67 protein-coding genes and 1 pseudogene (2 of these 68 running past the window's edge) are annotated in these 51,776 nt (G+C 63.5%); 40 read left to right on the top strand and 28 right to left on the bottom strand.

The window, feature by feature from the left end:
• Positions 1 to 113, top strand: the 3' end of a protein-coding gene (locus FJW06_RS12495; RefSeq protein ID WP_140752020.1) for an SPW repeat protein. 241 nt of this gene lie to the left of the window's left edge; the window shows 113 of its 354 coding nt (coding positions 242-354); its start codon lies off the left edge, out of view; it ends in the stop codon at positions 111 to 113.
• A 426-nt stretch (positions 114 to 539) separates the two neighbouring features.
• Here FJW06_RS12495 and FJW06_RS12490 read toward each other — a convergent pair whose 3' ends face one another.
• Positions 540 to 1,010, bottom strand: coding sequence for an Lrp/AsnC family transcriptional regulator (locus FJW06_RS12490; protein WP_246674592.1), 471 nt, complete (start codon positions 1,008 to 1,010; stop codon positions 540 to 542).
• 138 nt (positions 1,011 to 1,148) lie between these two features.
• Between FJW06_RS12490 and FJW06_RS12485 the strand changes: the two genes are divergently transcribed.
• Both FJW06_RS12485 and FJW06_RS12480 read left to right on the top strand, forming a co-directional pair.
• A complete protein-coding gene (locus tag FJW06_RS12485) occupies positions 1,149 to 1,904 on the top strand; it encodes a tryptophan 2,3-dioxygenase family protein (RefSeq protein WP_140752018.1) in 756 nt (251 codons plus the stop codon).
• Positions 1,905 to 2,187: 283 nt separating this feature from the next.
• Positions 2,188 to 2,610 carry a DoxX family protein gene (locus FJW06_RS12480; protein ID WP_140752016.1) on the top strand — a complete coding sequence of 141 codons (423 nt, stop codon included), beginning with the start codon at positions 2,188 to 2,190 and terminating at the stop codon, positions 2,608 to 2,610.
• A gap of 93 nt (positions 2,611 to 2,703) precedes the next feature.
• Here the strand turns inward: FJW06_RS12480 and FJW06_RS12475 are convergent, their stop codons facing one another.
• The 4 genes from FJW06_RS12475 to FJW06_RS12460 all read right to left on the bottom strand — a co-directional run bounded on the left by FJW06_RS12475 (position 2,704) and on the right by FJW06_RS12460 (position 4,491).
• Positions 2,704 to 3,009 (bottom strand): hypothetical protein, encoded by a 306-nt coding sequence (locus FJW06_RS12475; protein ID WP_041001284.1) that lies wholly within the window; start codon positions 3,007 to 3,009, stop codon positions 2,704 to 2,706.
• Between the two features lie 75 nt (positions 3,010 to 3,084).
• A complete protein-coding gene (locus FJW06_RS12470) occupies positions 3,085 to 3,354 on the bottom strand; it encodes a hypothetical protein (protein ID WP_140752014.1) in 270 nt (89 codons plus the stop codon).
• A 227-nt stretch (positions 3,355 to 3,581) separates the two neighbouring features.
• Positions 3,582 to 4,037: a hypothetical protein gene (locus FJW06_RS12465; RefSeq protein WP_246674591.1), complete on the bottom strand. Its 456-nt coding sequence runs from the start codon at positions 4,035 to 4,037 to the stop codon at positions 3,582 to 3,584.
• A 136-nt stretch (positions 4,038 to 4,173) separates the two neighbouring features.
• Positions 4,174 to 4,491: a hypothetical protein gene (locus tag FJW06_RS12460; protein ID WP_348644032.1), complete on the bottom strand. Its 318-nt coding sequence runs from the start codon at positions 4,489 to 4,491 to the stop codon at positions 4,174 to 4,176.
• Between the two features lie 365 nt (positions 4,492 to 4,856).
• Here FJW06_RS12460 and FJW06_RS12455 point away from each other — a divergent pair, with 365 nt between their 5' ends.
• The 14 genes from FJW06_RS12455 (at position 4,857) to msrA (ending at position 14,341) form a co-directional block, all read left to right on the top strand.
• A complete protein-coding gene (locus tag FJW06_RS12455) occupies positions 4,857 to 5,219 on the top strand; it encodes a hypothetical protein (protein WP_140752010.1) in 363 nt (120 codons plus the stop codon).
• Entirely contained in the window at positions 5,212 to 5,643 is a 432-nt protein-coding gene (locus tag FJW06_RS12450) for a hypothetical protein (RefSeq protein WP_140752008.1), read from the top strand. Before FJW06_RS12455 ends, FJW06_RS12450 begins: the two co-directional genes overlap by 8 nt.
• Positions 5,591 to 6,283, top strand: coding sequence for a terminase family protein (locus FJW06_RS12445; protein WP_246674590.1), 693 nt, complete (start codon positions 5,591 to 5,593; stop codon positions 6,281 to 6,283). The genes FJW06_RS12450 and FJW06_RS12445 overlap by 53 nt, the downstream gene beginning before the upstream one ends.
• A 252-nt stretch (positions 6,284 to 6,535) precedes the next feature.
• Positions 6,536 to 6,889, top strand: coding sequence for a hypothetical protein (locus FJW06_RS12440; RefSeq protein ID WP_140752004.1), 354 nt, complete (start codon positions 6,536 to 6,538; stop codon positions 6,887 to 6,889).
• Positions 6,890 to 7,165: 276 nt separating this feature from the next.
• Positions 7,166 to 8,143, top strand: coding sequence for a bestrophin family ion channel (locus FJW06_RS12435; protein WP_246674589.1), 978 nt, complete (start codon positions 7,166 to 7,168; stop codon positions 8,141 to 8,143).
• A gap of 183 nt (positions 8,144 to 8,326) precedes the next feature.
• Complete coding sequence (locus FJW06_RS12430; protein ID WP_140752000.1) at positions 8,327 to 8,695, top strand: terminase family protein; 369 nt, start codon at positions 8,327 to 8,329, stop codon at positions 8,693 to 8,695.
• Positions 8,632 to 10,527 (top strand): hypothetical protein, encoded by a 1,896-nt coding sequence (locus FJW06_RS12425; protein WP_140751998.1) that lies wholly within the window; start codon positions 8,632 to 8,634, stop codon positions 10,525 to 10,527. The genes FJW06_RS12430 and FJW06_RS12425 overlap by 64 nt, the downstream gene beginning before the upstream one ends.
• Positions 10,527 to 11,240: a hypothetical protein gene (locus FJW06_RS12420; RefSeq protein WP_140751996.1), complete on the top strand. Its 714-nt coding sequence runs from the start codon at positions 10,527 to 10,529 to the stop codon at positions 11,238 to 11,240. Before FJW06_RS12425 ends, FJW06_RS12420 begins: the two co-directional genes overlap by 1 nt.
• A gap of 642 nt (positions 11,241 to 11,882) precedes the next feature.
• Positions 11,883 to 12,635: a glycosyl hydrolase 108 family protein gene (locus FJW06_RS12415; protein ID WP_140751994.1), complete on the top strand. Its 753-nt coding sequence runs from the start codon at positions 11,883 to 11,885 to the stop codon at positions 12,633 to 12,635.
• Positions 12,632 to 12,835 carry a hypothetical protein gene (locus FJW06_RS12410; protein WP_140751992.1) on the top strand — a complete coding sequence of 68 codons (204 nt, stop codon included), beginning with the start codon at positions 12,632 to 12,634 and terminating at the stop codon, positions 12,833 to 12,835. The genes FJW06_RS12415 and FJW06_RS12410 overlap by 4 nt, the downstream gene beginning before the upstream one ends.
• 109 nt (positions 12,836 to 12,944) lie before the next feature.
• Complete coding sequence (locus tag FJW06_RS12405) at positions 12,945 to 13,184, top strand: ABC transporter permease (protein ID WP_140751990.1); 240 nt, start codon at positions 12,945 to 12,947, stop codon at positions 13,182 to 13,184.
• Entirely contained in the window at positions 13,169 to 13,363 is a 195-nt protein-coding gene (locus tag FJW06_RS12400; protein ID WP_140751988.1) for a hypothetical protein, read from the top strand. The genes FJW06_RS12405 and FJW06_RS12400 overlap by 16 nt, the downstream gene beginning before the upstream one ends.
• Complete coding sequence (locus FJW06_RS12395; RefSeq protein WP_140751986.1) at positions 13,363 to 13,683, top strand: hypothetical protein; 321 nt, start codon at positions 13,363 to 13,365, stop codon at positions 13,681 to 13,683. Before FJW06_RS12400 ends, FJW06_RS12395 begins: the two co-directional genes overlap by 1 nt.
• A 136-nt stretch (positions 13,684 to 13,819) precedes the next feature.
• On the top strand, positions 13,820 to 14,341 hold the full coding sequence (msrA, locus tag FJW06_RS12390; protein ID WP_140751984.1) for a peptide-methionine (S)-S-oxide reductase MsrA: 522 nt from the start codon (positions 13,820 to 13,822) through the stop codon (positions 14,339 to 14,341).
• A 158-nt stretch (positions 14,342 to 14,499) separates the two neighbouring features.
• On the opposite strand, the gene FJW06_RS30095 is transcribed toward msrA, so the two are convergent.
• On the bottom strand, positions 14,500 to 14,676 hold the full coding sequence (locus tag FJW06_RS30095) for a hypothetical protein (RefSeq protein WP_167498612.1): 177 nt from the start codon (positions 14,674 to 14,676) through the stop codon (positions 14,500 to 14,502).
• Positions 14,677 to 14,863: 187 nt separating this feature from the next.
• Between FJW06_RS30095 and FJW06_RS12385 the strand changes: the two genes are divergently transcribed.
• Complete coding sequence (locus FJW06_RS12385) at positions 14,864 to 15,130, top strand: hypothetical protein (protein ID WP_140751982.1); 267 nt, start codon at positions 14,864 to 14,866, stop codon at positions 15,128 to 15,130.
• Positions 15,131 to 15,150: 20 nt separating this feature from the next.
• On the opposite strand, the gene FJW06_RS12380 is transcribed toward FJW06_RS12385, so the two are convergent.
• The 4 genes from FJW06_RS12380 to FJW06_RS12365 all read right to left on the bottom strand — a co-directional run bounded on the left by FJW06_RS12380 (position 15,151) and on the right by FJW06_RS12365 (position 17,313).
• Positions 15,151 to 15,696 carry a PAS domain-containing protein gene (locus FJW06_RS12380; RefSeq protein ID WP_140751980.1) on the bottom strand — a complete coding sequence of 182 codons (546 nt, stop codon included), beginning with the start codon at positions 15,694 to 15,696 and terminating at the stop codon, positions 15,151 to 15,153.
• Between the two features lie 530 nt (positions 15,697 to 16,226).
• Entirely contained in the window at positions 16,227 to 16,667 is a 441-nt protein-coding gene (locus tag FJW06_RS12375; RefSeq protein WP_140751978.1) for a GFA family protein, read from the bottom strand.
• A 125-nt stretch (positions 16,668 to 16,792) separates the two neighbouring features.
• On the bottom strand, positions 16,793 to 17,032 hold the full coding sequence (locus FJW06_RS12370) for a hypothetical protein (RefSeq protein WP_348644030.1): 240 nt from the start codon (positions 17,030 to 17,032) through the stop codon (positions 16,793 to 16,795).
• A gap of 113 nt (positions 17,033 to 17,145) precedes the next feature.
• Positions 17,146 to 17,313: a Thivi_2564 family membrane protein gene (locus tag FJW06_RS12365; RefSeq protein ID WP_095819989.1), complete on the bottom strand. Its 168-nt coding sequence runs from the start codon at positions 17,311 to 17,313 to the stop codon at positions 17,146 to 17,148.
• 141 nt (positions 17,314 to 17,454) lie between these two features.
• Here FJW06_RS12365 and FJW06_RS30090 point away from each other — a divergent pair, with 141 nt between their 5' ends.
• The 3 genes from FJW06_RS30090 to FJW06_RS12355 all read left to right on the top strand — a co-directional run bounded on the left by FJW06_RS30090 (position 17,455) and on the right by FJW06_RS12355 (position 19,677).
• Complete coding sequence (locus tag FJW06_RS30090) at positions 17,455 to 17,592, top strand: hypothetical protein (RefSeq protein WP_181178261.1); 138 nt, start codon at positions 17,455 to 17,457, stop codon at positions 17,590 to 17,592.
• A gap of 94 nt (positions 17,593 to 17,686) precedes the next feature.
• Positions 17,687 to 17,851 carry a DUF3309 family protein gene (locus FJW06_RS12360; protein WP_082045228.1) on the top strand — a complete coding sequence of 55 codons (165 nt, stop codon included), beginning with the start codon at positions 17,687 to 17,689 and terminating at the stop codon, positions 17,849 to 17,851.
• Positions 17,852 to 18,453: 602 nt separating this feature from the next.
• Positions 18,454 to 19,677 (top strand): anion transporter, encoded by a 1,224-nt coding sequence (locus FJW06_RS12355; RefSeq protein ID WP_140751974.1) that lies wholly within the window; start codon positions 18,454 to 18,456, stop codon positions 19,675 to 19,677.
• A gap of 41 nt (positions 19,678 to 19,718) precedes the next feature.
• Here FJW06_RS12355 and FJW06_RS12350 read toward each other — a convergent pair whose 3' ends face one another.
• Positions 19,719 to 20,309, bottom strand: coding sequence for a TetR/AcrR family transcriptional regulator (locus tag FJW06_RS12350; RefSeq protein ID WP_181178259.1), 591 nt, complete (start codon positions 20,307 to 20,309; stop codon positions 19,719 to 19,721).
• A gap of 82 nt (positions 20,310 to 20,391) precedes the next feature.
• Here FJW06_RS12350 and FJW06_RS12345 point away from each other — a divergent pair.
• Positions 20,392 to 21,247, top strand: a pseudogene (locus FJW06_RS12345) (crotonase/enoyl-CoA hydratase family protein).
• Positions 21,248 to 21,266: 19 nt separating this feature from the next.
• Here the strand turns inward: FJW06_RS12345 and FJW06_RS12340 are convergent.
• The 5 genes from FJW06_RS12340 to FJW06_RS12320 form a co-directional block, all read right to left on the bottom strand.
• On the bottom strand, positions 21,267 to 22,346 hold the full coding sequence (locus FJW06_RS12340; RefSeq protein WP_140751970.1) for an HPP family protein: 1,080 nt from the start codon (positions 22,344 to 22,346) through the stop codon (positions 21,267 to 21,269).
• Between the two features lie 364 nt (positions 22,347 to 22,710).
• The gene (locus FJW06_RS12335; RefSeq protein WP_140751968.1) at positions 22,711 to 23,019 is read right to left on the bottom strand and encodes a cupredoxin family copper-binding protein; all 309 of its coding nucleotides are present in this window, start codon (positions 23,017 to 23,019) and stop codon (positions 22,711 to 22,713) included.
• Positions 23,016 to 23,540 carry a DUF4142 domain-containing protein gene (locus FJW06_RS12330; protein WP_140751966.1) on the bottom strand — a complete coding sequence of 175 codons (525 nt, stop codon included), beginning with the start codon at positions 23,538 to 23,540 and terminating at the stop codon, positions 23,016 to 23,018. The genes FJW06_RS12335 and FJW06_RS12330 overlap by 4 nt, the downstream gene beginning before the upstream one ends.
• A 107-nt stretch (positions 23,541 to 23,647) precedes the next feature.
• Positions 23,648 to 24,346, bottom strand: a complete 699-nt coding sequence (locus tag FJW06_RS12325; protein ID WP_140751964.1) for an RNA polymerase sigma factor — start codon at positions 24,344 to 24,346, stop codon at positions 23,648 to 23,650.
• 154 nt (positions 24,347 to 24,500) lie between these two features.
• Entirely contained in the window at positions 24,501 to 25,673 is a 1,173-nt protein-coding gene (locus tag FJW06_RS12320) for a cystathionine beta-lyase (RefSeq protein ID WP_140751962.1), read from the bottom strand.
• Positions 25,674 to 26,154: 481 nt separating this feature from the next.
• Here FJW06_RS12320 and FJW06_RS12315 point away from each other — a divergent pair, with 481 nt between their 5' ends.
• The 5 genes from FJW06_RS12315 to FJW06_RS12295 all read left to right on the top strand — a co-directional run bounded on the left by FJW06_RS12315 (position 26,155) and on the right by FJW06_RS12295 (position 31,243).
• Positions 26,155 to 27,183 carry an amino acid ABC transporter substrate-binding protein gene (locus FJW06_RS12315; protein ID WP_140751960.1) on the top strand — a complete coding sequence of 343 codons (1,029 nt, stop codon included), beginning with the start codon at positions 26,155 to 26,157 and terminating at the stop codon, positions 27,181 to 27,183.
• 61 nt (positions 27,184 to 27,244) lie between these two features.
• Complete coding sequence (locus tag FJW06_RS12310; RefSeq protein WP_140751958.1) at positions 27,245 to 28,432, top strand: amino acid ABC transporter permease; 1,188 nt, start codon at positions 27,245 to 27,247, stop codon at positions 28,430 to 28,432.
• 4 nt (positions 28,433 to 28,436) lie between these two features.
• Positions 28,437 to 29,594 carry an amino acid ABC transporter permease gene (locus FJW06_RS12305; RefSeq protein WP_140751956.1) on the top strand — a complete coding sequence of 386 codons (1,158 nt, stop codon included), beginning with the start codon at positions 28,437 to 28,439 and terminating at the stop codon, positions 29,592 to 29,594.
• A gap of 76 nt (positions 29,595 to 29,670) precedes the next feature.
• Positions 29,671 to 30,474, top strand: coding sequence for an amino acid ABC transporter ATP-binding protein (locus FJW06_RS12300; RefSeq protein WP_095768430.1), 804 nt, complete (start codon positions 29,671 to 29,673; stop codon positions 30,472 to 30,474).
• 76 nt (positions 30,475 to 30,550) lie between these two features.
• Positions 30,551 to 31,243 carry a TIGR02117 family protein gene (locus FJW06_RS12295; protein WP_140751954.1) on the top strand — a complete coding sequence of 231 codons (693 nt, stop codon included), beginning with the start codon at positions 30,551 to 30,553 and terminating at the stop codon, positions 31,241 to 31,243.
• A 68-nt stretch (positions 31,244 to 31,311) separates the two neighbouring features.
• Here FJW06_RS12295 and FJW06_RS12290 read toward each other — a convergent pair whose 3' ends face one another.
• Both FJW06_RS12290 and FJW06_RS12285 read right to left on the bottom strand, forming a co-directional pair.
• Positions 31,312 to 32,544, bottom strand: a complete 1,233-nt coding sequence (locus FJW06_RS12290; RefSeq protein WP_140751952.1) for an FAD-dependent monooxygenase — start codon at positions 32,542 to 32,544, stop codon at positions 31,312 to 31,314.
• A 15-nt stretch (positions 32,545 to 32,559) separates the two neighbouring features.
• Positions 32,560 to 32,805, bottom strand: coding sequence for a zinc-finger domain-containing protein (locus FJW06_RS12285; RefSeq protein WP_027169907.1), 246 nt, complete (start codon positions 32,803 to 32,805; stop codon positions 32,560 to 32,562).
• 250 nt (positions 32,806 to 33,055) lie between these two features.
• Here FJW06_RS12285 and FJW06_RS12280 point away from each other — a divergent pair, with 250 nt between their 5' ends.
• Entirely contained in the window at positions 33,056 to 35,251 is a 2,196-nt protein-coding gene (locus FJW06_RS12280; RefSeq protein ID WP_140751950.1) for an RNA degradosome polyphosphate kinase, read from the top strand.
• On the top strand, positions 35,248 to 36,783 hold the full coding sequence (gene ppx, locus FJW06_RS12275) for an exopolyphosphatase (protein ID WP_140751948.1): 1,536 nt from the start codon (positions 35,248 to 35,250) through the stop codon (positions 36,781 to 36,783). Before FJW06_RS12280 ends, ppx begins: the two co-directional genes overlap by 4 nt.
• A gap of 25 nt (positions 36,784 to 36,808) precedes the next feature.
• Here ppx and FJW06_RS12270 read toward each other — a convergent pair whose 3' ends face one another.
• The 4 genes from FJW06_RS12270 to betI all read right to left on the bottom strand — a co-directional run bounded on the left by FJW06_RS12270 (position 36,809) and on the right by betI (position 40,201).
• The gene (locus FJW06_RS12270) at positions 36,809 to 37,231 is read right to left on the bottom strand and encodes a DoxX family protein (RefSeq protein WP_140751946.1); all 423 of its coding nucleotides are present in this window, start codon (positions 37,229 to 37,231) and stop codon (positions 36,809 to 36,811) included.
• 123 nt (positions 37,232 to 37,354) lie between these two features.
• Positions 37,355 to 37,774 (bottom strand): DoxX family protein, encoded by a 420-nt coding sequence (locus FJW06_RS12265; protein ID WP_140751944.1) that lies wholly within the window; start codon positions 37,772 to 37,774, stop codon positions 37,355 to 37,357.
• Between the two features lie 173 nt (positions 37,775 to 37,947).
• The gene (gene fumC, locus FJW06_RS12260) at positions 37,948 to 39,345 is read right to left on the bottom strand and encodes a class II fumarate hydratase (protein WP_140751942.1); all 1,398 of its coding nucleotides are present in this window, start codon (positions 39,343 to 39,345) and stop codon (positions 37,948 to 37,950) included.
• Between the two features lie 205 nt (positions 39,346 to 39,550).
• Positions 39,551 to 40,201, bottom strand: coding sequence for a transcriptional regulator BetI (betI, locus tag FJW06_RS12255; protein WP_140751940.1), 651 nt, complete (start codon positions 40,199 to 40,201; stop codon positions 39,551 to 39,553).
• A gap of 79 nt (positions 40,202 to 40,280) precedes the next feature.
• Between betI and choX the strand changes: the two genes are divergently transcribed.
• Together choX and FJW06_RS12245 are read left to right on the top strand one after the other, a co-directional pair.
• A complete protein-coding gene (choX, locus tag FJW06_RS12250) occupies positions 40,281 to 41,219 on the top strand; it encodes a choline ABC transporter substrate-binding protein (RefSeq protein WP_140751938.1) in 939 nt (312 codons plus the stop codon).
• Positions 41,216 to 42,049: an alpha/beta hydrolase gene (locus FJW06_RS12245; protein WP_181178257.1), complete on the top strand. Its 834-nt coding sequence runs from the start codon at positions 41,216 to 41,218 to the stop codon at positions 42,047 to 42,049. The genes choX and FJW06_RS12245 overlap by 4 nt, the downstream gene beginning before the upstream one ends.
• On the opposite strand, the gene FJW06_RS12240 is transcribed toward FJW06_RS12245, so the two are convergent.
• The gene (locus FJW06_RS12240) at positions 42,050 to 42,874 is read right to left on the bottom strand and encodes an NIPSNAP family protein (protein ID WP_348644029.1); all 825 of its coding nucleotides are present in this window, start codon (positions 42,872 to 42,874) and stop codon (positions 42,050 to 42,052) included.
• Between the two features lie 163 nt (positions 42,875 to 43,037).
• On the opposite strand from FJW06_RS12240, the gene FJW06_RS12235 reads away from it, so the two are divergent.
• Positions 43,038 to 43,703 carry a TetR/AcrR family transcriptional regulator gene (locus FJW06_RS12235; RefSeq protein WP_140751936.1) on the top strand — a complete coding sequence of 222 codons (666 nt, stop codon included), beginning with the start codon at positions 43,038 to 43,040 and terminating at the stop codon, positions 43,701 to 43,703.
• Between the two features lie 24 nt (positions 43,704 to 43,727).
• On the opposite strand, the gene FJW06_RS12230 is transcribed toward FJW06_RS12235, so the two are convergent.
• Entirely contained in the window at positions 43,728 to 44,321 is a 594-nt protein-coding gene (locus tag FJW06_RS12230) for a hypothetical protein (RefSeq protein ID WP_140751934.1), read from the bottom strand.
• Between the two features lie 148 nt (positions 44,322 to 44,469).
• On the opposite strand from FJW06_RS12230, the gene FJW06_RS12225 reads away from it, so the two are divergent.
• Complete coding sequence (locus FJW06_RS12225) at positions 44,470 to 45,600, top strand: metallophosphoesterase (RefSeq protein WP_181178268.1); 1,131 nt, start codon at positions 44,470 to 44,472, stop codon at positions 45,598 to 45,600.
• A 47-nt stretch (positions 45,601 to 45,647) separates the two neighbouring features.
• Here FJW06_RS12225 and FJW06_RS12220 read toward each other — a convergent pair whose 3' ends face one another.
• Positions 45,648 to 45,827 (bottom strand): CsbD family protein, encoded by a 180-nt coding sequence (locus tag FJW06_RS12220; protein ID WP_140751930.1) that lies wholly within the window; start codon positions 45,825 to 45,827, stop codon positions 45,648 to 45,650.
• A 168-nt stretch (positions 45,828 to 45,995) separates the two neighbouring features.
• On the opposite strand from FJW06_RS12220, the gene FJW06_RS12215 reads away from it, so the two are divergent.
• The 7 genes from FJW06_RS12215 (at position 45,996) to FJW06_RS12190 (ending at position 49,969) form a co-directional block, all read left to right on the top strand.
• Positions 45,996 to 46,655, top strand: a complete 660-nt coding sequence (locus FJW06_RS12215; protein WP_140751928.1) for a glutathione S-transferase family protein — start codon at positions 45,996 to 45,998, stop codon at positions 46,653 to 46,655.
• Between the two features lie 107 nt (positions 46,656 to 46,762).
• Positions 46,763 to 47,518: an SDR family NAD(P)-dependent oxidoreductase gene (locus FJW06_RS12210; protein ID WP_140751926.1), complete on the top strand. Its 756-nt coding sequence runs from the start codon at positions 46,763 to 46,765 to the stop codon at positions 47,516 to 47,518.
• A gap of 451 nt (positions 47,519 to 47,969) precedes the next feature.
• Entirely contained in the window at positions 47,970 to 48,188 is a 219-nt protein-coding gene (locus FJW06_RS12205) for a hypothetical protein (RefSeq protein ID WP_181178255.1), read from the top strand.
• Complete coding sequence (locus tag FJW06_RS12200; RefSeq protein WP_140751922.1) at positions 48,188 to 48,595, top strand: hypothetical protein; 408 nt, start codon at positions 48,188 to 48,190, stop codon at positions 48,593 to 48,595. The genes FJW06_RS12205 and FJW06_RS12200 overlap by 1 nt, the downstream gene beginning before the upstream one ends.
• Position 48,596: 1 nt before the next feature.
• Complete coding sequence (locus FJW06_RS30085) at positions 48,597 to 48,767, top strand: hypothetical protein (protein WP_181178253.1); 171 nt, start codon at positions 48,597 to 48,599, stop codon at positions 48,765 to 48,767.
• A gap of 40 nt (positions 48,768 to 48,807) precedes the next feature.
• A complete protein-coding gene (locus FJW06_RS12195) occupies positions 48,808 to 49,125 on the top strand; it encodes a YkgJ family cysteine cluster protein (protein ID WP_246674599.1) in 318 nt (105 codons plus the stop codon).
• A 232-nt stretch (positions 49,126 to 49,357) separates the two neighbouring features.
• On the top strand, positions 49,358 to 49,969 hold the full coding sequence (locus FJW06_RS12190; protein WP_140751918.1) for a LysE family translocator: 612 nt from the start codon (positions 49,358 to 49,360) through the stop codon (positions 49,967 to 49,969).
• Positions 49,970 to 49,978: 9 nt separating this feature from the next.
• On the opposite strand, the gene FJW06_RS12185 is transcribed toward FJW06_RS12190, so the two are convergent.
• The 3 genes in view from FJW06_RS12185 to FJW06_RS12175 are tightly spaced (at most 35 nt apart) and all read right to left on the bottom strand, a layout consistent with a single transcriptional unit that may run on beyond the window.
• Positions 49,979 to 50,365 (bottom strand): nuclear transport factor 2 family protein, encoded by a 387-nt coding sequence (locus tag FJW06_RS12185; RefSeq protein WP_140751916.1) that lies wholly within the window; start codon positions 50,363 to 50,365, stop codon positions 49,979 to 49,981.
• A 17-nt stretch (positions 50,366 to 50,382) separates the two neighbouring features.
• Entirely contained in the window at positions 50,383 to 50,817 is a 435-nt protein-coding gene (locus FJW06_RS12180) for an OsmC family protein (RefSeq protein ID WP_140751914.1), read from the bottom strand.
• A gap of 35 nt (positions 50,818 to 50,852) precedes the next feature.
• Positions 50,853 to 51,776: the 3' portion of an NAD(P)-dependent alcohol dehydrogenase gene (locus tag FJW06_RS12175; RefSeq protein WP_140751912.1), read on the bottom strand. It continues 87 nt past the right edge of the window; the window shows 924 of its 1,011 coding nt (coding positions 88-1,011); its start codon lies off the right edge, out of view; it ends in the stop codon at positions 50,853 to 50,855.

Below are 51,776 nucleotides of genomic sequence, written 5' to 3'. Positions count from 1 at the left end.
ACTTCGCGGCTGACACGCATGTCATGGCCACGCATGTCGTCCTCGGCGTGCTGGTGGTCGCGGCATCGGCCTGGGCCGTCTGGGACTTCCGTCATCCCCACGCGCATGCGTGAGCGGTGACTGAATGGGAGCCCGCCGCGTAAGCGGCGAGCTCCTCTCTCTTGGAGCATGGGTGAGGCGGCTGTTGCGGCGGGTTCACGCAATTGCTGCAACCGGAAACCTTTTCGTGCATTCTTGGGAATGGCCCTGATGCTCCACCCCGACACCCCCGCCAAATGCTGCTCCTATTGCGGCGGCCGCGACCATGATTTCGAGGAGTGCCCGAAACGCAAGGCTGACGCCGAGAAGGAAAAGGTGGCGCGGGAGCCTGAGCCGATCATGGCTGGGGGTTCCTTATTCGCATCACGCGTCCTCCAACCAGTAGCTTACCTCCTATCGCCATAACGACGCGATGCCGCTCGGGCGTTGTGCTGGCGCCACGGCTCGACCGCGGAGGGTGCTGTCGAGCTGCGCTTCAAATCAATTTGGCGCTCGCCTTATCAGCTCAGCGCACGCGCCGCCGCCTCGGCGAACGAGATGTCGCCCTTGATCTCGCGCATCGCCATCGAGGTCACCGTGCGGCGCACGCCGGGCAGGCGGCTGAGCTCCTCGCGCAGCATGCGGTCGAGCGCCATCATGTCGACGGTGACGATCTGGAGCAGATAGTCGGCTTCGCCCGTGGTAGCGTAGCAGCGGCGGATCAGCGGGTGCTTCTTCACCGCCGCCTCGAAGGCGTCCGACACCTCGAAGTCGATTGAAACCTGGATGAAGGCCTCGATGCCGAAGCCCATCCCGGCCGGATCGATGCGGGTCGAATATCCGCGGATAATGCCAGCCTCTTCCAGCGCTTTCACCCGTTTCCAGCAAGGCGTCTTGCTCAAGCCGACCGTCTCGGCGAGCTCGCCGAACGAGACGCGCGCGTTGCGCTCGAGCGCGGCGACTATTCTGCGGTCGAGGGCATCCAGCATCATTCGTTCTCCAATAAGGCGGAAGAGATCGATGATCGTCCTTCCTTTCATGCCATCTGAATAACAGAAAGGAACAATGTTCAAGCCGAAAGCGCTATCCTTGCCGCCAGGTCGAAAACCTGCCCACGAGGAGGATGAGCCATGGACAAGACGGACTATCACGCCCGCATCGAGGCGCCCGAGATGCGCGACTACGGTGTCTATCTGAAGTGCGACCGGTTGCTCGCCTGCCAGAAGCCGCTCGCCGAAATGGTCAATGCCGACGAGTTGCAGTTCCAGATCGTGCACCAGGTCGAGGAACTCTGGATGAAGCTTATCGCCTACACGCTGGTCGACGTGCTCGACTATCTGGAAAGGCAAGACACCCACCGCATCGTCACGCTGATGGGCCGCGTGCACCGGCTGATGCGCATGATGACGGCGCAGCTCGATCTCCTGGAGACGATGTCGCCTAAGGAGTACCAGCAGATCCGCCTGCAGCTCGGCAATGGCAGCGGCCAGGAATCGCCAGGCTTCAAGCTGTTGCTGCGCTTGCCGCCGGATCTTTGGCGGGCCTTCAAGCATGCCTATCTCGATGGCCGCGGGCTGACCGTGGAGGATATCTATGACGAGCATTACGACCACGGCGATTCCTATGTCGTGGCCGAGGCGCTGATCGAATTCGACGAGCTGTTCCAGAAGTTCCGCGCCAACCACCTTTATCTGATCCATCGCTCGATCGGGCTGGGAGCCAAATCGCTGAAGGGCAGGCCGGTGGAAATTCTCGAAGGCGGCGCCCGCCACCGCTTCTTCCCCGAGCTCTGGGACATCCGCTGTGACATGACCGATCGCTGGGGCGCCGAATACGGCACCGTGCGCGACTCGATCAGCCACCCGCCGCAGGCGAAGGCGGGCTGAGCCTCCTTCCTCGCCCGCGCGAAGCGGGTGGAGAAGGTGGCCGTGCAGCGGCCGGAGAGGGGGCCTTCGTAGAGTGCCGACTAGATGGAATTTGCCGTTGGCGTTTGTCCCACCATCCGGCGCAGCGCGTCTCCGTCGCGGCTTCGCCGCGCCACCTCTCCCCCGTTTCGCGCGGGGCGAGGAAGAGGGCGCTCCAAACAATTTTCCCCACCCCCTGTCGGAACTCTCTCCCTTCGCCCGTCCTTGGGGCATCGAACGGCTTTGACAACTCGGAGGGACACTCGTGGAAAACGCACAATCGACCTGGCAGACCGTCGCCATTCTCATCGCCCGCCTGATCTTCGCCGCCATGTTCGCCATGGGCGTCGCCTTCAAGCTCATGGATATGGGCGCCACCGCCGGCTACATCGCCGCCGCCGGCTTTCCATTCCCGCTGTTTCTGGCCTGGTGCGCCGCGATCCTCGAGACGCTGCTGGTGATATGCTTCCTGACCGGGGCCTTCATGACGCCGCTGGCACTGATCGGAGCGGTCTACGTCACCTTTCTGGGTTTCGCCTTCCACGGCCCGTCGCACTGGGCCGGAAACCAGGCCGAGTTCGGTGCCTTCATGTCGCATTTCCCCTTCGCCGCCGGCCTGCTCTACGCCGCCGTGCACGGCCCGGGCAGCGTGCTGGCCCTACGACAGGGCTGGCCGGGCCGGGCGTGATCTTTTCCTTCTCCCCGTTCTGCGGGGAGAAGGACCCCAAAGGGGCGAATGGGGGGCGGGGCCCACATTTCAAGGCAAGGCGCCTACCGATCCTCACATCTGGTCATTATACGGCTCCTTCATCTGCCCGACCATGCGCGCCAGCTTGGAGAAGGACGGCATGTCCGCTTCAGGCTGGCACTGATTGGCGAGCTCGAGCAGCCGGATCGGGAAATTGATGGCGTCGCGGTTCGAGGCCGAGATCGCCTCCGAACGCTCCTCGCCGGTTTCGCCTGCTTCGGCCTTGCGCAATGCGATGTCGATTTCCTCGACCGTGAGCACGCCTTTCTTGACGAGCACATGATTGATCGCGGCGACGGCCATCAGCAGTCCCTCGAGTTGGAGATTGGCGACGTTCATGGTGTTCCTCCCATTGACCTCGCCTCAAGAACGCATGAGCGGCGTTTCCGATCCGAGCGGGGGAGGCCAGCGCGGCTAAGCCTCCAACCACCGCTCGCCATATTCGCTCCAGAGCTGCCTGATCTCGCGATTGCCGAGCGGCGGCGTCTGGCGGTCACCATAGAAAACGGCGACGGCGCTGAGGTCGTACTGGCCCTCGGCCTGAGCGATGAGGCGGACCGCTTCGCCGAGTGGTCTTGAATGGAAGATCGGATCGGCCTGGCCCCGGCCCAGGCTGCGAACGCCCGAAATGCTTGCAGGCACATGCCGCATCCGAAAAACGGATGCCATGGCAGGTCTGTCCATGCTGCTCTCCGCGATTCCCCGCAGGAATGATCCCATAAGCTTCGGCTAATGACCAGCCCGACACAACCGGGCTCAACAAGAGGGCAGGGACCGCACAACCTTGCAACGAAGAGACCTGGAAAGAAGGCCGGGCGCAACGGCCCGGCCTTCCTTTTTGCGCGGCCACCCTAAGCAGCCTGCGCTCACTACTTTGTGCGGTCGCGGCTGTGCGGCCCCGACCGGAAATCTCATCTGTGCCAGCGCCGCAACCAGTCCGGCTCGGGATCGGAATTTCGGCTGATCGCCATGCCGGCCAGCAATCCGACCACGCCGCCGATTAGCATTGCCGTCGAAAAGGTGCCGGGGTTCTGCTGCACCGTTTCCGAAACGCTATGCGCCTGGGTGCGTAACTGGCTCGCCGCGCGCGAGGCGCGATCGGAGGCGCCGCTGTAGAGGGTTGAGGCACGATCGGCCGCGCTTCGATACCAGCCCTGCGCGGTTTCGGCAGCATTCTCTGACTGTTCGGCAAGCGCGCGGTTCAGCCGGTTCCGCTCGCGCTTCAGCTCGGCGATCTGCTTCTTCATCGTGTTTTCGGATGCTTTTGCGGCCCGCGTGCTGCCACGTGACGCGGCGTTGCTGCGTGCGGCTGTGGTTTTCACGTTGCCGTCGGCTGAATTGGCGGTGCTGGTGTCGTTGTCTGCCATCGGTTTCTCCTTTTGCTCCTGGAACGGCCAACGCGCCGCATGGTTCCGCGCCGCACGGTCCGTGCCAGTTGCCCACCGGCCAGAAAACAAGGCCGCGGAGCGTGCTCCGCGGCCCTTGCTTCAAGCCCGCCGCCCGTTATTTGCCGCAGTTCTTGTCGTTGACGTTCGGCTCCATCGCGCCGGCGGTCGAGTTCTTCGCATCGCCCACCGCGCCTTGCGGGCTGTTCGGGCAGTTCTTGTCGGCATTCGAATTCATGTCGCCGCCGCTAATACTGCCGGTTGTGCCCGTGTCCGGCGGCCCCATCTGGTCAGGCGATGGCGTGGCCGGCGTCTTCGGGTCGACCGTGATGGTCTGGCCGCTGCCGCCGTCATTATTACCGGCGGTGCCGGCGGTCTGGCCCATCGCCGCCGTGGCGAGACCGATCGTCAGGGCCGAAGCTGCAAGGATCTTCATAAGCACGATCTTCTCCTCTGTGCGAGACGGTTCGTCCGTCGCGTTGCGACTAAGGAGGGAACCCGTCGGACCAAGGTTGGTTCCGACAAATCTCCTCCGGTTTTCGGCTGATGTCTCGATCCATGGCTGTCGCGCGAGGCGCGCCTTGGGCGACGGGATCGGGTGAGGCAGGTTTTCGGAAGGATAGGAAAATTTGCCTAAACCCTATTGCCTGGTGAGGGCAGCTCTGCTACTATTTTGCTCATGGTGCTGATTTGCGCCATCGGCCCGCCGCAAGGCGGGTTTTTGTTTCTAAGCACCGGCGGGACAGAGGTGGCGAAGGAACGCCGCCTTGTCGTTCCATCTGCAGCAACACCGAGGCCCAGATGCCACGCTACGCCACCATCATCACCGCCGATGACGGCGCCGAGATCGTCAGCGCCATCGGCGAATTCGAGAGCGCAAGCCTGCCGCAGACCTCAGGCCACGTCGAGCAGGTTGCGCCCGGCGTGCGCATCGGCATGGTGCGTGGCGGCACGGTCGATACCGTCGCCGGTTTCGGCTTTGCGCCCCAGGGCCTTGGCCCCTCGGCAGCCCGCGCCGCCATTGCGACGCTGAAGGCAATGGCCGAGCCGGCGGCCGAGCCCGCCAAGCAGGCACGCCCCAAGCCGCTCAGGAAAGGCGCGCGTAAGGTCCGCAAGGCGAAGGCGGCAAAGGCCGCGCCATCCAATGCGGTAGCCCATGGCTGACGAAAACAAGGTCGCGCGGCGCAAGCCCGCTGGGGCGAAGCGGGCAGGTCGAAAGCCGCAGACTCCCCGCGTCGATGCCGCTTTGCCCAGCCGCCCCAAGCGCTCGCGAAAGACGCTCGGCGACGACTTCGCCGCCGCGCTTCGCGCCGACTTCCGCGCCCATGGCGCCGGCGTCATCGCCGCGGTCAGGGCGGAAAAACCCGACCAGTATCTGAAGGTCGTGCTGACGCTGCTGCCCAAGGATTTTTCGGCCAAGGATCTCTCGGAACATGTCGATGCCGATAGAACCAATCTCGAGCAGTTGAGCGATGAGGAGATCCGCAGCCGCATCCGCAGCCTCGAAACGAGCCTCCGGCCCCTCCTCGACAGCGATGCAGACTTATCTGGCGCTGCTCAAGGAGCTGGACCGGCGAACGCGCCGTAACCGCCTGGCCGCCTACACGCCCTATGACCGCCAGGCCGACTTTCACGCGGCAGGCGCGACCCACCGCGAGCGTCTGTTCATGGCCGGCAACCAGCTCGGCAAGACCAGGGCAGGGGGCGCGGAGTGGGCCATGCATCTCACCGGCCGCTATCCCGACTGGTGGGTGGGCAAAATGTTCGACCACCCCGTGCGGCTCTGGGCCGCCGGCGTCACCGGCGAGGGCACGCGCGACAATCCACAGCGCGTGCTGGTCGGCCCGCCGCAGCAGCAGGGTGAATGGGGCACCGGCATGATCCCGGCCAATGCCATCGCCGGCACGGTGATGGGCCGCGGCGCGCCCGGAGCGCTGGACAGCGTGATCGTGCGCTGGGGCGGCGGCGGCGACGTGCAGGCCGGCGAAAGCGTGCTCTCCTTCAAGAGCTACGAAAAGGGCCGAGAGAAATGGCAGGGCGAGACGCTGCACGGCGTCTGGTTCGACGAGGAACCGCCGCTGGATATTTATTCCGAGGGCCTCACCCGCACCAATGCCACCGATGGTATTACGATCGTGACGTTCACGCCGCTGCTCGGCATGAGCGATGTGGTGCTCAGGTTTTTGGGTGCGGCGGCGGTTCAGGGTTTGGGTTCCTCGCCCTCGTAAGGCGGGGAGAGGTGGCCGCGCAGCGGCCGGAGAGGGGGTCTTCGTAGGGCGACAGCGTCTCCGAGTGATCTCGTGCCCCGTTCATCCAGGTTGGCGCCGCCCCTCTCCGTCGCGGCTTCGCCGCGCCACCTCTCCCCCACTCGCGTGGGGCGAGGAACTGGCTTCAGGAAACCGCGCCGAAACCATGATTTGCGATGTCGCTTTGGCCGCAATTGAAGGTCGAGTAGTTTCCGGCCGCGATCCGGAGCCGACATGCGCCCTATACCGAACCTGCTTCTTGCCTGCGCGCTGCTCCCGGCCTGCTCCGGCTCCAGCGGCGACTGGCACGCCGATGCGATCGCTTCGGCCGAAGCCCGGATGCGCGGCCTGATCAATGATCCGGCGGCGAGTTTCTCGCATCTCGATCTCACCGGCGACAGCGCGACCGGCCAGACCTGCGGCGTCATCGCAAGCAAGGTCGGCATCTTCACCAGGGAAGCGCGCTTTATCGTCTATATCGATGGCGCCGGACCCTATGTCGAACCGGGCCTCGGCTCGTCCATGTCGCAGGCCGACTTCGACTGGGCCTGGAAGAACGATTGCGTCAACGAGGGCTACAAGGGCTGAGCCGGTTTCCTGCCCCCACGCGAAGCGGGGGGAGAGGTGGCCGCGCAGCGGCCGATGAGGGGCCTTCGTAGGGCGACAGCGCTCGTGTCCGTTCATCCAACTTGGCGCCGCCCCCCTTTCCGTCGCGGCTTCGCCGCCACCTCTCCCCCACTCGCGTGGGGGCGAGGAACTGGAGCTTTCAAAATGATTTCCACCCCTTATGGTGCGCGAACGCGCGGTCGCGCGATTTGCATGCCGTAAGGGATTTCGGGAATGTATGTAGGCCGTTCTTATAGATTGCTGGACTTCGCCCTCTGGTCGCGGCGCAGCGTCATCTACATGGTCGTGGTGAGCGGGTTGGCGATCGCCGCCTACCGCCTTCCGGCGACTGCGGGCTTTTCGGTGCCATGGTCGGTCGTGCTGGTGCTCGGCACCACGGTGTCGCTCGTCGCAGGCTTCAAGAATTCGCAGGTCTTCACCCGCGCCAACGAGGCTCTGCAGGCTTTTTCGCAGATCACCGCCGGCAGCCGGATGCTGTCCGGCTTCTGCCGCGATTTCATGGATGCAGCCAACGCCCGGCAACTAATCTACCGCCATCTCGCCTGGCTGACGGCGCTGCGTTTTTCGCTGCGGCGGCCGATGCCTTGGGAATCGCTGGCGAAAGCGGCCAACATCGAGTTCCGGCGCCGCCGCTATCATATCCAGGAGGACAAGACGTCGCTTGCCGAGGAACTGCGCAGGCTGCTGGGCGAGGAAGCCGAAAGCGTGCTGAAATCGCCGCAGCCGGCGATAGAACTTCTCGACACGCAATTGGCCGAGGTCAACGGCTTGTTGAAGAGCTCAGCCATTCCGACGCAGGTCTATTCCGAATTGGTCAAGCTGATACGCGACTTCCAGGATCAGCAGGCGCGTTGCGATCGCATCAAGAACAATCCCTATCCCCGGCAATACGCGATCGTCAGCTCGATGTTCATGATCATCTTCTGCACCTTGCTGCCCTTCGGCGTTGTTCCGGTCTTTGCCGACATGGCCAAGCTGGGCGGCGTGCTCGGCTGGATCTCGATCTGGCTGACCGTCCCTTTCAGCGCGCTGCTGGGCTGGGTTTACATGTCGCTGGACCTGGTCGGCGAAAGCAGCGCCAATCCGTTCGAGGGCAACGCCAACGACGTGCCGATCTCGCAAATCTGCCGCGACATCGAGATCGAGCTGCGCCGTGGGCTTGGCGAGACCGCGCTTCCCGCTCCGCTAGCGCCGGTGAACGACATCGCGACGTGAAGTTCTCAGTTCCTCGCCCCACGCGCAGCGGGGGGAGAGGTGGCCGCGCAGCGGCCGGAGAGGGGCCTTCGTAGGGCGATCAGCCTCCCGCTCTTCCGTCAAAAGCCGGCGCCGTCCCCTCTCCGTCGCGGCTTCGCCGCGCCACCTCTCCCCGCTTTCGCGGGGCGAGGACCTGGAGTTGCCATGTCCCGCCACGTTACCTTCATGACCATCGACGATGCCGGGCACTACACGCCCGAGCAACGCGCTGCGATCGTCGCTGCCTATCCCGAGCACGAGCGCGAGGCCCGCGCGAAAGGTATCCCTGTTCTCGGCTCAGGCCGCATCTTCCCGGTGGCGGAGGAGACGATCGCTTGCGAGCCCTTCAAATTGCCGCGCTGGTGGCCGCGCATCGGCGCGCTCGATTTCGGCTGGGACCATCCGTCGGCGGCGGTCGAGCTTGCCTGGGACACCGAAGCGGACATCCTTTATGTGACGAGCGCGAACCCGTGCGCCTGGCGACGACCGCGAACATCACCCTTTACGGCCTGCAGACCATCGACGGCGTGCTGACGCAAGTCGGCGACCGCGTGCTGGTCAAGGACCAGGCCGCCCAGACCGAGAACGGCATATACACAGCGAGCGAAGGCCAGTGGTTTCGCGCCGCGGACGCCCGCACCGCGCGCACGATGCAGAAGGGCACGACCGTGCATGTGCAGGAGGGCGCCGTCTCGGCCGATCGCGTCTATGCGTTCGAGGCGCTGGATCCGGTGATCGGCGCCGATCCGATCACGCTCAGTTTCTATCTCTCGCAGGACACGCTCGGCGACGCCGTGAATGCCGCTAACGCCGCAGCCGCGAGTGCTGCAGCCGCGCTGACCTCCAAGAACACCGCTGCCACCAGCGCCACCAACGCGGCGGGTTCGGCGACGGCGGCGGCCGGCTCCGCTTCCGCCGCATCCACTTCCGCCACCAACGCCGCGACCAGCGCGGCGAACGCCGGCAATTCGGCGACGGCGGCGAGCGGCTCCGCTTCCACGGCTGCCGGTTCGGCCACGAGCGCCGGCACCTCGGCAAGTGCTGCCGCCGGATCGGCCTCCGCCGCATCGAGCTCGGCCACCGCCGCCTCCGGCTCTGCCACCAATGCCGCGACCTCGGCCACCAACGCGTCGGCAAGCGCCGTCGCTGCCGCCAATGCGGTGGCGGCACTCGGCTATACCTTTTCCACCAGCACCACCGATGCCGATCCCGGCAACGGCACGTTGCGGCTGAACAATGCCAGCGTCGCCTCCGCCACGGCCGCCTATATCGACAATCTCGATTCCAGCGGCGCCACGGTGAGCGGCGTGCTGGATACGTTCGACGACAGCACCAACACGATCAAGGGCCAGCTCACGCTGCGCTCCAAGGCGTCCGCGGCAATCGCCTATGTCTACAACGTCACCGGCTCGGTGGTGGACGGGACGGGCTATCGAAAACTGACGCTCGCCTATGTCAGCGGCGCCGGCACCTTGCCCACGACCGCCGACGGCATCTGGCTGATCTTCGCCCGCGCCGGCGACAAGGGCGCGGATGGGTTGGGTAGCGGCGACTTCACCGGCCCCGCCAGTTCGGTGACAGACAACATCGTGACCTTCGCCGGCACGACGGGGAAGGCCGGCAAAGACAGCGGCGTGGCGGTGGGAAGCCTGGTCGCGGGGCCTGCCTCGGCCGCCACCGACAACATCGCCACGTTCAACGGCACGACCGGGAAGGTGGTGAAGGACAGCGGCGTAGCGCTGGGAAGCTTGGTCGCGGGGCCGGCTTCGGCCACGACCGATAACGTCGCCACGTTCAACGGTACGACCGGTAAACTGATGAAAGACAGCGGCGTAGCGGTGGCCAGCTTGGCGCCGAAAGCCAGCCCTGCCTTGACCGGAACGCCTACAGCGCCGACTGCTGCCGCCGGCACCAATACCGGGCAGATCGCGACAACCGCTTTCGTCAAGGCGGCAATTGACGTCGTGCTCGGCGGCGTTTCGACGGCCTTCGATACGCTGTCAGAGATCGCCTCGGCCATGCTGCAGAAAGCGGCTGACAATCTGGCTATGACAGCGGGTTTTACGCACACGGTGGTAAACGACGGTACCAAGTCGTCCGGAACCTATACGCCAGCTCCTACGGGCGGCAATTATCGCAAGATCACCAATAATGGCGCGTTCACGCTAGCGGCACCAACGACGGCAAACAGCTACAACATGGAGATCGATATCACCAACGGTGCGAGCGCCGGGGCGATTTCCTTCTCCGGGTTTGTCTCCGGGTTCCCGAAAGGCGATGCGCTCACCACTACCAACGGCGCGTTGTTCAAATTGCACATTTCCAAGACTGATGCCGGCGTAACCGCCGTTCTCGAGGCTCTGTGATGAGCCTGATTCTTCCTGCTTACATCCAGCGTGATCCGGACTATTATGTCACGGATTTCAGCGAATATACGACCGGCGTCCAACCGCACGATTGGTCGAAGCGCTGGGGCGGGGCGCATTATACCCCGACTATCGAAACGTCGTCGGGCTCACTCTCGGGCAAGGCGCTGCGGTTCAACATTACCGTGACAGGCGGTCTTGGGCTTTTCACCTGGGACAGAGTTCCGCTAGTCGCCGACGTTGAAATTCTCGCCCGTGGCCGAGTCATCACAAATCCGCTTAACACAATCAACACCTTCACCCGTCTTGGAGTTCGCGGTGGTGGCGGCGTTGGAAGTGAAACGGCCTATAGCGCTCTGGCATTCTATCACACGTCGGCCGGCACCGACTGGCGTATCCAGACCAACAAGAATGTCTCCGGCACATCATCAATTATCAGCGGCCCAACCGATGGTCCGTCGCCGACTATTTCAAGTACCGGGCCTTCGGTTTGGATCTGGACCCGGTTCCGCATTCAGGGTTCAAGCATATCCCGCAAGTCGTGGCAGCACGGCGCATCCGAACCAGCATTTCAAGATACAGTCTCCGACACCTCGATTACGGGGGCGGGATGGGTCGGCGACTATGTAGCCGAACAACAAATCCACATGCGCGAAACGGACTTCTTCTCCGTCGCGCTAAGGGGCAAGACCGCTCCATCAAGCAAGAGATAACAACATGCTCGCTCTAATCCGAAACGGCATTCTTGTTCGCTTAGGACGGGAGCTTTGACATTGATGGCGTGGTGACGATGGCAGCCTATGTGGACTGGAAAAACAGCGATGGACTTAGTCTTGGTCGCGATTGCGTCCGGCTGGTCGCGCCCGGTTGTCCTGTTGTATACTGCGATGATCCTGGCGCTGTGGGTCTCATCAAATACTTGGATACGGTCGTGATCTCCGCGCCTTAATTAAGGGGGCGGCGCCGACCCTGTCCACGTTGGGTGGTGGGTTATTTGGTCGCCGTGCCTTTCGTCGTCCGTCTCAATAGCGCCAGCGGCGGAAATCTGGACTCGCAGTGGTTCGTCGTGTGCGGGATCAAAACATTGCAAGACAAGCTTGCCGCCCTGTGCTTCGATCGTAACCGCGAACGCGTTCCCATTCGGATCTGTGACATCAACCTGGATGCACAAGCTCTGCAAGTCTAGGTCACAATGCCACTTCGGCGGATTTGCCGAATGATCGCCGACCGGCTCAATTACGTGCTTCACAGCTAAGACACCTATTCTCTCAGACGCCGCAGCATAGCGGCTGTCAGTCGGTGGCTTCAACACAATTCACCAGATCAACCTGCCCAGAGGGCAGAAAGGAACAACCATGGACCGCAACTTTGCGCGTGCCCTTTCGCTCGTCCTCACCTCCGAGGGCGGTTGGTCTGACAACCCCGCCGATCCCGGCGGCGCGACCATGAAGGGCGTCACGCTCGCCAATTTCCGCCGCTACGTGAAGGCCGACGCCACCAAGACCGATCTTCGCGCCATCAGTGACGAGCAAGTCGCCACGATCTACCGCCGTTTCTACTGGGATGCGGTGCTCGGCGCGGAGCTCCCCGACGGCGTCGACTATGCCGTCTTCGACTTCGCCGTGAACAGCGGGCCGGGCAGGGCGGCGAAACATCTTCAAAGCGTGCTCGGCGTTGGTCAGGATGGCCGCATCGGCCCGGCGACACTAGCGGCGGCGAGAGCAAAGCCGGTCGGGTTCGTCATCGATGCGCTTTGCGATGCCCGTCTCGCCTTCCTCGAAAAGTTGCCGACTTGGCCGAGCTTCGGCCGGGGCTGGAGCGCCCGCGTCGCCTCGGTGCGGCGGCAGGCGTTGCTGATGTGGGCCGCGCCGTCGGCGGCTGGGGAATCCGCGTCGCAAGAGCCTGCATCAGGCGATGACGTCACGCCAGCGGCAACGCCCGCCGGGACCGGGTCGCCCGCCGTAAGTGACGCACCCGACGCGCCTCCCAAATCCACATCGCCCGCCAAGGCCGCAGGCGTCCTCGCTTTGATCGCGTTGGCGCTCGGCTCGCTCACCGCCTGGGCCACGCATCTTCCCTGCGATCTTTTCGGAGTGTTCTGCCAATGATTGCCGTCATCATCCGCATCGCCCTGCGCTATTGCGCGGGCGTGCTTGTCGCGCGCGGCCTTCTCGGCGCCGACGACGCCGCGGCGTTCTCCGCCGATCCCGATATCCAGATGTCTTTGGAGACGGGCCTTGGTCTCGCCATCGCCGCCACGGCCGAGTGGTGGCACGTGCTCGCGCGCCGCTTCGGCTGGGAGCACTGACCATGGAAAATTTGCAAGGTCTCCTCGCCGCCTGCATTGAAGCCGCCAGGCCGTATGTGTTCGCGGGCGCCGCCTGCTTCGTCGCCGGTCTACTCATCGGAGCGCTGCTATGAGCGCGTTGCTGGCATGGCTTCTCACCAATCCGAAAGTCCTGGCGATCGGTGCCGGCATTGTTGGCGCGCTCGGTTGGGGCTTCCACCAGCGCCTTGCCGGCGCGCGGGCCGAGCGCGGCAAGCAGGCTGAGGCCGAGGTCGCGGCCCGGGATGTCGCCGATCAGGTCGACAACGACATCGGCGCCTTGCCGGCTGGCGCGGTCAGGAAGGAGCTGAAGTCATGGGCAAGGGACTGATCGTCGCCGCCATGGCCGCCGCGCTTGCCGGCTGCGCGACGGCCAAAGGCGGCTTCTGCGCCGTCGCCTCGCCGGTGCGCCTTTCCGGCAAGGCCGTCGATATGCTCTCTGACCAGGAGGCGAGGGCGCTGCTCGCCCACAATCGCAAGGGCGAAAAGCTTTGCGGCTGGAGGCCATAATGCACGATATCTTCGATCTTCTGGGCATCAAGGGCCAGGTCGTGGCGGCGGGGCTTGCCGGCGGCGTGCTGCGGGCTCTGTCGCGCCACCGCTACAAGCTGCGAGAGATGATTGCCTCGCCCATCTGCGGCGCCTTGGCCGCCGCCTACCTGACGTTGCCTGTCGTCGTTTGGATTCGCGCAAGCGGCCTGCCGATCCCCGCCGCCGACGACACCACGACGCTCGCCGCCGCTTTCCTGATCGGCGTGTCGGCTATGTGGATCTCAGACATCGTCTTCGAGGTGGTGGTGCGAAGATTCAAGCATACACCGGATGCCTAAGGGCGGTGGAGGCGAGCCGCGTGGACGTTGACCGGCATCGATGCCGGACACCCCGGTGTCGGCGTTCGCCCGTTCGAGCTGCTGGAAGAATCCAGGCGCAACGCCTATCTATGGAGCAATTCAAAGGAGGTATGACATGGCTTCTTCCACCGAGCGCGCCGTCCTTGCTGGCGGCTGCTTTTGGGGCATGCAGGATTTGATCCGGCGGCTGCCCGGCGTGATCTCAACGCGAGTGGGCTACAGCGGCGGTGATGTCCCCAACGCCACCTACCGCAACCACGGTACCCACGCCGAGGCGATCGAAATCATCTTCGACCCGGCCAGGACTAGTTTCCGCACGCTGCTCGAATTCTTCTTCCAGATCCACGATCCGACGACGAAGAACCGCCAGGGCAACGACATCGGCATGAGCTATCGTTCGGCGATTTTCTACATCAGCGACGAGCAGAAGCGGATCGCCGAGCACACGATCGCCGACGTCGACGCGTCCGGCCTGTGGCCCGGCAAGGTCGTCACCGAGCTTGCTCCGGCAGGCCTCTTCTGGGAAGCCGAGCCCGAGCACCAGGACTATCTGGAACGCTATCCCAACGGCTACACCTGCCACTTCGCGCGGCCGGGATGGAAGCTTCCGGTCCGCCAAAAGGCTGCCGCATCATAGATCGGCAGCGAGGCTATTGCACTTAGCCTTGGCCATCCGAATTCAAGCCCGCCATGCCGAAGAGGCATGGCGGGCTTTTTTGCGTTCAGGATGTATCGCTCCGGGCAAATTCCGCACGAAACCCGCGGTGCGCATTGTCCGAATTGCCTTGGGCAGGCTCAGCCCTTGGCGCGGCGGCCTTCGTGTTCGTGGCTGCCGATCCAGTGGGCGCGGATGCGGTCGCTGGCTTCGAGATAAGCCATGTCGATCAGGTAGGTCAGAAGCTTTTCGCCATCGGCTTCGGCCTTCTGGCGAAGTTCTCGCAAGATCCCCTGCGCAAACTGCAGGTTCTCCATTTTGCTAGGCTGGTCCATGGGTGCCCCCCAAATGTATGCGCGGTAAGTTTGGCTTACTACGCTTGTATGAAGATTGTGGCCTCGCTCGCGGCGAAGCTGCACTCGGTTGCATCGGTGCCCGACCAACGAACCCGTTGGACATTGAACGGAAATGTCGATATTTTACGCGCCCAATCGGATAGCGACCATGCACGAAGACGAGGGCAGCACTCCTGACAAGTTGCAAGCCATGCTTGACGTGATTGCCAGGAGCGGGGCTTCGACCGAGAGCGGGCAGGCCGATTTCGGTCGGTTGAGAGCCGATGCCGCCAAGGCCGCCGGCGTGCTGATCGAATTTTACGGCGATGCGGCCTTGGAACGGGCAAAGCTCATCGAGCGCCGGTCGCCCCAATCGCATTTCGCGCGCATGGTTACGACTGAAGTCGGCAGGCGCGGCAAGCGAACCCAGCCTTGAAACAATCGGCGGAGGCGGCCTCAGGACGATCTTCGCCTCCCCAGTCTTCCATCGAGCCGCTGCTCGACCTCTTCCTCAATATTATCCAGAAGATAGGACATCAGGTCGTGTCCGATCGATCGCGCTATGTCTTTGGCTTGCCCGACATGGTTGTGGATTTCGCGCAGCGCCTGTTTCTCGCACGCGACATCATTCGTCAGATCAACGAACCAGCCAGGATAGAGGGCCGCCTCGCCCGCCCCGTTGACGTAACATTGACCGACGGCGAGGATCTTGCGCAACCCCATCTTCTCGGACCGGATCCTATAAACCTCCCTGAAGCTGGACCTCCACTCCACGGCCTTGCGGATAGCCAGCCGAACCCTCGAGCGGTCGTCCTGGTCGATGCTTTGCATGCATCGCTCCAGCGATGCGCCGTGCGAGAATTCGTCGGGTGTCAAACCGAAATAGTCTGAAAGATTGGCATCGCCATAGAAACGGTCACGCTTGGTATCCCAAGTCCAGAACCCGTCGATCGGTGGATACCGCATATGTATGTTGCAGCCGTGTTCAGGCGCCGACGTCATGAAAACCGCCCCGTCCGGTTTCAAGATTCGACAGCACTATGTAGCAAAAACGAGAAGAAACAAAGATGGCCTTTTGTACAAGGCCTGAAGTCATCGCGCCTGCCGATCGTGGCAATTTTAAGCGTCATGTTCGCTATAACCGGAAACAGCCAGTGATTAAAAAATTTCTTTAGCCGAAAGAATTTTACCGCGGTACTGCAACCGCAGCTTGTACTGTCACGAGATAAGCACTGCAGATGGCGCGGAAACAATATCGAAAGTTGTATTTCTGCGGGAAACATGATTGAAAATTCTTATATTGTAAGGTCGGTAAAAACTCCGTTGCCTGAAACCATCCGGGCCGCGACTCATATTTTACCACGTTTCAAAATGCGAGCGGTAGCTGATTGGCCGGCAAACCGACTGCTGGTGAAAAGCAAAACTTCGAGGAAGCCCGCGCATATCAATCGACATCGGAGCGCTTTTCCGGACTGCCCGGTGGGGACGGCTGGACTGAGGTCGCTCCGACCAAGGTCTGCCAAGAGCCCGACCTAAGCTGACCTTTGTTGTGGCTCCGCGCCGGGTTCATGGTCTGCGGCCGAATCATCGGCGACCCGATCATGCGAGAACTGACGCGCTGCAGGCAGGGGTTGCAACCAGGGCTCGCGGCGTCCGATCCAGAGTTCGTAGCTCGGCATCAAGCCTTCGGTTGGCGCAACGTCCAGGCTGCCGATCGTGACCTCGGCCTCGTCATCGCCGACGAACGGAACGCGGCTTCCGCAACTGGGGCAAAAACTTCGAGTGCCGTAGCTGCTGGTGATGCCAGTGGTCTCGAACGATCGTATCGGCCATACGGCGTAAGCATGGAAGACCGATCCGCTTGTCTTGCGACAGTCTTTGCAGTGACAGAGGCCGATCCGCAGCGGTTCGCCAGTGACACGGAACCGCACGCCGCCACACAAGCAACTGCCGCTGCGCGCGATTTCAGGCATGGCCGTTCCTTCCTCTGCGGTTATGCACGGAGCCAAATGTCTCTCACGCCCGGCAAGGCCCGCTGCCGGCTGCTAAAACCCGCAAGACGTTGCGATGGTTCCGCGTGCCGCGCAAGAACCAAAGGTCAGTCGGGAAGGTTGATCGGCTCCTCGCATCGATAGACGCGGCACCCGCCGTCCTTGGTGGGAACCGCTGTCGAGACTGGCACTTCCGGCCAGTCGCACTCGTTTCCAAATTGCCGAACGAAGCGGTCGTAGGTGTTCGGACCCGTGGTCAAGACCGCGGCATGATCGCTTTTGATCAGCGCTTGCGTCTGCGCACAAGTCATCGCGCGCGTGTCGGGCCGGGCGTAGGCGGCGCTCACGCTACACAACGTTGTGCCGGCCCACAATATTTTGCCCGCGGTAAATGCGAGCGACGGGATTCTCATGGGGCACCGGCTTTCGAAGTTTTCCAAGTGTCGAATATGGATCGCGGCTAGAAGACCGCAAGATATTTGAGCAGCGAAATGATTCCGATGATGATGACAATGATTTGCGCGATCTGGCGCGCGCGCGCGTCAAGCGGCAGGCGTTGCACAAGATAGAGCACCAGGATCACCACAAGGAAGGTGATCAGTATGCCGATAAGAACCGATGCGCCCATACGCCTGCCTCCGTTTCCCAAAGTTGCCCAGATCAGGCTGCCCCAAACGTTGTGGACGCGAAAATGGTTCCACGAGGGCGAAGTGGAACAGGGACTTGGCGAACGCGTTGTGCAGCATCTTTGAATATTAGGGATGATAATATGAAGGACGTGTTCAGTACCGCTACTGTTATCGCCTCGATCGCCATCGCCATCCCGCTTATGTTTTTGGTTCCCATCAAGCTTGAGGCCAACCCTGGGCAGCCGATGGTTTCGTCTTACTCGACCAGTCCCGAGTAGAATCGCCCCGGAGATGAGCGGAACATGCGCGCCGCTTGCGAGTTGAGTTGGTCATAACGGCGCCGGGTTCGCGCTTCAGAAAGAGGAAAAGGCCATGGGTCTCGGCACAATTCTTATCATCATTCTTATCCTTGCTCTGCTTGGTGGTTTTAGCGGCATAGGCGGGGGGCCTTTCTACGGCACTGGCTACTATGGCGGCGGTGGTTTGGGGCTGGTTCTTGTTATTGTCATCATTCTGGTTGTGCTCGGACGGATCTGATAGCCGCCCGCGCAATTTAGCCAGCGCATCCTCAGCTTCTTGCCAGTTGCTCCCGGCGCGGAAAGCTCGAGCGACGAAGTGCACATCTTAGCCGAGCATGCATTTCGGTGCTCAGACCGTCCCACGCCGTAGCCCTGGAGGCAGTGGCTACGGCGCTTGGCCGCCGACTCGCCGGTCCCGCTAGCTCTTGCGCCCGCTGCATTCGAGGCAGACGATGCTGTGTCCCGGACAATTCAGCCGATGTGTGCCTTCCGGGCAGCAATGGCCGTTCGAGCCCAGCCAGCGCGCGCAAACAAAAACCTTCTTGGCCCCGTGACAGCGGGAGCATTCCTGCGGACGCATCAATTCCTCCCCCGATGGGCCGCGATGTTCCGCTTCAACGACCGTGTTCATCCGTTTAGTCCCCAACGCCTGGATTATCGGTCACATAAGTTAATTCACTATTCTTTACATTAGGGTTTATGAATGTGAAAGCCGCGAAAGCATCATCACGCTTTCGCCCGTTTGCGCGCTTTCCCTTTGCACAGCCCTTGCTAAATGTGATGCGCGCCGATGTGCCGGCAGAATCTGGCGAGTAGCGCAGGCAAGGGGACCTTCTTTGCATGACATGGACTGGCGCGGGCGCTTTTTTCATCCTGGTGGCCACCTATGCCGGCGTCGCTGTCGGCCGCATCCCGGGCCTGCGGCTCGACCGCGCCGGCATCGCGCTGCTGGGCGGCGCGGCCATGATCGCCATCGGCGCGATCAGCATCGAGGATGCCTACAAGGCCGTCAATTTCGACACCATCACGCTGCTGCTCGGCATGATGATCGTGGTTGCGCATCTGAAGGTGTCGGGTGCATTTCGCGCGCTTGGCGGCTTCGCCATCGAGCATGCCCATGCGCCTTTCATGCTTTTGGTCATGGTGACGCTGTTGACCGGCGTGCTCTCTGCCTTCCTGGTCAACGACGCGATCTGCCTGGTGATGGCGCCGATCGTCGTCCACGTCACACGGGTCATCAACCGCAACCCGGTGCCTTACCTCATCGCCACCTGCACGGCCTCGAACTGCGGCAGCGTCGCCACCATCACCGGCAACCCACAGAACATGGTGATCGGCGCGCTGTCGGGCATTTCCTATCCGGCCTTCACGCTGGCGCTCGCGCCGGTGGCGCTGTTCGGCCTGCTCTGCGTCGTTGTCATCGTGCGCGTCGTCTACCGCGCGGAGTTCTCCCGGCCCGCCGAGCTCAGTCCGGAAGTCTATCGCGGCCGCATGCTGCCTGGGCAGGTGCTGAAGGCGACCATCGTCTGCGTGCTCCTGGCGCTAGCCTTCTTCGCCGGCGTTCCCGTCGCCAAGGCGGCGTTGATTGCCGGCGCCTTCCTGCTGGTCACCCGGGCAATCAAGCCGCGGCGCATCTACCGCGAGATAGACGGGCCGCTGCTGTTCATGTTTGCCGGCCTGTTCGTGGTGCTGGCAGGCGCCGAGCGCATGTTGCTCACGCCCGACATGATCGCCTGGGCGAAGAATATCGGCCTCGACGATGTCTGGCGGCTCTCCGGCTTCACCGCGGTGCTTTCCAACATCATGAGCAACGTGCCGGCGGTGCTGGCACTCAGGCCCTTCATTCCCGGCTTGGAGAACCCAGAGCGCGCCTGGCTGGTCGTGGCGATGAGCTCGACGCTTGCCGGCAATTTCACACTGCTCGGCTCGGTCGCCAACCTGATCGTCGCCGAGCAGGCCAAGGCGGCCGGCAAGGAGCTTTCCTTCTCCGCCTTCTTCAAGGTCGGCCTGCCGCTGACGTTGGTCACGCTTCTAGCCGGCACGGCGTGGCTGGCCTTGTCCTGAAGACTGCCTCTCGGACCGCTACGCACCGGGAGCGTCATGCGCTAAGCTTCGTGCTTGCCCGCCATCCTCGCCCGGATCAGCGTCGCGGCGGCATGGCCGGCGGCGTTGACATAGTCGGGATCGTGATGGATCAGCATGCTCGAAAAGGCGCCGTCCATCAGAAGCACGATCTCGCGCGCCAGCATCTTCGCTGCGCCGACATCGTGGCTTGAAAGGGCGCCGGCCAGCCAGTTTTCGAAATTGGTCTTGTGGCGCGCTCCGGCCTTCACCGCCGGGTGCCCTGGCGTCGCCGCCAACTCTGCCGCTGTGCGCAGAAAACCGCAGCCCTTCCATTTGGGGTGGCGCGCCACCCGCGCCAGATTGGTGAAGATTGCTTCCACCTTTTTATCCGCGCCGCCTTCGGCCGCATCGAACCAGCCGGCCATCTGCTCGAGATTGGGTTGATCGCGGCCGTCGAGATAGGCCGTGATCAGATCGTCCTTGCTCCTGAAATGGTAGTAGAGCGTGCGCTTTGTGAGCCCGGCCTTCTCGGCCACCGCATCGACGCTGACGCGGCCGATGCCTTCGGCATAGAACAGCCTAGTCGCCGCGTCGACGAGGCGTTTTCGGGTGGGATTGGTGTTTTCGCTCATCCGGTAAGTATACTGACTAGTGAATATACAAGCAATCGAAAGCCTGCTCCTTATCCCGCCGAACCGCTGGAAAGGATAAGTCATGACCGACCTTGTGCTGAGCGAGATGCGCGATCGCGTCGCGATCCTCACCCTCAACCGTCCCGACAAGCTGAACGCGCTGAACTACGCGCTGATCGACCGGCTGCTTTCGCTCCTCGACCGGATCGAGACAGACGATGGCGTGCACGCCGTCATCATTACCGGGGCAGGGGAGCGGGCCTTTCCGCCGGCGCCGATATTCACGAATTCTCGTTGGGCGTGGCCGAAGGCACCGATGTCGCGCTACGCGATTTCGTGACGCGCGGCCAGCGCCTGACTGCGCGGCTGGAAGCCTTTCGCAAGCCCGTTATCGCCGCCGTCAACGGCCTGGCTTTCGGCGGCGGTTGCGAAATCACCGAAGCGGCGCCGTTGGCGATCGCCAGCGATCGCGCGCTGTTCGCCAAGCCGGAAATCAACCTCGCCATGCCGCCTACCTTCGGCGGCACGCAGCGGCTGCCGAGGCTTGCCGGGCGCAAGCGGGCCCTTGAACTGCTTTTGACCGGCGAGGCGTTTTCGCCGCACCGCGCCGTCGAGCTTGGCCTTGTCAACAAGGTCGTGCCACATGCCGAATTGATGCCGCAGGCGCAGGATCTCGCTCGACGCATATTGGCCATTCGTCGGCTGCCGTCGCCGCTATCCTCACCGCGGTTACCCGCGGCATCAATCACAGCATTGCCGAAGCCTTGCTGATAGAGGCCGAGCAGTTCGCGCGCATGGCCCCCACAACCGACCTGCGCGAAGGCCTGAGTGCCTGGATCGAGCGGCGCAAGCCGGTCTATGACGGCACATGGACGCATGTCACCCGGCCGGCCGAGACGAGAGGCGCGATGGCTCGATCGAATGGCGAGCCGGGATAGGACGGTGACCGGTCTGGCTCTATGCCACCGCTTTGAGCGGCGCCGGTGCCTGCACGCGCGCGGCCGCCGCCAGCAGGTCGGTCTGGGTGATTAGTCCGAGGATATGCCGCTCGCCATCGACGATCACCACGGCATGGCTGCGGCCGTCGGTCAGCACCGGCAGGAGGTTCATCGCCGGCGTTTCGGGCGAAGCCGTTCCGGCTTTCGACATCACTCCTTTCACGGTGTCGGTCGCTCGTGTTAGCTCGCGCAAGCCAACCGCGCCGGTGAGACGGCCGTTCGTGTCGACCACCGGCAGGGTGCGGATATTGTGGTCTATGAGCTGTTTGCGCGCCTCGTCGGCGGAGGCCGTTTCCGTCACCGAGATCACATCGCGGGACATGATGTCCCGGCAAAGCAGCGTGCGCTGCGAACGCACCATCGCCTGCAGTTCGACCTGCCGCAGCAGGCGCTCCAGGTCATCACGGTCGATGTCGAAGGTCTCGTCGAGCGCCGAGAGCGCGGCATCGACATCCTCGGGCCGGAAGCCGACGCGCTCTGCCGGCGGCCGGTCGGCGGTGCCGTGCCCGCTGGCGGCGGGCATATGCACATGCGGATAGTTGCGCCGAGACAGCTTATGGAAGAGGAAGCCGAGCGCCACCAGGATGGTCGAATTCAGCGCCACCGGCACGAAGGGAAACAGGAAGCCGGCGGCGGCAACCGCCGGCCCGCCGATCACGCCGGTGAGCGCGGCAGCACCCCCTGGCGGGTGCAGGCAGCGCGTGAACGACATCGCGGCGATAGCCAGGGCCACGGCGAGGCCCGAGGCGATCACCGGGTCATGAACGAAGCGCGCCACAGTGACGCCGACCAGTGCCGAAATCGTGTTGCCGCCGATGATCGACCATGGCTGCGCCAACGGGCTTGATGGCACTGCAAAGAGCAGCACCGCGGAGGCGCCCACCGGCGCCACCAGCATCGCTACCTGCGCGCCCTTGCCCATCGTCAGCCCGCTGATCACGCCGGTCAGCGCGATGCCGATCACGGCGCCGATACAGGCGATCAGCCGTTCGCGCAGCGTGGCGCCAGCGAGGATCGGAACAAAGAGGCGCAACGCCATGACGGGTCCTGTCGAACGAGAAATTTCGTGCTGCCGGCAATGCCGCCAAAGATGTCGGTTGGAAAGCCAAACCAATCCGCTTCGTCGATGCTGGAGGAAATATTATTGCGCGATATGGAAGCCCGTGGCGTGCCGCCAACGGCCTCGACTTTGCCAATTGCGCCAGAGCTTTAGTGTGGTTTACGGACTCCGTTCGGCAACTTGCCGGCAAGACGTCGTTTGTTCCTCGAAAGGGCCGCGCGATGTGGCGGCCTGCGGCGACGGGCAAGACAGGTCGCGCCGACGTCAGAACGATCGCTGCTAATAAACAGAGCGAGGCGCTACGCGCCTCGCTCTGCCAATGGCCGGCCCAGGAAATGGCAGGTTAAGGGGCCACCTCGACATGGCCTTTCATGTTGGGGTGGAAGCGGCAGAAATAGTCGACCGCTCCAGCCGCCTTCAACGTGACCTTGCCTTTCGACTTTGCAGGGATCATCACATCCCAGCCACCTTTGACCGTGGCGGTGTGGGCGAGGATGTCATTGTTCGTCCACTCGATCGTATCGCCGACCTTGGCCGCGACGCTTGCCGGCGAAAAGATCAGTTTGTCGATCGTCACCTCGATGGTCGCCGCGAAGGCCGGCGACGCGAAGAGCGCCGTCGCCAGCATAGGCACAAGAAGCGGCACCCTCATTTCAGCATGCCGGCGACATGTTCGGCATGCTGCTCATGCCCCTGGAAGATCTTGAGGCCGGTCTCCAGCAGGCTCTTCAACTCAGCATTGCTGGCCGAAGGGATGAGCAGGGTTTCGAGCGCGCTGTCGACCTGCTTGTGATAGGCCACTTCGTTCTCGATATAGGCCTTGTCGAAGGCTGCCCCCTTCAGCTTCGCAAGCTTGGCGTGCTCCTCCTTCGCGGCCTTGGCCAGCGCCTTGCTGGTGTCGTTGTCCTCGGGTGTGACCTTCAGCTTCTTCACAAGGTCGAGCGCCTGCTTGTTCACCGCCTCGTGGTCGCGCTCCATGTCCTTGGCGAAGTCGACGATCTCCTTGTTTTTCGACTTCTTGATCGCCAGCTTGGCCGCTTCGATGTCGATCGTGCCGGCCGTATAGGCGATGTGGGCAATCTGAGGATCGGTGGGCTTTTCGGCAGCTAGCGCCAGCGGCGCCGTGCTCACGAAGAAAAGGGCGGCGAGGGTGGCGGTCGATCGCATAAACATGGCATCTCCTTCGCCCGGCGGCGCTGGCCTCGGGCTTTATTTGGTGTTGACTGCCATTGGATGCGGGTCGGAACGAAACGTTCCCGGAAAAGGTCGGGAGATCGAAATCAGGGCTCGAATCCCAGCCTTCTCATCACCGCCTGCGTCAGCCGCTCGCAGCGCCGGCCGGCGAAGGGGAAGGCGTCGAGCAGCACCGGGCCGATCTCGTCGTCCAGCGCCTTTCGCACCAGCGCTCGCGCCCGGTGCAGCCTGGTCTTCACCGTCTCGGGCTTCACGCCCAGCAGGTCGGCGGTTTCCTCGATGCTGAGGCCCTCGATGACACGGGCGACGAAGACGGTGCGATAGACATCGGGAAGGCTGTCGGTCGCCCGTTCGACGAGCCTGAGGATCTGCCGCTGCGCCATCGTCCGCTCCGGATCGTCACCTGGATTCAAGTCGTTTTGGTTCAGGGGAAACCGGATGATCTGCGCTTCCGGATTTCCGGGCATCGCCACGATGCGCTTGCGCTTTCGCAGCCGGCCGAGCGCTTCGTTGATGACGATGCGCGACAGCCAGGTCGAAAGCGAGGCCTCGCCGCGAAAGGCCTGGAGGCTGGTGAAGGCGCGCATATAGGCTTCCTGCAAGACGTCTTCAGCCTCCGCGTCGTTGCGCACGACGCCGCGAGCGAGGCGGTAGAGCCGCTGGTTATACGTCTTGATGATGGCGCGGAACGCGTCGGGATCGCGCGCAAGAGCCTGGCGCACCAGCGCCATGTCGCCGGCCTCGGCCGCACCGATTTCGGCGGCCTCAATAGCAGGCTGTCTCATCTCGCCCCGATCTCCCAGCAGTCGTTACATCCGTATTGGATGCGCCTGCCAGTAAAAGGTTCCCGGGTTGGTTGCGCGGGCCACGCTACCGCTTCGAAACCTGTCTGCTGCTCCCGGTCTGTCGTTCTACGGAAGCTTTCGCCGATCAACCCCGTCACGCGGCGGCGGCCGCCGCGGCCAGGCCGCGCAGAATGTCGGCCTTGAGGTCCTCGACATCTTCCAGCCCGATCTGCAGCCGGATCAGCGATCCGGCATACGAATTCTTGGCAAGTGTGCGGTCGCCGAGGAAGACCGGAACGGCGAGGCTCTCATAGCCGCCCCAGGAATAGCCGAGCCCGAAGATCTTGAGCGCATCGAGAAAAGCGTGCTGCGCCTTCTGCCCGCCGCCCTTGAGCACGACCGAGAAGACGCCGCTCGAGCCGCAGAAATCGCGCTTCCAGAGCGCATGGTCGGGATGGCTTTCCAGCGCCGGGTGCAGCACTTGCGCGACGCCTGGCTGTTCCTCGAGCCACCGCGCGATATCGAGCGCGCTCTTGCGGTGATGCTCGAGCCGCACCCCCATCGTGCGCAGGCCCCGCAGCACCTGATAGATGTCGTCGGGCCCCGAACAGCAGCCCAGCGTGCAGAAACCCTCGTAGAGCTGCCTCCAATAGGTCTCGTTGGCGGAAACCAGGCCGAGCAGCACGTCGGAATGGCCGGCCGGATACTTGGTCGCCGCATGGATCGAGATGTCGACGCCATGGTCGAGCGGCTTGAAGTAGAGCGGCGTCGCCCAGGTGTTGTCCATCATCACGACGGCGCCCGCTTCATGCGCAGCCTTGGCGATGGCCGGGATGTCCTGCACCTCATAGGTGTTCGATCCCGGCGATTCGGTGAACACCGCCTTGGTGTTTGGCTTGATCAGCGATGCGATGCCGGCGCCGATGCGCGGTTCGTAATATTCGACCTCGACGCCGAGCCGCTTCAGCGTCGTATCGGCGAAGTGGCGCGTCGGGTGGTAGACGCTATCGACGATCAACAGGTGATCGCCCGCGGCAAGGAAGGCGAGCAGCGGCACCGTCACCGCGGCGAGCCCCGAAGGAACGGCGATGGTTCCGGCCGAACCTTCCAGCGCATCGACGGCGAGCGTCAGCGCATCCATCGTCGGCGTGCCGCGCGTGCCGTAGGTGTATTTCTGGCTGCGCCCGGCCATGGATGCCGCGTCTGGATAAAGCACCGTCGAGGCATGCACGACCGGCGGATTGACGAAGCCGAAATAGTCGCGCGGGTTGTTGCCGGAATGGGCAAGCAGCGTGTTGATGCCCATTTCGATGCCGTCTCTAGCCATGGTTCGTCGCCAGCCAATTGATGTAGGGTCGAATGATGTCAGGGGACCAGCCATAAAGCGGCGGCAAAGCCCGCGCAACTGCGGCGGACCGCCAAAGGCCGGTCTTCCGCTAGGCCAATCCAACAGCGTGCGCGCCCAATAAAGCAGCGCTATTGCCGAAGCGGATTTTGCCGCCCGGTCATGGATTCGCGACGGCGCAACTTGACTGATTTGTTTGCATGGCCCGCCGGTTTCATGGCGCTCTTGTCCGCAATTCAGGCATTTGCAGCAATTGCTTTTCAAACCTCCCGGAATTCGGTCATTTCCCTTGACCTCACAGGAATAATCGCCTTCGATGCGTTTCGTGAATGGGAGGCAGTGCATCGGCAACCGATGCGGGTCCGGGAGTGGCCTTGAAGTGGGAAGCTGCATTCACAAACGAAAAAAGATCAGGTGTCGCCTGGCAGCAGGGGCGCCTGTAACAGAAAAGGGTCTGTGGGTCATGAAACACATTGCAATCGGCATCCTTGGCGCCGCCGCGCTCGGGTTCATGGCGTCCGCCGCTTCGGCCGGCACGCTCGACACTGTCAAGCAGAAGGGCTTTATCCAGTGCGGCGTTTCGACCGGCCTAGCCGGCTTCTCGGCACCGGACGACAAGGGCGAGTGGAAGGGCATCGACGCCGACTTCTGCCGCGCCGTCGCGGCCGCAGTCTTCGGTGACGGCACCAAGGTCAAGTTCACGCCGCTCAGCGCCAAGGAACGGTTCACTGCGCTTCAGTCGGGCGAGATCGATATCCTGTCGCGCAATACCACTTGGACCAGCAACCGCGACAGCGCGCTCGGCCTCGATTTCGTCGGCATCACCTATTACGATGGCCAGGGCTTCATGATCAACGCCAAGAAGCTGCCGGGCGTGAACTCCGCGCTGCAGCTTTCGGGCGCCGCCGTCTGCGTTCAGAGCGGCACCACGACCGAGCTCAACCTCGCCGACTACTTCAAGAAGAACAAGATGGAATACAACCCCGTCGTGTTCGAGAAGCTGGAAGAGGTCAACGCCGCCTACGACGCAGGCCGTTGCGATGCTTACACCACCGACCAGTCCGGCCTTTACGGCATCCGCCTGACGCTGTCCTCTCCGGCCGACCACGTCGTGCTGCCCGAGATCATCTCCAAGGAGCCGCTCGGCCCCGCCGTGCGCCAGGGCGACGACCAGTGGGCGCATATTGCGCGCTGGACGTATTTTGCGCTGCTCAACGCCGAAGAAGCCGGCATCACCCAGGCGAATGTCGACGAGATGAAGACGTCGACCGACCCGAACATCCAGCGTATCCTCGGCACCGAGCCCGACGGCAAATATGGTGCCGATCTCGGCCTCTCCAACGACTGGGTCGTCAACATCATCAAGGCTGTGGGCAACTACGGCGAAATGTTCGAGCGCAATGTCGGCTCGGGCAGCCCGCTCAAGATTGCGCGCGGCATCAACGCGCTGTGGACCAAGGGCGGCCTGCAGTACGGTCCGCCGATCCGCTGATTGAACGTGATCCGGGAGGCAGGTCGTCTGCCTCCCGGTTTCTCTTTCCAGGGGACGGTCCATGGCTTCGCAGGAAATACTTCGCGAGGAGCCGAGCCGCGGCTCCTTCATCAATGACCCGAGAATACGCAGCCTGTTCTTTCAGACGCTGGTTGTGATCCTGCTGTTCAGTTCGATCTGGTGGATCGTCCACAACGTCATCGAAAACCTCCAGCGTCTGCACATCGCGTCAGGCTTCGGTTTCCTCAGGAGTAGGGCCGGCTTCGACATTTCCGACACGCCGATCGCCTATACCTCCGACTCGACCTATTTCCGCGCGCTGGTCGTCGGCTTGCTCAACACGATCATTGTCGCCGTCGCCGGTATCGTGCTCGCCACCATCGTCGGCTTCACCATCGGCATCGGTCGCCTGTCGCAGAACTGGCTGATCCGCAAGATCTGCACGGTTTATGTCGAGATCTTCCGCAACATCCCGCCGCTGCTGGTCATCTTCTTCTGGTATTCCGGCGTGCTCGCCGTGCTGCCGCCGCCGCGCGAGAGCATCCATCTGCCTTTCGGCTCCTTCCTCAACCAGCGCGGCTTCTATTTCCCGCGCGCCGTCTGGGGGGACGGCTCCTGGCTGATCGGCGTGGCATTGCTGCTGGCCATTGCCATGGCCTTGTTCGTTGCCCACAAGGCGCGACAGCGGCAGAAGGCAACCGGCCAGCAATTCCCGGTGTTCTGGACCTCCGTGGCGCTTATTATCGGCCTGCCGGCGCTCGCCTTCCTGCTCAGCGGTATGCCGCTCACCTTCGACTTCCCGAAGCAGTCGACCTTCAACCTGACCGGCGGCTTCTGGGTCAAGCCGGAATTCCTGTCGCTGCTGCTGGCGCTTTCCTTCTACACGGCCGCCTTCATCGCCGAGATCGTGCGCGCCGGCATCCGGGGCGTCAGCAAGGGACAGAGCGAGGCCGCTGCGGCGCTAGGCCTGCGTTCAGGCCCGATTCTGCGGCTGGTGGTTATCCCGCAGGCGATGCGCATCGTCATTCCACCGCTGACCAGCCAATATCTGAACCTGACCAAGAACTCCTCGCTCGCGATCGCCATCGGCTATCCCGATCTCACCGCCACCGCCGGCACGGTGCTGAACCAGACCGGACAAGCGGTGGAGGGCGTGTTCATCATGATGATCGCATATTTGGTGCTGAGCCTCGTGACGTCTTTTGTCATGAACATCGTCAACGCCAGAATGGCGCTGGTGGAGAGATAGGGCCATGCAGGAACACGACATGTCCTGGGTGCGCACCGAAATGGCGCTGGCGCAGCCGGCGCCGCCTACCGAACGCGGCGCCTATGCCTGGGTGCGCAAGAACCTGATCGGCTCGGTCGGCGACGCCATCCTCACCGTGCTGGGCATCGCCATCGTGCTGTGGATCGTGCCGCAGGTTATCAACTGGGCCTTCATCAACGCCCAATGGAGCGGGCCGGACCGCACGGTCTGCACAACGGCCGCGCAAGGCGGCATCCAGCCCGATGGATGGACCGGCGCCTGCTGGGCCTTTGTCAACGCCAAATTCGGCCAGTTCATGTTCGGCACTTATCCCGTTGAAGAGCGCTGGCGGCCGATCCTGGTCGCCATCCTGTTCGTGGCGTTGCTTGTCCCGATGCTGATCCCGCGCGTGCCGCGCAAAGGGCTGAACGCGATCCTGCTGTTCGTGGCGCTGCCGATCGTCTCCTTCTTCCTGCTGGTCGGTGGCGTGTTCGGCCTTCCGCATGTCGAGACCGCGCGCTGGGGCGGCCTGTTGATTACCCTCAGCCTCTCCTTCGTCGGCATTGCCGTGTCGCTGCCGATGGGCATCGTGCTGGCGCTCGGCCGCCGTTCGAAGATGCCGATCATCAAATGGCTGTGCGTCGTCTTCATCGAGATGGTGCGCGGCATTCCATTGATCACCGTGCTGTTCTTCGCCAGCGTCATGCTGCCGCTGTTCCTGCCGGAAGGCGTCACCTTCGACAAATACCTGCGAGCCTTGATCGGCGTGTCGCTGTTTGCCGCCGCCTATATGGCCGAGGTGATCCGTGGCGGCCTCCAGGCAATCCCCAAGGGCCAATATGAAGGCGCCGACTCGCTCGGCCTCGGTTACTGGCAGAAGATGGGGCTGATCGTCCTGCCGCAGGCGCTGAAGCTGGTCATCCCCGGCATCGTCAACACATTTATCGGCATGTTCAAGGACACCAGCCTGGTGCTCATCATCTCGATGTTCGACCTGCTTGGCGTGGTGAAGCAGAATTTTGCCGATGCCAACTGGGCGACCCCGCAGACCGCGAAGTCCGGCCTGATCTTTGCCGCCTTCGTATTCTGGCTGTTCTGCTTCGGCATGTCGCGCTATTCAATGTACACCGAACGCCGGCTCGACACCGGCTACAAACGCTGATGTATGTCCCCCAAAAGCGTGTAGCGGTTTGGGGATAACGACTGCATCAAGTCAAACGATAAAAGGGGAACCTGCCATGGCCACCGAAAACGCCGTCAGCGCGGAAGAAATCAAGGTCAACGCCGCCAAGATGCACATCTCCACCACCGATGTCGCCATCGACATCGTCGGCATGCACAAATGGTACGGCGAGTTCCATGTGCTGAAGGATATCAACCTCAAGGTGATGCGCGGCGAGCGCATCGTCATCTGCGGTCCGTCCGGCTCGGGCAAGTCGACCATGATCCGCTGCATCAACCGGCTGGAGGAGCACCAGAAGGGCAAGATCATCGTCGACGGCAAGGAACTCACGAACGATCTGAAGAAGATCGACGAGGTGCGCCGCGAGGTCGGCATGGTCTTCCAGCACTTCAATCTGTTCCCGCATCTCACCATCCTGGAGAACTGCACGCTGGCGCCGATCTGGGTGCGCAAGATGCCGAAGAAACAGGCCGAGGAGATCGCCATGCATTTCCTCAAGCGCGTCAAGATCCCGGAACAGGCCAACAAATATCCGGGACAGCTCTCCGGCGGCCAGCAGCAGCGCGTGGCGATCGCCCGTTCGCTCTGCATGAATCCGCGCATCATGCTGTTCGACGAACCGACCTCGGCGCTCGATCCCGAAATGATCAAGGAAGTGCTGGAGACGATGGTTGGCCTTGCCGAGGAGGGCATGACCATGCTGTGCGTCACCCACGAGATGGGCTTTGCCCGCAAGGTCGCCAACCGGGTGATCTTCATGGATCAGGGCCAGATCGTCGAGCAGAACACGCCGGCCGAGTTCTTCGATCATCCGCGCCATGAGCGTACGAAGCTGTTCCTGTCGCAGATCCTGCACTGAGCGATCTGACACCAATTCGAAAGCCCGGCCGCGAAACGGCCGGGCTTTTTGTTATCTGGCGCTGAGAGTTGGCTCGATGGAACGGGACCGCCGCACCTTGTTGAGAAAGCTCTGGCGTTTCCTGGCGATGCTGGTTGTCGCGTTGCTTCTTGCCGCCGCGCTCGGCACGGTGGTGCCGCGCCCGCTCTGGCCCGCGGCGATGGCCGAAGGCGAGGGGACGCGGCACATCCTTGTGCTGAAGAATCCGATCCACACCGATATCGCCGTGCCCCTCGACGACGGTGTGCGCCGGCGGTTTGCTTTCCTCGCCGATGCCGGCCTTCCGATCGAGGCCGCGGAGGCGCGCTATATCGTCCTCGGCTGGGGTGGCCGCGCCTTCTATCTGGAGACTCCCACATGGTCGCAACTGAAGGCCGGGCCAGTGCTGAAGGCGCTGACGCTGGACGCCTCGGTGATACATGTCGATGTTGCCGGAGCAATCAAGGAGCCGCACCCGGACGTCGCCGGCTTCGATATCGACGAGGCGCACTTTGCAGCGCTACTCGACTATATCGCCGCAAGCTTCCAGCGGGGCACGGGTGGGCCTGTGGCCATCGAGGATGCCGGGTACTCGACCTACGACCGTTTCTACGAAGCCAAGGGCCATTTCAACGCGCTGGTCGGCTGCAACACCTGGACGGCGGCGGGATTGCGCGTGGCCGGCATCCGCACGGGATGGTGGAATCCGCTCCCTGTATCGCTGTGGTGGTCGCTGAGGTTGTATGATTGAGGGCTGATGAGAACTTGCAAACGCTGCGTTCCGCCGACTTATCTGGTCAGCCGTTCGGCGACGATACCCTACCGCCGCACCACCTTCCGCTGCTCCCACCCATAGAGCCAGTCCAGGTCTGCCGCGAGCTTCTCCGCCGGCCTCGTCGCTAGCACGAGATTCCGGGCAATCGCTACCGGTCCCCGGGCGTGCCAGGCCAACCGGTTCAGCGCGCCGCGTTTTAGGACCCTTTCGACGCGCGGCCGTCTGAGATTTTCCCAAATGGCAAGGCCTTGGGCCGGATCGCCCGGAAAATCGGCGATCAGAGCGGCGAGCGTCGAGGCGTCCTCTATCCCCATGGCTGCGCCCTGCGCCGCGAACGGCGTCATGGCATGCGCGGCGTCGCCGATCAGTGCGATGCCTTCCGGCATTGTCCAGCGCCGCTGCGCGACCGTGTGGATGGGGAAGGCGGTCCATGGCCCGGCAAGCGCCGCCAGCTTCGCCAATGTTGCCGCCGTGCCTCGCATGGCGGCCGAAAGAATGGCGGGGTCGGCATGGCCGGACCAGCCTTCGGCGATGCGCTCGCCCCTGTTGAAGGCGGCAAGGTTGAAGGCGCTGCCCTTGCTCACCGGATAGGCGACCATGTGGAAGCCGGCATGCAGGAAGGTGGTGACGCAGTCGGTAGCGCCGATTTGCATGAAGGTCTGGCCGGCGGCGCCTTCCGCCGGGACCGTCGCGCGCCAGGCGATCTCGCCGGAAAAGCGGCTTGCTGCAAAGCCGGCCGTCCGGGCAAGTCCGGCGCGAACCGAGGACCAAACGCCGTCGGCTGCGACCAGCAGGCCGCCCGCGGCATTCGTCGCTTTGCCGTCGATCTCGACTGCCGCGGTCACGCTCTGGGGGCCGACGGCGATGCCGGTCACGCGCGCGCCGGTGATGATCTCGATGTCCGGCCGCAGCGCCACTGCCGTCATCAGCGCCGCTTGCAGGTCGGCTCGGTGCGCCACGAGATAGGGCGCGCCCCAGCGCCTTTCCGCGGCTTCCCCAAGCGGCACGCGCGCCAGTTCGCGCAGGCTCCCTGCGTCCTTCAGCACCACCGCTTGCGGCCGGACCGCATTGGGCAGCAGGCGATCGAGCACACCGAGCCGGCGCAGGATGCGGGTCGCGTTGGGGGAAAGCTGGAGGCCGGCGCCGGCTGCTTCGAGTTGCCTGGCCTGCTCGAACAGTCTTACCGGGAAGCCACGGTCGGCAAAGGCAAGCGCCGCCGTCAGCCCGGCAATGCCAGCCCCGGCGATGACGATCTGCCGGGACCGTGTTTCAGTCATGGTTGAAAAGGGCGATCAGGCGGCCTGGTCGACATAGAGGCACCCGGCCGGCTGCGTTTCCGTCGCCTTCAGCGATGGCGAATAGCGGTAGAGTGTCGAGCAGTAGGGGCAGACCTTCTCATTGTCGTCGCCCATGTCGAGGAACACATGCGGATGGTCGAAAGGCGGGTTGGCGCCGGTGCACATGAATTCCTTGACGCCGATCTCGATGACCGGATGGCCCGCGTCGTTCTGGAAGTGGGGAATGCTGCCGCCTGCCATCGTCGTCTCCAATCGGGTTCGGCCAGTGGGTGTGACCAGCCTGCATCTGGAGCATAACAGACCAGTTTGCAAGATCGATGAAATCAAACTGTCGCAAAAGCCTGTCAGAGGATAAGTTGAGCCGGTTAAACGCATGAGGCCGGGCGCCGAGCGATTCCGTGACGATCATGCGTCACAAAGACATGTTAGAGCGTCGCCGAACGGCAATATGCGGCGCTCCAGGGGACGGTAGCGGGCAAGAGCGGGAACCATGAACGAACTGAAGCCTGTGCAGAGCGAGTTCATCACCGTCGAGGCGGCAAGCCCGGACGGCGGCAATCCCGACCGTTTCGTCAACCGTGAGTTCTCCTGGCTGCAATTCAACCGCCGCGTGCTGGAGGAATCGCTGAACGAGCATCATCCGCTGCTCGAACGCGTCCGCTTCCTGTCGATCTCGGCCGCCAATCTCGATGAATTCTTCATGGTGCGCGTCGCCGGTCTCGCCGGCCAGGTGCGCGAGGGCATCGTGCTGAAGAGCCCGGACGGCCGCACCCCCGAGCAGCAGCTCGAGCAATTGCTGCGCGAGGTCGAGCGCCTGCAGGAAGACCAGCAGAAGAGCCTCTCGGCGCTGATGACCTTGCTCAACAAGGAAGGCATCGAAAGCATCACCCGCGACGCGCTCACCAAGGACGAGAAGGCCTGGCTGGAGGAGCATTTCCAGGAGCAGGTTTTCCCGGTCCTGACGCCGCTGTCGATCGACCCGGCGCATCCGTTCCCGTTCATTCCCAATCTCGGTTTTTCTATTGCGTTGCAACTGCGCCATCGGAAGAATGGCGAGGAGATGAGCGCGCTCTTGCGCCTGCCGGTGGCGCTCAGGCGTTTCATCCGGCTGCCCGATCGCAAGCATCATGTCCGCTTCATCCCTCTGGAGGAAGCGGTCGGCCTCTATATCGGCAAGCTTTTCCCTGGCTATGAGGTCAAGGGCTCGGGCACGTTCCGCATCATCCGCGACAGCGATATCGAGGTCGAGGAAGAGTCGGAAGATCTCGTGCGCCTGTTCGAGACGGCGCTGAAGCGGCGCCGGCGCGGTTCGGTGATCCGTATCGAATTCGACACGCTGATGCCGGCGGAATTGCGCGATTTCGTCGCCGGCGAGCTCGGCGTCTCGGCGAGCCGCATCAGCGTGCTCACCGGCCCGCTCGCGCTCAACCAGATCTCCGAGATCGTCGCCATTCCGCGCGACGACCTGAAGTTCACGCCCTATAATCCGCGCTTCCCCGAGCGCATCCGCGAGCACGGCGGCGACTGCCTGGCCGCCATCCGCGAGAAGGACATCATCGTCCACCACCCCTACGAGTCCTTCGACGTGGTGGTGCAGTTCCTGCGCCAGGCCGCCGCCGATCCGGAGGTGGTGGCAATCAAGCAGACGCTCTACCGCACCTCGAACGACAGCCCGATCGTGCGCGCGCTGATCGACGCCGCCGAGGCCGGCAAGTCGGTGACTGCGCTGGTCGAGCTCAAGGCGCGCTTCGACGAGGAGGCCAACATCCGCTGGGCGCGCGACCTCGAACGCGCCGGCGTCCAGGTGGTGTTCGGCTTCCTGGAGCTGAAGACCCATGCCAAGATGTCCTTGATCGTGCGCCGCGAGGACGGCCGGCTCCGCAACTATGTGCATCTCGGCACCGGCAACTATCATCCGGTCACCGCCCGCATCTATACCGACTTGTCCTTCTTCACCACCGATCCGACCATCGCGCGCGATGTCGCGCAGATCTTCAACTTCATCACCGGCTATGCCGAACCGGCCGAGGAGATGCGCCTTGCCGTGTCGCCTTTCACGCTGCGCAAGCGCATCCTGAGGCATATCGCCGAGGAAGTCGCCCATGCGCGCGAGGGCCGGCCGGCCCGCATCTGGATGAAGATGAACGCGCTGGTCGATCCGATCGTCATCGACGCGCTCTACGACGCCAGCCGCGCCGGCGTCGAAATCGACCTCGTCGTGCGCGGCATCTGCTGCCTGAGACCGCAGGTGCCGGGCCTTTCCGAGAACATAAGGGTCAAATCGATCGTCGGCCGCTTCCTCGAGCACAGCCGTATCTTCTGCTTCGGCAACGGCCACGGCCTGCCCTCGGACGAGGCGATCGTCTACATCTCGTCTGCCGACATGATGCCGCGCAATCTCGATCGCCGCGTCGAGACCCTGGTGCCGATCACCAATCCGACTGTGCATGAACAGGTGCTTGGCCAGATCATGCTGGGCAATGTCATGGACAACCAGCAAAGTTTCGACGTATTGGCTGACGGCACCTCCCGGCGCGTTGTGCTGGAAGAGGGCGAGGAACCGTTCAACGCGCAGGAATATTTCATGACCAATCCGAGCCTCTCCGGACGGGGCGACGCGCTGAAATCGCATGCGCCCAAGCGCATTGCCCAGTTCAAGCGCCGCAAGAAGAACGGCGCCGCGTGATTGCAGTTTCCCAGGGCCGGCTTCAGGACCGGCGGCCGCTGTCGATCATCGACATCGGATCGAACTCGATCCGCCTTGTCGTGTATGAGGGGCTGGCGCGCTCGCCCACGCTTCTGTTCAACGAGAAGATGCTGGCCGGCCTCGGCCGCGGCATCGTTTCGACGGGCAAGCTCGATCCCGAGGCGGTGACGCGCTCGATGGAGGAATTCCGCCGGTTCCGCGCGCTGTCGGATCAGGCGGGCGCCGAGCACATCTATGTGCTGGCCACCGCCGCGGCGCGCGAGGCCGGCAACGGCCCCGATTTCATCCATCGCGCCGAGGATGTGCTGAAGACAGATATCCGCGTGCTCACCGGTCGCCAGGAAGCTTATTATTCGGCGCTCGGCGTCATCTCCGGCTTCCATCCGGCAAACGGCATCGCCGGCGACCTTGGCGGCGGCAGCCTCGAGCTGATCGACATCAATCGCGAGGCGATCGGCGACGGCATCACGCTGCCGCTCGGCGGCCTGCGCCTGCAGGACATGGCGAAGAACTCGCTGGTGCAGGCGCAGAAGATCGCGCGCCAGGAGCTGGCGCGGGCAAAGCTGCTCAAGGGCGGGCAGGGCAGGGTCTTCTATGCCGTCGGCGGCACCTGGCGAAACCTCGCCAGGCTGCATATGGAGATGACCAACTATCCGCTCGGCGTCATGCATCACTACGAGATTTCGGCCGACAGCGCGCAGGTCTTTCTGAAGCAGGTGGCCAAGGGCGAGGTCGAGAAGGTGCGCGGCATCGAGGGCGTTTCCAAGAACCGCCGCTCGCTCCTGCCTTACGGCGCGGTCGTTCTGCAGGAGATCATGACGGCGATGCAGCCCTCGAAGATCGTGGTCTCGGCACAGGGCGTGCGCGAGGGCTTTCTCTATTCGCTGCTCGACGCCGAGGAGCAGAAATCCGATCCGCTGATCTCGGCCGCCGAGGAACTGGCGCTGTTGCGCTCTCGCTCGGTGCACCACGCGCATGATCTGGTCGAATGGACCGGCAAGGCGTTCAAGGCCTTCGGCATCGACGAAACGGAAGATGAGGCGCGTTATCGCCATGCCGCCTGCCTGCTCGCCGATATCGGCTGGCGTGCGCATCCGGAATATCGCGGCAGGCAGTCGCTCAACATCATCGCGCATGCCTCCTTCATCGGCGTCGATCACCCCGGCCGCGCCTATCTGGCCTTGGCCAACGCCTACCGCCATGACGGCATCTTCAACGACGGCATCGCGCCGGAGATCAAGGCGCTGGCGCCGCCCAGGCTGCTCGAGCGCGCCCGCGTGTTGGCGGCGATGATGCGCGTGGTCTATCTGCTGACCGCGGCAATGCCGGGCGTGATGCCGAGGCTGAAATGGGAAAGCCGCGGCAACGGCGCGCTGGCGCTGGTGCTGCCGGCCTCGCTCGCCGACCTCTATGGCGAGCGGCCTGCCGGCCGGCTGGCGCAGCTCGCGCGCATCACCAACCGCCGTCTTGTGTTGGCGGTGGAGGGCGGGCCAAGCGTCTCGGTGAAATAGGGCGTTTCGGCCAAATAAGGCTGGCTCAGGTCACCTCGGCGCCGATGCCGAAGCCCTGCCCGTCGGCCGACCATGCACCTGCGCCGGCCATGGCGAGCGCCAGGAAGCCGCCGGCAATGGCGATGTCCTTCATCAGCATCTGCTGGTGCAGGAAGGCTAGGGTGGCATCATCGCCGCCTTGGCCGTAATGGCCGATGAAGCCCGCTACGATACAGAAAGCCGCAAGCAGAAGCGCCACGATCCGGGTCTGGAAACCGACCAGGACCAGTAGCCCCGCGATAAGCTCGAACAGGCCGGTGCCCCAGGCGGCCAGCGCCGGCAACGGAAGACCCAGACCGGTGAAATAGTCGGTGGTGCCGGCGATATTGGCCAGCGCCTGGAAGCCTGATGGGACGAAGAGCGCGGCAAATAGCAGCCGCGACACGAGAAGCAGCACATTGCGGGCCATTGGCAACTCCCTTGCCGGCGCCTGATCAGGTCAAGCCGGTGCAGTCTACGCCTGCAACCAGGCAACGAAAAAGCGGCACGGAAAATTCCGCGCCGCTCTCTTTCGAGGTCTTGGAGGACCGGTTCAGCCGCGCCTGGCGTCGACCGAATAGGCGCCGGCCCCCGAGGTCGCCAGCAGGATGAACCCGCCCGTGATGGCAAGGTTCTTCAGGAAGTTGATCATCTGCATCTGATCGGCCCAGCCGGTGTGGGCCACCAGCGCGGTGGCAATGGTGAAGACGGCCAGCACCCAGGCCGCGATCCGGGTCTGGAACCCCAAGAGGATGGCAATGCCTCCGAGCAGTTCGATCAGGCCGACGACCACTGCCGTGACGGTCGGCACCGGCAGGCCAAGGGCGCCGAAATAACCAGCGGTTCCAGCGATGGCGGTGAGCTTGCCGAAGCCCGACAGCAGGAAAATGATGGAAAGCAGAATACGGCCGACGAGGATGGTGGCCGAGGCGTTGGACGTGGTACCGGCGGCTGTGGAAGTGCTGATGGACATGGCGGTGCTCCGAATGGGTCGAATGCCCAGTCAGGTAGCCGATGCCGGCTGTTCACCAAAGAGGCCTATCCGGCGACAGATTGTTCACAACAGCTGCGTTCCGGCGAAGCGATCAGCGGCGCGAATTCGTGCCCAAGCATGCGGAACGGAGAGAAAATTGCCCGGTTCCAATGCTACCCCGGATGCGTCATATCCTCCGGCCGCACCAGCCGGTCGTAATCGGCTTCGCTGACCAGTCCGGTGGCCAAGGCCTCCTCCCGCAAGGTCGTGCCGTTCTTGTGCGCGGTCTTGGCGATCTTGGCGGCGTTGTCGTAGCCGATGGTCGGCGCCAGCGCCGTCACCAGCATCAGCGAGCGCTCGAGCGCGGCCTTGATGTTGTCTTCCCGCGCCTCGATGCCCACCACGCAATTGTCGGTGAAGGACACGGAAGCGTCGGCCAGCAGCTGCACCGACTGCAGGAAGTTGTAGGCCATCAGCGGGTTGTAGACATTGAGCTCGAAATGGCCCTGGCTGCCGGCGAAGGTGAGCGCCGCATTATTGCCGAATACCTGCACGCAGACCTGCGTCAGCGCCTCGCACTGGGTCGGATTGACCTTGCCGGGCATGATCGAGGACCCAGGCTCGTTCTCCGGCAGCGACAGCTCGCCGAGGCCGGAGCGCGGACCGGAGCCGAGCAGGCGGATGTCGTTGGCGATCTTGAAGAGGGCCGCGGCGGCGGCGTTGATCGCGCCATGCGAGAACACCATGGAGTCGTGTGCGGCGAGCGCCTCGAACTTGTTCGGCGCGGTGACGAAGGCGATGCCGGTGATCGAAGCGATGCGGTCCGCCACCTTTTCCGCGAAGCGGACCGGCGCGTTGAGGCCGGTGCCGACGGCGGTGCCACCCTGAGCCAGCTCCTGCAAACCTGGCAGCGTCTGCTCGATCCGCTTGATCGACGAAGCGACCTGTGCGGCATAGCCGGAAAATTCCTGGCCAAGCGTGAGCGGCGTGGCGTCCTGCGTATGCGTGCGGCCGATCTTGATGATGTGGTTGAAGGCGCGGGCCTTTGCGTCGAGCGCCTTGTGCAGATGGTGCAGGGCAGGGATCAGGTGGTGCACGACCCGCTCGGCGCAGGCGATGTGCATGGCCGTCGGATAGGTGTCGTTGGACGACTGGCTCATATTGACGTGGTCGTTCGGGTGCACCGGTTTCTTCGAGCCCATGACGCCGCCGAGCATTTCGATCGCCCGGTTGGAGATCACCTCATTGGCGTTCATGTTGGACTGCGTGCCGGAGCCGGTCTGCCACACCACCAGCGGGAAGTGACCGTCGAGCTTGCCGTCGATGACTTCCTGCGCGGCGTCCACGATCGCCTTGCCAATGGCCGGATCGAGCCGCTTCATATCCATGTTCACCTCGGCCGCGGCGCGCTTGACGATGCCGAGCGCACGCACGATCGAAGCCGGCTGTTTTTCCCAACCGATCTTGAAATTGCCCAGCGAACGCTGCGCCTGCGCGCCCCAATAGCGGTCGGCCGCCACCTCGATGGGACCGAACGTATCGGTTTCGGTTCTGGTCTCTTCAGCGCTCACGGGAACTCTCCGGTCTGTCGATTTGGGCAACGGCGTATCGCGTTGCACAAACGGCATCAAGCGGAGATTGCGGGCGTGAAAGATGCAAATCGGTTGAAGGCCCGGGTCAATCGCGCCCCCTCCTGGAGGAGATACCCGGCAGGGCAGCGGGGACGCTGTCGCATCGCGGGCGGTCAAGCACGGAAGCTATCGCCGGGTATGAACTTTATCCGGCCGAGGCCAGCCCGGCGGGCGCTGACTGGCGTAGCGCCAGCCGCCCCGCGACGAAATCCTTGACCTGATGCACCGCCTGCTCGCGCGTGACGCTGCCGGGCTGCAGGCCAAGCCTGAGCCACAGCCCGTCGATCAGGGCGGTGACGCCGAGCACGATCTCGTCGGCCAATTGCGGCGAAGCAAGACCGCGCAGGCCAGACAAGAGGTTGGAGCGCATGCGAGCGTGGATCACCTTCTGGATACGCGCCAGCTTCTCGTCGCGCGGCACCTCGGCGCAGAGCGACAGCCAGGCATGGCAGAGCGGCGGCAGGAAAAGGTGCTCCTCGAAATTGCCCTCGATCACGGCGTCCAGCCGTTCCATCGGAGTCCGCGCCCGCTGCAGCCTGGCGATGACGGCGTGACAGAGCACGGCGTTGGCTTCGCGCATGGCGTGCTCGAACAGCTCCTGCTTGTTGCGGAAATAATGCAGCACGATGCCCTTCGAGGCGCCGGCCTGGGCCGCGACCTTTTCCAGCGTCGCGCCGGCGATACCTTCGCGCTCCAAAACGGCGAAGGCCGCCTGCCGCAACTCCTTGCGGCGTATGTCGCTGAGGCGCGTGAGTTTCACTGGGCCGATCCATGCATGGCGAATCCACGTTGACATTTTCGTCCGCTCAGATCAACAATTGACCAATGGGACAATAAATAGATCATAAGGTCAATATGCGATGAGGAGAACCGAAATGTTGCGCATGCTTGCAAATGGCGTCTGTTTCGCGGCCCTGATGATGGCTTCGCAGGCGGCCCGGGCCGCCGAGGCCGAAAGCTGCAAAGCGGTCCGTATGGCCGAGCCGGGCTGGAACGATCTCGCCTTTACAACCGGCGTGGCCAAGGTGCTGCTCCAGGCGCTCGGCTATGAGCCGCAGAGCGAGGTGCTCGGCATCAACGTCATCTACGAAGGGATGAAGAACAAAGACCTCGACCTGTTCCTCGGCTATTGGGACCCGGCGATGGTCACGTACTACGAGCCCTACAAGAAGGAGGGCTCGATCGAGAATGTGCGGGTCAATCTGGTCGGTGCCAAATACACCTTCGCCGTGCCGACTTATGTCTGGGACGCCGGTGTCAAGGACCTATCCGACCTGCACAAATTCGCCGACAAGTTCGGAAAGAAGATGTATGGCATCGAGCCGGGCTCCAACCAGCTGATGATGGACGCCATCGCCGATCCTCAGTTCGGCCTCGACGGATGGCAGGTGGTGGAGTCGAGCGAAGCCGGCATGCTTTCGGAGGTCGGTTACGAGATCAAGGAGAAGCAGTTCATCGTCTTCCAGGGTTGGGCGCCGCATCCGATGAACACGATGTACGACTTCAAGTACCTGACCGGCGGAGACAAGTTCTTCGGTCCGAATTTCGGCGCCGCCACCGTGACCACCCAGGTGCGCAAGGGCTATCTCCAGGAATGCCCGAACGTGGCGCAGTTTCTCAAGAACCTCGCCTTCGACATCGACATGGAAAACGTCGGCATGGGCTACCTCATCAATGACGGCATGAAGCCGGAGGACGGAGCGCTGAAGTCGATCGCCTTGCACAAGGATCGCCTCGATGCCTGGCTCGCCGGCGTCACCACCTTTGACGGCAAGCCCGGCCTTGCCGCGGTCAAGGAAAAGCTCGGGCTGTGAGGCCGGCATTATCGGAGCCTGAGGAGCAGGGCATCGAGCAGGCCGCATGGTCCGGCTGCAAGCGGGTTGTCGATGTCGGCGGCCTCGACCTAGCCTATGTCGAGATCGCCGGTGCGGAGCCGCCGCTGCTGCTTGTTCACGGCTTCACCGACACCAGCCGCAGTTTTTCACTGCTGGCGCCGCATCTTTTCGGGCGCCGGCTGATCATGCCGGACTTGCGTGGCCATGGCGCCTCGCAGGCGGGAGAGAGCTGCGGCGTCGCCGACTTCGCCGCCGACATTGCCGGGCTGATCCGGAGGCTGCGGCTAAACCGGCCGATCGTCGTTGGGCACTCGCTGGGCGGCATGGTGTCGATCGCGCTGGCCGCGCAATATCCGGAACTGGTCGGCGGGATGGTAATCCTGGCCAGCACGCTGAAGCCCGACTTCGGATCGGATCACCAGCTGATCGACGGCGTCGCGGCCCTGCGCGACCCGATCTCGCCGTCCGATCCGTTCTATGATTGGTGGCATGCCTGCCGGCCCGGTGTGCCGCGGGCCTTTCTCGCCGGCCTCGCGCAAGATGCGTCCGCGATCCCCGCGGCGCGCTGGCGCGCCATTCTTGAGGAAATCCGCCGCACCGATCTGACCGCCGCAGCGCGCGCCGTGCAGGCCCCGACCCTGATCATCGCCGGCGGGCGCGATCCGCTTTTTGGTGAGGCGCACCAGAAGTCGATGGCAGGGGCGCTGACTGGATCGCGTCTGACGTGGGTGAAGGACTGCGGTCACAACCCGCATTGGGAAGACCCGGCCTTTGTCGCCAAGGCAATAGCCGGCTGGCCGGCCCAGTGACTATCGCAACAACGACCGGGCCGTAGGCGTCAGGCGCAGTGTCTCAACCGGCTTTGTGGAAACGGCCTGCAGGGTTTCGCGGACGACTTGCCATGCCGGCGAAGCGGCGAGGCCGGCCCGATAGCTCGCTTGGGCGCCGCCATCGTCGAACCCTGCGACGGTGATGAAGACGTTTTCGCCGGCACGCACGGGCAAAGGCGGAAACGTGTTTTCGGCACGCTCGCTGACGAAGGCGCCAAGCAGCCGGGCGCCCTTTGCGGCAAGGAGCGGAACCGCCTCCATCTGGAAGCGCCCGGCAAACCCGGCCTCGGCACTAGCTTGCAAATGATGAATCGAAATCTCAACAAAACCGAGCAAACAGCTTCCAACGCTTATATTTTCAGCCTCGGCGACTGTCGGTCTCTGTAGATCCGAGAGGTCGAACGCCGCACCCGGCCAAGCCGGCTTCAGCAGCAGCACGTCGTCGGAATCGATCATCGTCGCATTGGCGGCGTCGCGATGCGCTGCCCACACCGGCCCGCCATAGAAGGCGCTTAGCGAGTCTTTTCTGGTCTCCATGGTCTCGAAGCCGCGCAGCCAGACGAACATGTCGGGGCGGTCGAGATCACGGAACTGGCCGATGACGGTCATGCCTGTCGCTTCCTGCGTTTCGACGAACTCGCGGTCGAACAGCGCGATCAGCGTTTCGCGCTGCCCGAGCCTCAGCGTGTATTGCCGCAGCTCGACGACGGGCGAGGCAAGGCGGGAAGGTTGGGTCATGGCCAGAATCTCAAAACAGGGTGATCGTCCTGTTTTATAGACAGACCGGTTGTCCTGTTTTGTCAATCTGCTAGCGTGGTTTTCCGCCTTCTCCGTCGTGGGAGAAGGGGGATCGGCGCGCGGCGTCGAGACGGATGAGGGGTGTTGGACGGAGTTCTTGCCAAGCCGGAGCACCCCTCATGCGCTTCACTTGTTCAGGCGCCTTCTCCCACACGGGGAGAAGGAGGAGATGGCGATGCGCAAAAAGCGCACCAACGACCCGGAAGGCATGCGCCGGCGCGTCCTCGACGTGGCGGAAGATGCCTTCCAGGCGCGCGGCTATCACGCCTCGAGCCTTGGCGATCTGATGGCGGCGGCCGGCGTCACGGGCGGCGCGCTGCATCATCATTTCCCGACCAAGAAGGCGCTGGCGCTGGCGGTGATCGAGGAGCGGGTGGCGGCCGCGGTCCGGGAGACCTGGATCAAGCCGGTCCTGGCGGCGCCCTCGGCCCGCGAAGGCGTGCGCGCCGTGTTCGAGGCTGTGGCGGCGGAGCTTGAGCAACCAGGCTATGTGCGCGGCTGCCCCCTCAACAACCTGGCACATGAGCTATCGCTGGCCGACGACGAGTTCCGCCTGGCGCTGGCCAGGGTCTTTGCCGATTGGCGCCAGGCGATCGCAGACAAGATCCGGGCCGATCAACGGGACGGCGAGGAGGGTGCAACCGATCCGGAGCGTTTCGCCGCGCTGACCGTGGCGGCCTATTCCGGCGCCATGTCGATGGCCAAGGCATCGCAGGACGCCGCGGTGCTGCGAGAGTGCCTGAAAGGGTTGGAAAGTTTCGAGTTGCCCCCTTCGCAGGGCCAGTTGACGGTAAAGCGCCGTCGCCGTGTGTTGCTGCGGTCGAAGATCGGATAATGCTGGCGGAACGACAATTACGCCTCACTCCTTGAGCGGCTTTATCGTCTCGAACCCCACCTCGCTCTGCGCGCTCGTCCCTTCGTCGTACCGCCGCGCCAGCACCGCCCGCAGGTCCGGCGAATAGAGCGCGGTGAAGGTGTCGATGACGTTGCCCGTGTCGCCGGTAATCGTCTCGCTGACCACGAGCACATTGTATTTGCAGTCGCCCAGCTTGTAACTGTCCTTGCCCTTGACGGCCAGAGCCAGGGTCTCGGTGCCCGTCGGCGCCTTTTTTGAAGACAGTCGCACGAATTCGATCTTGCTCCTGGTGCCCGCCTTCAGCGGGAACAGCTTCTTCAAGTCGCCGAGCGGGATCATCGACAACCGCCCGGTATCGCTGTCGCGAAAAACCTCGATCAGCCCGGCATAGAGATACTGCGTCTGCGGCGACTCCGATTCGTATTTGTTGGCGACCGCTACCATGCCGCCGGGCGCCGGCCGGAACTCGCTGTCTATACCTGGCTTTTCGAGCACAAAGCCGGCTTTCGCGGTTTTGGCGTCGACGCAGTCTGCGGCCTGCGCAACACCGGCGAAGGCGAGCAGGGCGAGCGCCATGCCGGTCCTCAGCATATTCATGCCTTCCTCCCCTGGATGCATGAGCCAAAGCAATGACAGACCGCCACTGCTCTGTCGACCAACAGCCATTCACGATTGAATCTCGGATGAAACGCTTCCATGGCATGTAACTGGACGCGGAGGTTCGAGGATGTTTAATCGGGTGACGATGAATCGCCCTTCGCCAGCAACCGTGTCGCGCCGCACCTTCATCGCCAGGATGGGAGGCCTCGCTGCCACCTGCGCCTTGCCTAACGCAGCCTTCGCCCAGACCGGCAAGCGCATCCAGCCGATCGACGCCACCTTCCTGTTCATCGCCGATATCCATGCCTGCCGCATGGCGAGCGGCCTCAGCCCCAACTGCCGGCAGGAAGGCAAGACCGATGCGGCACTTCTGCGCAATGTCGCGGCGCTGAACGCGATTGCGGACAAAAGGTGGCCGGCCGAGATCGCCGGCGTCTCCACTGGCCTCCATTCGGCCGGCACCCGCATCGGCACGCCGCTTGGCCTCGTCACCGGCGGCGACATCACCGACGATGGCGGCGGCCAGGTCACCGAGCCCAGCGAAGGCACGCAGCTTCTGCAGTTCTCCCAGCGCTATCAGGAGGGCGTCGGGCCGGACCGCGTCCATATCCCGGTCTATGTCGGGCTTGGCAATCACGATCTCGACCAGAACGGCTCCTCGCCGCATGTCGACTGGTATCGCCGCGAATTGCGCGATTATGTCGAGGTCAACCATCGTCCCGGCGTGTTCTTCAAGCCGCCGGTGCCGGCAACCGAATACGACCTCGACACTGACTGCTACTCCTGGGATTGGGGTGGCCTCCATCTCGTCCAGACGCACCGCTTCGCCGGAGATATCGGCCACGGCGCGCCGAGCAGCCTGCCCTGGCTGAAGCAGGACCTCGCCACCTATGCCGGCGACGGTCGTCCAGTCATCTTGTTCCAGCACTACGGCTGGGACAGTTTCTCGACCGAGCGCTGGGATCCTGTGAAACGCACCTATGACGATGATGGCGCCGGCCGCCCGCATTGGTGGGGCGAGGCCGATCGCCAGGCGCTGCTGGCCGCCATCAAAGGCTACAACGTCATCGCCGTTTTCCACGGCCATCAGCACGATGTGCCGATGATCTACCAGCGCGACGGGCTCGACATCGTCAAGCCAAAGGCGGCCTATATGGGCGGCTTCGCGCTGGCGCGCGTGACGGCCGACAACATGGATGTGGTGTTGGGCGAGGCGGTCGGCGATCACGGCGAGGTCGTCTTCACCAACGCCTTCGCCAAGCAATTCCAGACATGAAAAGGCCGCCTCGCGGCGGCCTTGCTGGTCCTGTCATCAAGGTGAGGTCAGAAAGCCCTCTTCACCTTGTCCTTCACGTCGCCATAGGTCTTCTGCACCTTGCCGGCGAGCTTGTCGGCGGCGCCTTCGACCTGGGTCCGCCGGTTGCCGGTGGCCTTGCCGGCCGCTTGCTTGACTGAACCCTTCATTTGCTTGGCAAGACCGGCAACCTGATCCCCGTTCACCATGCGCGCATCTCCTGGGTCTGGAGGGAAAGCTGGATACGAGAACCGTATCCGGCAGCCAAACGCACGCAGACTTTTTTGGTTCCGCAAACCGGCGGCGCGACAATGGCTTTCGGCTCGAAGGTGAAGCGGTTAGGTTTGGGCCGCAACCAGTATGCAGAGAGGTCAGTCTTGGCGGAATTCACGCTTTACATCGGCAACAAATGCTTTTCCTCCTGGTCGCTGCGGCCCTGGGTGGCGATGAAGCACCTTGAGATCCCCTTTGAGGAGGGTTTCGTGCGCCTGCGCACGCCGGAGACCGCCGCCAACCTTGCCAAGCTCTCGCCGACCGGCCTGGTGCCGGTGTTGAATCATAAGGGCAGGATCGTCTGGGAGACGCTTGCAATCCTTGAATATCTTGCTGACCTCTACCCTGAGAAAAAGCTCTGGCCGAAGGACCTCGGCGCCCGCGCGCTGGCGCGCTCGGTGGCGACCGAGATGCACTCCGGCTTCCGCGAGGTCCGTTACGGCTGGCCGATGAATCTGCGCCGGCCGAAATCGCACAAGCCGCTCGATGCCGAGGGCGAGGCGCAGCGGGCTAGGATCGAGGCGATCTGGCGCCAGTGCCGGGAGCAATATGGCCAGGGCGGTCCGTTCCTGTTCGGTCATTTCACCGCGGCAGATGCCATGTATGCGCCAGTGGTCACGCGCTTCGACACCTATGGCGGCGAGCTGGCGCCCGTCACCCGCGCCTATGTCGACGCGGTATTGGCGACGCCAGCGATGCGTCACTGGTATGCTGAAGCCGCCAAAGAATCATGGCCGGAGCCTGGGGCGCACGAACAAGATTGAGCGCGAGCCCCCAGTCCGCAAATTGCGTCAACTGCTCTGATGGGGGACTTCAAGCCTCAGCCGCGTGGCCTATGTGATGGCACGGGCCGGGCATCTGGAGCTTTCTCATGACATCCGCAAATTCACCACTCATCGGCAAGGTCGCGCTCGTCACCGGCGCCTCCTCCGGCATCGGCGAGGCTACCGCCGTGACCCTTGCCGCAGCCGGGGCCAAAGTCGCGGTCGCCGCCCGTCGTGCCGATCGCCTCGAAGCCCTGGTTGCCCACATCGAGAAGGCGGGCGGCGTCGCCCTCGCCATTGAAGCCGATATTGCCAAGGCCAGCGACATTGTCGCGATGGTCGACCAGGCCGCATCCGAATGGGGACGGCTCGACATCCTGGTCAACAATGCCGGCGTTATGCTGCTTGCCTCCGCGGCCGAAGCCGATCTCGACGACTGGCGGCGAATGATCGAGCTCAACCTGATCGGCCTGATGGCGACCACCAAGGCGGCGCTGCCGCATCTCAAGGCCTCGAAGGGCCATATCGTCAACGTCTCCTCGGTGGCTGGCCGCGTGGCCAACCCGGGCGCGACCGGTTACGCGGCGACCAAGTTTGGCGTCATCGCCTTCTCGGAGTCGCTGCGCCGGGAGGTCTATGCCGACAAGGTGCGCGTCACCATCATCGAGCCGGGTCTGGTGCGCACCGAGCTCGGCGATCACATCACCAACGCGGAATTCAAGGCCGGGCTCGAACACCGTCTCGCCACGATGGAAGCTCTGACCGCCGAGGATATCGCGAACGCCATTTTCTATGCCGTCAGCCAGCCGCCAAGGGTCAACGTCAACGAGATCCTGATCCGCCCGACCGACCAGGAACGCTGAAGAGACAGGTCGATCAGGTTCTTACGGATGCCGACCCGACAATGCGCTCAGGCCGCGGTTTTCGTTATAAAATCCTGCCTGCCTATGATGAGCACGATCATGTGACGCTGACGCAAAAACGCCTCTCGCGCTTTTTACGGTGCGGGAGGCGTCTTTGTCAGCTCTCGTGAGATTGCTCTCCTCGATTGCCGACCACATGCTAATGTGCGCACGCTGGATCGGTTCCCGCCGTTCGCGAATTTTTCGGAAGCTGGCCGCCCCTTTTTCGAGTCAGCACCGGCGCGGTACCCTGCCGTGACCTGCGATGTAACTGCATCGCTAAATGCGGAAGAACGTCGGGCCAATGTCTGACTTTTTCGTTTTCGGGAGTGGATTGTTCGTCACGGCTCGATGCGATGTGCTAAGCAGCCCGCACCCGCTAATGTAAATGCTCCGAACCAGGAGAAGATTTTTGTCGCTAATTCCGAAAACATCCCGCGATCAGGCCGAGTCCCTTTTCAGCAAGTCCCGGACCCAGTCGATGTCGCTCAACCGCATTATGTCCGAACGGGACGCCGCCAGCCAGGCCAGGGAGGCCAAGACCGCGCGCCTGCGCGAACTGCGGCTGGAGAAGGAAGCAGAGACGGCTGCCCTCGCTGCCCCCGCCTCGAAACGCGTAGGCAAAGCCTGATGGCCACCAAGCGCATCCCGCCAAGGCCGATCGCCGCCGATTCGACCATAGCCGATATGGTCGATGTTCTGGACAGACCGGTCGAATATGTCCGGCGCGTCTTGGAGAAGCTGGAGCGCTGCAGGCGCATCCATGGCGATGCCCAGGTGCGGCTTGGTGTGCGCAGCCGTGCCGAATGCCCGAACTATCTGATCGAGTATGTTCGGGAGGATCGCAAGACCCACGAACGTGTGGCCCATTGCGATGCGGCCTACAGTGGCAGCACGCATCGCGAACTGGCGCCGCACCACATCGAGGAGGCCAGGAACTGGTCACCGGAGGAAATGAACATTACTGCGGTTTCGGCACTGATCGGCCGTCTGCGCAATCCGCGTGCGCCGTCACCGCATGTCGCTGAAGAGAACTGATATGGCCATAAGATACTCCGCCAAGGGTCAGCCTGCCGAAAAGCCGACCAAGCCGCCTGCCGTAAAGTCGGGCCAGTCGGCCGCCGCTCCGAAAGCCGATGGACCGGTCGCGACCGATCTGTTCGAGACATCAACGGAAGCGTCGCCGCGCAAGGCGGGCAAGAAGAAATAGCGCCTTGCCGCACGTCTCCGGCCACAGCCGCTTGCCTTGGCTGCCGGATCCGGCTGCCAAGGCAACTGATGCCTTCGACTGCCAGAGCTGCGGCGCCTGCTGCTCCTACGCGGCCGACTGGCCACGCTTTTCCACCGAGGAGGATGAGCAGCTCGACCGCATCCCGGCCGAGCTGGTCGCGGTCGACCAGTCAGGTATGCGCTGCGAGGGCGCGCGGTGCGCGGCGCTCACCGGCGAAGTCGGCAAGCATACGGCCTGCGGCATCTATGATCTCCGTCCCGATGTCTGCCGCGCCTGCATGCCCGGGGGCGACGACTGCCTGATAGCGAGGGCAGCGCATGGGCTGGCGGTGAGCTAATTTCCTCGCACCTGCAAAGCGGGGGAGAGGTGGCCGCGTAGCGGCCGGAGAGGGGGCTACGACGCTGATGGGTTCCCTCTGACTGCTGTCAACGGCAGCGCCATCCCCACTCCGTCTCGGCTTCGCCGAGCCACCTCTCCCCATTGCATGTGGGCGAGGAAAGGCGCCCCGCTTGCCCCGCCGCACGCCTCCCGGTACCTTCCCGCGCCGGGCTCGGCCGCGGAGGAAACCCATGAGCATCGAATTCCTGTTGACGTCGCTGATTATCGTGGCCTCGCCCGGCACCGGCGTCCTCTACACGCTGAGCGCCGGTCTTTCGCGCGGCGCGCGCGCCTCGGTCGTCGCCGCCTTCGGCTGCACGTTGGGCATCATCCCGCATATGGCGGCCGCCATCACCGGCCTCGCCGCGGTGCTGCACACAAGCGCCGTCGCTTTCGAGACGCTGAAATATCTCGGCGTCGCCTACCTGCTCTACATGGCCTGGAACACGTTGAAGGAAAAAGGCGGCCTCAGCATCGACGAGGATGCCGCGCCGCGCTCGACCGCCAGGACCATCACCACCGGCGTTCTGGTCAACGTGCTTAACCCGAAACTGTCGATCTTCTTCTTCGCCTTCCTGCCGCAATTCGTCAGCACCACCGAGCCGCACGCGCTGCCCAAGATGCTGGAGCTCTCCGGCGTCTTCATGCTGATGACCTTCGTCATCTTCGCCGTCTATGGCGTGTTCGCGGCTTCGGTGCGCAGCCATATCGTGTCGCGGCCGAAAGTGCTGACCTGGATGCGCCGCAGCTTTGCTGCCGCCTTCGTCATGCTAGGCGCAAAACTGGCGCTGGCGGATAGATAAGCGAGCCACCTATCCTTTCACATAGCCCATCGCTTCGACGATTTTGCCGTCCGTGACGCGCATCAGGTTGACGCCGCGCAGCGAACTGCCGTCCGACATCCAGAAGCGCCAGCGGATCGTGGCGCGGTCGCCGGCCACATAAGTCTCTTCGAGGTCGAAGCGCGTGCCGGGTCCGGTGGCGATCGCTGACCACAATTCGACGCAAGCGGCCTTGCCGGTGCGGCGGGCGCCGTCCGGCGCCGGCGTGGTATTCTCGATCACGCAGTCTTCCGCCACCAGTTCGTTCAGCGCCGACGGATCGTGACGCTGGAAGACTTCGTTATAGCGCCGCATGATTTGCGCCGTCTCGGCGGAGCGCTCGGCCGCGGCGATGTCGATGATCAATTCCTGGGTCATTGGTCTTCTCCTGTCGTTCATTGAGCTGCGAGGCTCGCCTTGAGCGTGATGGTTGCGACGCCGGCCAGTGCCCGCGAGACCAGGCAGGCCGCCTTGGCCTTTTGCGCCAGCCGTTCGAAGTCCTCGGCCAAGATGCCGGCGACGCGGGCCTCGGTTTCAAGCTCGATGCGAGTGATCGTCGGGCCCGCCGTGGTCGCGCCGAGATGCACCTTGGCGGTCGTATGGATGCTCTCGGCCGTGTGGTTGTCGGCGCCGAGCATGGCGGTGAGCGCCATCGAGAAGCAGCCGGCATGCGCGGCCGCGATCAGTTCCTCCGGATTGGTGCCCGGACCGTTCTCGAAGCGGGAGGGGAAGGAATAGGTGCCTTCGAACACGCCGCTGCCCAGCCGCAGCCTGCCGGATCCTTGCTTGAGCGTGCCCTGCCATTGGGCCGATGCTTCACGAATTGTCATGGCGGATCTCCTCTCTGTTTGGGAAGGTGTAGCGGTCACGCGCCGTCGATGACGACCTTGCCGAAGACGTCGCCCTGCTGGAAATGGCGGTAGGCCTCGCGCGCCTCGGCGAAGGGAAAGACCTTGTCGATGACCGGCTTCAGCCGATGCGTGGCGACAGCGGCGAGCATTGCTTCCAGCGCGCTGCGGCTGCCGACGAAGAGCCGGCCGATGGTGACAAGGCTGCGCTGGTAGACGGCGCCTGGGATCTCGACCGACTTGCCGTTCTGGTCGTGCACGGTGAGCAGCACGATGCGCCCGTAGAGCGCGCTGGCGATCAGCGACTGCGCAAAGCTTGCCGGACCGCCGGTCTCGACAACCAGGTCGATGCCGCCCGTCGCCTCTCGCAGCTTGATGCCCCATTCCGGTGTTTCTGCTGTTGCAATGACAACATCGGCGCCGAGAGCCCGCAGCCTGTCGGCCTTTTGGGCGCGGGAGGTGACGGCGGCCACGCGACAGCCCATGAGCTTGGCGAACTGCAGCGCAAACAGCGCGACGCCGCCTGAGCCGATCACCAGAACCCATTGTCCGGGCTTCGGGATCTCGGCGCCCGTCAGCGCGCTCCAGGCGGTCAGCCCGGCGCAGGTGAAGGTCGCCGCTTCCTGCCATGAGAGATGGCCGGGCAGCCGCACCGCCCATTGCTCGTCGAGCATCGCATATTCGCTGAGCATGCCGTCCAGCGTGCAGCCAAGCTGGTCGACGACGCCCGGATGCATGCGGCCGTCGATCCAGCGCGCGAAGTAGCTGCCGGTGACGCGGTCGCCGACGGCAAAGCGGGTCACGTCGCCGCCGACCGCGACGACCTCGCCGCCGCCGTCGCTCAGCGGCACGATGCCGACGCGCGGCGTGAGCGGATAGGTGCCGTTGAGGATCATCGTGTCGCGGCGGTTGAGCGAGGTTGCCCGCACACGCACCAGAAT

The sequence above is a fragment of the Mesorhizobium sp. B4-1-3 genome, from assembly GCF_006439355.1.
Classification (GTDB): Bacteria; Pseudomonadota; Alphaproteobacteria; order Rhizobiales; family Rhizobiaceae; genus Mesorhizobium.
This window is presented reverse-complemented; position numbering and strand designations above follow the sequence as displayed.

Bases quoted from the DNA above. Each gene is read 5' to 3' on its own strand.
- FJW06_RS12490 (WP_246674592.1), bottom strand. From the start codon at position 1,010: ATGATGCTGGATGCCCTCGACCGCAGAATAGTCGCCGCGCTCGAGCGC.
- FJW06_RS12485 (WP_140752018.1), top strand. From the start codon at position 1,149: ATGGACAAGACGGACTATCACGCCCGCATCGAGGCGCCCGAGATGCGC.
- FJW06_RS12475 (WP_041001284.1), bottom strand. From the start codon at position 3,009: ATGAACGTCGCCAATCTCCAACTCGAGGGACTGCTGATGGCCGTCGCC.
- FJW06_RS12470 (WP_140752014.1), bottom strand. From the start codon at position 3,354: ATGGACAGACCTGCCATGGCATCCGTTTTTCGGATGCGGCATGTGCCT.
- FJW06_RS12465 (WP_246674591.1), bottom strand. From the start codon at position 4,037: ATGGCAGACAACGACACCAGCACCGCCAATTCAGCCGACGGCAACGTG.
- FJW06_RS12460 (WP_348644032.1), bottom strand. From the start codon at position 4,491: ATGAAGATCCTTGCAGCTTCGGCCCTGACGATCGGTCTCGCCACGGCG.
- FJW06_RS12455 (WP_140752010.1), top strand. From the start codon at position 4,857: ATGCCACGCTACGCCACCATCATCACCGCCGATGACGGCGCCGAGATC.
- FJW06_RS12450 (WP_140752008.1), top strand. From the start codon at position 5,212: ATGGCTGACGAAAACAAGGTCGCGCGGCGCAAGCCCGCTGGGGCGAAG.
- FJW06_RS12445 (WP_246674590.1), top strand. From the start codon at position 5,591: ATGCAGACTTATCTGGCGCTGCTCAAGGAGCTGGACCGGCGAACGCGC.
- FJW06_RS12440 (WP_140752004.1), top strand. From the start codon at position 6,536: ATGCGCCCTATACCGAACCTGCTTCTTGCCTGCGCGCTGCTCCCGGCC.
- FJW06_RS12430 (WP_140752000.1), top strand. From the start codon at position 8,327: ATGTCCCGCCACGTTACCTTCATGACCATCGACGATGCCGGGCACTAC.
- FJW06_RS12420 (WP_140751996.1), top strand. From the start codon at position 10,527: ATGAGCCTGATTCTTCCTGCTTACATCCAGCGTGATCCGGACTATTAT.
- FJW06_RS12415 (WP_140751994.1), top strand. From the start codon at position 11,883: ATGGACCGCAACTTTGCGCGTGCCCTTTCGCTCGTCCTCACCTCCGAG.
- FJW06_RS12410 (WP_140751992.1), top strand. From the start codon at position 12,632: ATGATTGCCGTCATCATCCGCATCGCCCTGCGCTATTGCGCGGGCGTG.
- FJW06_RS12405 (WP_140751990.1), top strand. From the start codon at position 12,945: ATGAGCGCGTTGCTGGCATGGCTTCTCACCAATCCGAAAGTCCTGGCG.
- FJW06_RS12400 (WP_140751988.1), top strand. From the start codon at position 13,169: ATGGGCAAGGGACTGATCGTCGCCGCCATGGCCGCCGCGCTTGCCGGC.
- FJW06_RS12395 (WP_140751986.1), top strand. From the start codon at position 13,363: ATGCACGATATCTTCGATCTTCTGGGCATCAAGGGCCAGGTCGTGGCG.
- msrA (WP_140751984.1), top strand. From the start codon at position 13,820: ATGGCTTCTTCCACCGAGCGCGCCGTCCTTGCTGGCGGCTGCTTTTGG.
- FJW06_RS30095 (WP_167498612.1), bottom strand. From the start codon at position 14,676: ATGGAGAACCTGCAGTTTGCGCAGGGGATCTTGCGAGAACTTCGCCAG.
- FJW06_RS12385 (WP_140751982.1), top strand. From the start codon at position 14,864: ATGCACGAAGACGAGGGCAGCACTCCTGACAAGTTGCAAGCCATGCTT.
- FJW06_RS12380 (WP_140751980.1), bottom strand. From the start codon at position 15,696: ATGACGTCGGCGCCTGAACACGGCTGCAACATACATATGCGGTATCCA.
- FJW06_RS12375 (WP_140751978.1), bottom strand. From the start codon at position 16,667: ATGCCTGAAATCGCGCGCAGCGGCAGTTGCTTGTGTGGCGGCGTGCGG.
- FJW06_RS12365 (WP_095819989.1), bottom strand. From the start codon at position 17,313: ATGGGCGCATCGGTTCTTATCGGCATACTGATCACCTTCCTTGTGGTG.
- FJW06_RS30090 (WP_181178261.1), top strand. From the start codon at position 17,455: ATGAAGGACGTGTTCAGTACCGCTACTGTTATCGCCTCGATCGCCATC.
- FJW06_RS12360 (WP_082045228.1), top strand. From the start codon at position 17,687: ATGGGTCTCGGCACAATTCTTATCATCATTCTTATCCTTGCTCTGCTT.
- FJW06_RS12355 (WP_140751974.1), top strand. From the start codon at position 18,454: ATGACATGGACTGGCGCGGGCGCTTTTTTCATCCTGGTGGCCACCTAT.
- FJW06_RS12350 (WP_181178259.1), bottom strand. From the start codon at position 20,309: ATGAGCGAAAACACCAATCCCACCCGAAAACGCCTCGTCGACGCGGCG.
- FJW06_RS12340 (WP_140751970.1), bottom strand. From the start codon at position 22,346: ATGGCGTTGCGCCTCTTTGTTCCGATCCTCGCTGGCGCCACGCTGCGC.
- FJW06_RS12335 (WP_140751968.1), bottom strand. From the start codon at position 23,019: ATGAGGGTGCCGCTTCTTGTGCCTATGCTGGCGACGGCGCTCTTCGCG.
- FJW06_RS12330 (WP_140751966.1), bottom strand. From the start codon at position 23,540: ATGTTTATGCGATCGACCGCCACCCTCGCCGCCCTTTTCTTCGTGAGC.
- FJW06_RS12325 (WP_140751964.1), bottom strand. From the start codon at position 24,346: ATGAGACAGCCTGCTATTGAGGCCGCCGAAATCGGTGCGGCCGAGGCC.
- FJW06_RS12320 (WP_140751962.1), bottom strand. From the start codon at position 25,673: ATGGCTAGAGACGGCATCGAAATGGGCATCAACACGCTGCTTGCCCAT.
- FJW06_RS12315 (WP_140751960.1), top strand. From the start codon at position 26,155: ATGAAACACATTGCAATCGGCATCCTTGGCGCCGCCGCGCTCGGGTTC.
- FJW06_RS12310 (WP_140751958.1), top strand. From the start codon at position 27,245: ATGGCTTCGCAGGAAATACTTCGCGAGGAGCCGAGCCGCGGCTCCTTC.
- FJW06_RS12305 (WP_140751956.1), top strand. From the start codon at position 28,437: ATGCAGGAACACGACATGTCCTGGGTGCGCACCGAAATGGCGCTGGCG.
- FJW06_RS12300 (WP_095768430.1), top strand. From the start codon at position 29,671: ATGGCCACCGAAAACGCCGTCAGCGCGGAAGAAATCAAGGTCAACGCC.
- FJW06_RS12295 (WP_140751954.1), top strand. From the start codon at position 30,551: ATGGAACGGGACCGCCGCACCTTGTTGAGAAAGCTCTGGCGTTTCCTG.
- FJW06_RS12290 (WP_140751952.1), bottom strand. From the start codon at position 32,544: ATGACTGAAACACGGTCCCGGCAGATCGTCATCGCCGGGGCTGGCATT.
- FJW06_RS12285 (WP_027169907.1), bottom strand. From the start codon at position 32,805: ATGGCAGGCGGCAGCATTCCCCACTTCCAGAACGACGCGGGCCATCCG.
- FJW06_RS12280 (WP_140751950.1), top strand. From the start codon at position 33,056: ATGAACGAACTGAAGCCTGTGCAGAGCGAGTTCATCACCGTCGAGGCG.
- FJW06_RS12270 (WP_140751946.1), bottom strand. From the start codon at position 37,231: ATGGCCCGCAATGTGCTGCTTCTCGTGTCGCGGCTGCTATTTGCCGCG.
- FJW06_RS12265 (WP_140751944.1), bottom strand. From the start codon at position 37,774: ATGTCCATCAGCACTTCCACAGCCGCCGGTACCACGTCCAACGCCTCG.
- betI (WP_140751940.1), bottom strand. From the start codon at position 40,201: ATGTCAACGTGGATTCGCCATGCATGGATCGGCCCAGTGAAACTCACG.
- choX (WP_140751938.1), top strand. From the start codon at position 40,281: ATGTTGCGCATGCTTGCAAATGGCGTCTGTTTCGCGGCCCTGATGATG.
- FJW06_RS12235 (WP_140751936.1), top strand. From the start codon at position 43,038: ATGGCGATGCGCAAAAAGCGCACCAACGACCCGGAAGGCATGCGCCGG.
- FJW06_RS12230 (WP_140751934.1), bottom strand. From the start codon at position 44,321: ATGAATATGCTGAGGACCGGCATGGCGCTCGCCCTGCTCGCCTTCGCC.
- FJW06_RS12225 (WP_181178268.1), top strand. From the start codon at position 44,470: ATGAATCGCCCTTCGCCAGCAACCGTGTCGCGCCGCACCTTCATCGCC.
- FJW06_RS12220 (WP_140751930.1), bottom strand. From the start codon at position 45,827: ATGGTGAACGGGGATCAGGTTGCCGGTCTTGCCAAGCAAATGAAGGGT.
- FJW06_RS12210 (WP_140751926.1), top strand. From the start codon at position 46,763: ATGACATCCGCAAATTCACCACTCATCGGCAAGGTCGCGCTCGTCACC.
- FJW06_RS12200 (WP_140751922.1), top strand. From the start codon at position 48,188: ATGGCCACCAAGCGCATCCCGCCAAGGCCGATCGCCGCCGATTCGACC.
- FJW06_RS30085 (WP_181178253.1), top strand. From the start codon at position 48,597: ATGGCCATAAGATACTCCGCCAAGGGTCAGCCTGCCGAAAAGCCGACC.
- FJW06_RS12190 (WP_140751918.1), top strand. From the start codon at position 49,358: ATGAGCATCGAATTCCTGTTGACGTCGCTGATTATCGTGGCCTCGCCC.
- FJW06_RS12185 (WP_140751916.1), bottom strand. From the start codon at position 50,365: ATGACCCAGGAATTGATCATCGACATCGCCGCGGCCGAGCGCTCCGCC.
- FJW06_RS12180 (WP_140751914.1), bottom strand. From the start codon at position 50,817: ATGACAATTCGTGAAGCATCGGCCCAATGGCAGGGCACGCTCAAGCAA.